This is a genomic window from Mycobacterium sp. WUMAC-067 (genome assembly GCF_020217485.1).
Lineage (GTDB): Bacteria > Actinomycetota > Actinomycetes > Mycobacteriales > Mycobacteriaceae > Mycobacterium.
The window spans coordinates 1-55,581 of record NZ_JAEKMI010000014.1; the positions used below are offsets into that span (position 1 = coordinate 1).

General features: G+C 68.2%; 55 protein-coding genes, 3 pseudogenes and 1 riboswitch (1 of these 59 only partly in view). Of the genes and pseudogenes, 25 read left to right on the top strand and 33 right to left on the bottom strand.

Features of this window, described 5'->3' with window-relative positions:
• Nucleotides 1-134: 134 nt before the first annotated feature.
• Nucleotides 135-317: an excalibur calcium-binding domain-containing protein gene (locus JF781_RS12095; protein ID WP_225327438.1), complete on the top strand. Its 183-nt coding sequence runs from the start codon at nt 135-137 to the stop codon at nt 315-317.
• A 498-nt stretch (nt 318-815) separates the two neighbouring features.
• On the opposite strand, the gene JF781_RS12100 is transcribed toward JF781_RS12095, so the two are convergent.
• The gene (locus JF781_RS12100; RefSeq protein WP_225327319.1) at nt 816-2,192 is read right to left on the bottom strand and encodes a PPE family protein; all 1,377 of its coding nucleotides are present in this window, start codon (nt 2,190-2,192) and stop codon (nt 816-818) included.
• Between the two features lie 35 nt (nt 2,193-2,227).
• Nucleotides 2,228-3,460, bottom strand: coding sequence for a PPE family protein (locus JF781_RS12105; RefSeq protein ID WP_225327320.1), 1,233 nt, complete (start codon nt 3,458-3,460; stop codon nt 2,228-2,230).
• A gap of 881 nt (nt 3,461-4,341) precedes the next feature.
• On the opposite strand from JF781_RS12105, the gene JF781_RS28565 reads away from it, so the two are divergent.
• Nucleotides 4,342-4,563, top strand: a complete 222-nt coding sequence (locus JF781_RS28565) for a hypothetical protein (protein WP_308011542.1) — start codon at nt 4,342-4,344, stop codon at nt 4,561-4,563.
• Nucleotides 4,564-4,608: 45 nt separating this feature from the next.
• Here JF781_RS28565 and JF781_RS12110 read toward each other — a convergent pair whose 3' ends face one another.
• The gene (locus JF781_RS12110) at nt 4,609-4,995 is read right to left on the bottom strand and encodes a hypothetical protein (RefSeq protein ID WP_225327321.1); all 387 of its coding nucleotides are present in this window, start codon (nt 4,993-4,995) and stop codon (nt 4,609-4,611) included.
• A gap of 48 nt (nt 4,996-5,043) precedes the next feature.
• Complete coding sequence (locus JF781_RS12115) at nt 5,044-6,579, bottom strand: DUF4185 domain-containing protein (protein ID WP_225327322.1); 1,536 nt, start codon at nt 6,577-6,579, stop codon at nt 5,044-5,046.
• 845 nt (nt 6,580-7,424) lie between these two features.
• Here JF781_RS12115 and JF781_RS12120 point away from each other — a divergent pair.
• From JF781_RS12120 to JF781_RS12130, 3 genes and pseudogenes are all read left to right on the top strand, one after another.
• A pseudogene (locus JF781_RS12120) lies at nt 7,425-7,940 on the top strand (thiolase domain-containing protein); the annotation flags it as partial.
• Between the two features lie 53 nt (nt 7,941-7,993).
• The gene (locus tag JF781_RS12125) at nt 7,994-9,511 is read left to right on the top strand and encodes a carotenoid oxygenase family protein (protein WP_225327439.1); all 1,518 of its coding nucleotides are present in this window, start codon (nt 7,994-7,996) and stop codon (nt 9,509-9,511) included.
• Nucleotides 9,508-9,996, top strand: coding sequence for a VOC family protein (locus JF781_RS12130; RefSeq protein WP_225327323.1), 489 nt, complete (start codon nt 9,508-9,510; stop codon nt 9,994-9,996). The genes JF781_RS12125 and JF781_RS12130 overlap by 4 nt, the downstream gene beginning before the upstream one ends.
• Before the next feature lie 4 nt (nt 9,997-10,000).
• On the opposite strand, the gene JF781_RS12135 is transcribed toward JF781_RS12130, so the two are convergent.
• The 8 genes from JF781_RS12135 to JF781_RS12170 all read right to left on the bottom strand — a co-directional run bounded on the left by JF781_RS12135 (nt 10,001) and on the right by JF781_RS12170 (nt 17,987).
• Nucleotides 10,001-10,435, bottom strand: coding sequence for a hypothetical protein (locus JF781_RS12135; RefSeq protein WP_225327324.1), 435 nt, complete (start codon nt 10,433-10,435; stop codon nt 10,001-10,003).
• A 78-nt stretch (nt 10,436-10,513) separates the two neighbouring features.
• On the bottom strand, nt 10,514-11,284 hold the full coding sequence (locus tag JF781_RS12140; protein WP_225327325.1) for a VOC family protein: 771 nt from the start codon (nt 11,282-11,284) through the stop codon (nt 10,514-10,516).
• Nucleotides 11,285-11,374: 90 nt separating this feature from the next.
• Complete coding sequence (locus tag JF781_RS12145) at nt 11,375-11,836, bottom strand: SRPBCC family protein (RefSeq protein WP_225327326.1); 462 nt, start codon at nt 11,834-11,836, stop codon at nt 11,375-11,377.
• A 3-nt stretch (nt 11,837-11,839) separates the two neighbouring features.
• Nucleotides 11,840-12,028: an antitoxin gene (locus JF781_RS12150; RefSeq protein WP_225327327.1), complete on the bottom strand. Its 189-nt coding sequence runs from the start codon at nt 12,026-12,028 to the stop codon at nt 11,840-11,842.
• 65 nt (nt 12,029-12,093) lie between these two features.
• Complete coding sequence (locus tag JF781_RS12155) at nt 12,094-14,469, bottom strand: cation-translocating P-type ATPase (RefSeq protein ID WP_225327328.1); 2,376 nt, start codon at nt 14,467-14,469, stop codon at nt 12,094-12,096.
• The gene (locus tag JF781_RS12160; protein WP_225327329.1) at nt 14,466-16,043 is read right to left on the bottom strand and encodes a serine hydrolase; all 1,578 of its coding nucleotides are present in this window, start codon (nt 16,041-16,043) and stop codon (nt 14,466-14,468) included. Before JF781_RS12160 ends, JF781_RS12155 begins: the two co-directional genes overlap by 4 nt.
• 96 nt (nt 16,044-16,139) lie before the next feature.
• Nucleotides 16,140-17,249, bottom strand: coding sequence for an MBL fold metallo-hydrolase (locus tag JF781_RS12165; protein WP_225327330.1), 1,110 nt, complete (start codon nt 17,247-17,249; stop codon nt 16,140-16,142).
• Between the two features lie 6 nt (nt 17,250-17,255).
• Nucleotides 17,256-17,987 carry an enoyl-CoA hydratase gene (locus tag JF781_RS12170; RefSeq protein ID WP_225327331.1) on the bottom strand — a complete coding sequence of 244 codons (732 nt, stop codon included), beginning with the start codon at nt 17,985-17,987 and terminating at the stop codon, nt 17,256-17,258.
• A gap of 27 nt (nt 17,988-18,014) precedes the next feature.
• On the opposite strand from JF781_RS12170, the gene JF781_RS12175 reads away from it, so the two are divergent.
• The 5 genes from JF781_RS12175 (at nt 18,015) to JF781_RS12195 (ending at nt 23,588) form a co-directional block, all read left to right on the top strand.
• Nucleotides 18,015-19,496, top strand: coding sequence for a carboxyl transferase domain-containing protein (locus tag JF781_RS12175; protein ID WP_225327332.1), 1,482 nt, complete (start codon nt 18,015-18,017; stop codon nt 19,494-19,496).
• 113 nt (nt 19,497-19,609) lie between these two features.
• Nucleotides 19,610-20,320, top strand: a complete 711-nt coding sequence (gene prrA, locus JF781_RS12180; protein ID WP_007777113.1) for a two-component system response regulator PrrA — start codon at nt 19,610-19,612, stop codon at nt 20,318-20,320.
• A gap of 15 nt (nt 20,321-20,335) precedes the next feature.
• Nucleotides 20,336-21,673 (top strand): sensor histidine kinase KdpD, encoded by a 1,338-nt coding sequence (locus tag JF781_RS12185; protein WP_225327333.1) that lies wholly within the window; start codon nt 20,336-20,338, stop codon nt 21,671-21,673.
• Nucleotides 21,674-21,726: 53 nt separating this feature from the next.
• The gene (locus JF781_RS12190; RefSeq protein WP_225327334.1) at nt 21,727-21,990 is read left to right on the top strand and encodes a DUF2630 family protein; all 264 of its coding nucleotides are present in this window, start codon (nt 21,727-21,729) and stop codon (nt 21,988-21,990) included.
• Nucleotides 21,987-23,588: an NAD(P)/FAD-dependent oxidoreductase gene (locus tag JF781_RS12195; protein ID WP_225327440.1), complete on the top strand. Its 1,602-nt coding sequence runs from the start codon at nt 21,987-21,989 to the stop codon at nt 23,586-23,588. Before JF781_RS12190 ends, JF781_RS12195 begins: the two co-directional genes overlap by 4 nt.
• 44 nt (nt 23,589-23,632) lie before the next feature.
• Here JF781_RS12195 and JF781_RS12200 read toward each other — a convergent pair whose 3' ends face one another.
• From JF781_RS12200 to pdxH, 3 genes are all read right to left on the bottom strand, one after another.
• Entirely contained in the window at nt 23,633-24,928 is a 1,296-nt protein-coding gene (locus JF781_RS12200; protein WP_225327335.1) for a citrate synthase, read from the bottom strand.
• A gap of 271 nt (nt 24,929-25,199) precedes the next feature.
• Nucleotides 25,200-26,099, bottom strand: coding sequence for an amidohydrolase family protein (locus JF781_RS12205; RefSeq protein WP_225327336.1), 900 nt, complete (start codon nt 26,097-26,099; stop codon nt 25,200-25,202).
• 30 nt (nt 26,100-26,129) lie between these two features.
• Nucleotides 26,130-26,759, bottom strand: coding sequence for a pyridoxamine 5'-phosphate oxidase (pdxH, locus tag JF781_RS12210; protein ID WP_225327441.1), 630 nt, complete (start codon nt 26,757-26,759; stop codon nt 26,130-26,132).
• Nucleotides 26,760-26,876: 117 nt separating this feature from the next.
• On the opposite strand from pdxH, the gene JF781_RS12215 reads away from it, so the two are divergent.
• Nucleotides 26,877-27,998, top strand: coding sequence for a citrate synthase 2 (locus JF781_RS12215; protein ID WP_225327337.1), 1,122 nt, complete (start codon nt 26,877-26,879; stop codon nt 27,996-27,998).
• A 135-nt stretch (nt 27,999-28,133) separates the two neighbouring features.
• Nucleotides 28,134-28,592 (top strand): VOC family protein, encoded by a 459-nt coding sequence (locus JF781_RS12220; protein WP_225327338.1) that lies wholly within the window; start codon nt 28,134-28,136, stop codon nt 28,590-28,592.
• Here the strand turns inward: JF781_RS12220 and JF781_RS12225 are convergent.
• Together JF781_RS12225 and JF781_RS12230 are read right to left on the bottom strand one after the other, a co-directional pair.
• Entirely contained in the window at nt 28,589-30,277 is a 1,689-nt protein-coding gene (locus JF781_RS12225) for an FAD-dependent oxidoreductase (RefSeq protein WP_225327339.1), read from the bottom strand. The two genes, JF781_RS12220 and JF781_RS12225, sit on opposite strands and share 4 nt — an antisense overlap.
• A 21-nt stretch (nt 30,278-30,298) precedes the next feature.
• Nucleotides 30,299-31,324 carry a diiron oxygenase gene (locus JF781_RS12230; protein ID WP_225327340.1) on the bottom strand — a complete coding sequence of 342 codons (1,026 nt, stop codon included), beginning with the start codon at nt 31,322-31,324 and terminating at the stop codon, nt 30,299-30,301.
• Between the two features lie 247 nt (nt 31,325-31,571).
• On the opposite strand from JF781_RS12230, the gene serC reads away from it, so the two are divergent.
• Both serC and sepH read left to right on the top strand, forming a co-directional pair.
• Nucleotides 31,572-32,690 (top strand): phosphoserine transaminase, encoded by a 1,119-nt coding sequence (serC, locus tag JF781_RS12235; protein WP_225327341.1) that lies wholly within the window; start codon nt 31,572-31,574, stop codon nt 32,688-32,690.
• Nucleotides 32,691-32,824: 134 nt separating this feature from the next.
• A complete protein-coding gene (gene sepH / locus JF781_RS12240; RefSeq protein WP_225327342.1) occupies nt 32,825-33,595 on the top strand; it encodes a septation protein SepH in 771 nt (256 codons plus the stop codon).
• Nucleotides 33,596-33,655: 60 nt separating this feature from the next.
• On the opposite strand, the gene JF781_RS12245 is transcribed toward sepH, so the two are convergent.
• The 3 genes from JF781_RS12245 to JF781_RS12255 are packed head-to-tail and all read right to left on the bottom strand — an operon-like array spanning nt 33,656 to nt 35,251.
• A complete protein-coding gene (locus tag JF781_RS12245) occupies nt 33,656-33,934 on the bottom strand; it encodes a DUF2537 domain-containing protein (RefSeq protein ID WP_374109696.1) in 279 nt (92 codons plus the stop codon).
• Between the two features lie 10 nt (nt 33,935-33,944).
• Nucleotides 33,945-34,823: an RNA methyltransferase gene (locus tag JF781_RS12250; protein WP_225327344.1), complete on the bottom strand. Its 879-nt coding sequence runs from the start codon at nt 34,821-34,823 to the stop codon at nt 33,945-33,947.
• The gene (locus tag JF781_RS12255) at nt 34,820-35,251 is read right to left on the bottom strand and encodes a MarR family transcriptional regulator (protein WP_225327345.1); all 432 of its coding nucleotides are present in this window, start codon (nt 35,249-35,251) and stop codon (nt 34,820-34,822) included. Before JF781_RS12255 ends, JF781_RS12250 begins: the two co-directional genes overlap by 4 nt.
• A gap of 192 nt (nt 35,252-35,443) precedes the next feature.
• On the opposite strand from JF781_RS12255, the gene JF781_RS12260 reads away from it, so the two are divergent.
• Both JF781_RS12260 and JF781_RS12265 read left to right on the top strand, forming a co-directional pair.
• On the top strand, nt 35,444-35,719 hold the full coding sequence (locus JF781_RS12260; protein ID WP_225327346.1) for a DUF2530 domain-containing protein: 276 nt from the start codon (nt 35,444-35,446) through the stop codon (nt 35,717-35,719).
• 23 nt (nt 35,720-35,742) lie between these two features.
• The gene (locus JF781_RS12265) at nt 35,743-36,207 is read left to right on the top strand and encodes an SRPBCC family protein (protein WP_225327347.1); all 465 of its coding nucleotides are present in this window, start codon (nt 35,743-35,745) and stop codon (nt 36,205-36,207) included.
• Between the two features lie 176 nt (nt 36,208-36,383).
• Here JF781_RS12265 and JF781_RS12270 read toward each other — a convergent pair.
• A pseudogene (locus JF781_RS12270) lies at nt 36,384-37,166 on the bottom strand (DUF3027 domain-containing protein); the annotation flags it as partial.
• 130 nt (nt 37,167-37,296) lie between these two features.
• Here JF781_RS12270 and JF781_RS12275 point away from each other — a divergent pair.
• Nucleotides 37,297-38,946: an MFS transporter gene (locus JF781_RS12275; protein ID WP_225327348.1), complete on the top strand. Its 1,650-nt coding sequence runs from the start codon at nt 37,297-37,299 to the stop codon at nt 38,944-38,946.
• A gap of 8 nt (nt 38,947-38,954) precedes the next feature.
• A complete protein-coding gene (locus JF781_RS12280; RefSeq protein ID WP_225327442.1) occupies nt 38,955-39,443 on the top strand; it encodes a DUF2771 domain-containing protein in 489 nt (162 codons plus the stop codon).
• Nucleotides 39,444-39,541: 98 nt separating this feature from the next.
• Here the strand turns inward: JF781_RS12280 and JF781_RS12285 are convergent, their stop codons facing one another.
• From JF781_RS12285 to JF781_RS12295, 3 genes are all read right to left on the bottom strand, one after another.
• Nucleotides 39,542-40,546, bottom strand: coding sequence for a glutathione S-transferase family protein (locus tag JF781_RS12285; RefSeq protein WP_225327349.1), 1,005 nt, complete (start codon nt 40,544-40,546; stop codon nt 39,542-39,544).
• Between the two features lie 15 nt (nt 40,547-40,561).
• Complete coding sequence (locus JF781_RS12290) at nt 40,562-42,514, bottom strand: acyl-CoA dehydrogenase family protein (protein WP_225327350.1); 1,953 nt, start codon at nt 42,512-42,514, stop codon at nt 40,562-40,564.
• Between the two features lie 97 nt (nt 42,515-42,611).
• Nucleotides 42,612-43,019 carry a cold-shock protein gene (locus JF781_RS12295; RefSeq protein WP_225327351.1) on the bottom strand — a complete coding sequence of 136 codons (408 nt, stop codon included), beginning with the start codon at nt 43,017-43,019 and terminating at the stop codon, nt 42,612-42,614.
• Between the two features lie 165 nt (nt 43,020-43,184).
• Between JF781_RS12295 and JF781_RS12300 the strand changes: the two genes are divergently transcribed.
• The 4 genes from JF781_RS12300 to JF781_RS12315 all read left to right on the top strand — a co-directional run bounded on the left by JF781_RS12300 (nt 43,185) and on the right by JF781_RS12315 (nt 46,202).
• Nucleotides 43,185-43,592 (top strand): YccF domain-containing protein, encoded by a 408-nt coding sequence (locus tag JF781_RS12300; RefSeq protein ID WP_225327352.1) that lies wholly within the window; start codon nt 43,185-43,187, stop codon nt 43,590-43,592.
• Nucleotides 43,589-44,680, top strand: a complete 1,092-nt coding sequence (gene moaA / locus JF781_RS12305) for a GTP 3',8-cyclase MoaA (RefSeq protein WP_225327353.1) — start codon at nt 43,589-43,591, stop codon at nt 44,678-44,680. Before JF781_RS12300 ends, moaA begins: the two co-directional genes overlap by 4 nt.
• 4 nt (nt 44,681-44,684) lie before the next feature.
• Nucleotides 44,685-44,963, top strand: a complete 279-nt coding sequence (locus JF781_RS12310) for a MoaD/ThiS family protein (RefSeq protein WP_225327443.1) — start codon at nt 44,685-44,687, stop codon at nt 44,961-44,963.
• A gap of 207 nt (nt 44,964-45,170) precedes the next feature.
• Nucleotides 45,171-45,382, top strand: a riboswitch (cyclic di-AMP (ydaO/yuaA leader).
• Nucleotides 45,383-45,395: 13 nt separating this feature from the next.
• The gene (locus tag JF781_RS12315) at nt 45,396-46,202 is read left to right on the top strand and encodes a transglycosylase family protein (protein ID WP_225327354.1); all 807 of its coding nucleotides are present in this window, start codon (nt 45,396-45,398) and stop codon (nt 46,200-46,202) included.
• A 100-nt stretch (nt 46,203-46,302) separates the two neighbouring features.
• Here JF781_RS12315 and JF781_RS12320 read toward each other — a convergent pair whose 3' ends face one another.
• Genes JF781_RS12320 through JF781_RS12335 form a run of 4 tightly spaced genes read right to left on the bottom strand, consistent with a single transcriptional unit; the run spans nt 46,303 to nt 47,944 of the window.
• On the bottom strand, nt 46,303-46,728 hold the full coding sequence (locus JF781_RS12320) for a molybdenum cofactor biosynthesis protein MoaE (RefSeq protein WP_225327355.1): 426 nt from the start codon (nt 46,726-46,728) through the stop codon (nt 46,303-46,305).
• Entirely contained in the window at nt 46,725-47,207 is a 483-nt protein-coding gene (locus JF781_RS12325) for a molybdenum cofactor biosynthesis protein B (protein ID WP_225327356.1), read from the bottom strand. The genes JF781_RS12320 and JF781_RS12325 overlap by 4 nt, the downstream gene beginning before the upstream one ends.
• On the bottom strand, nt 47,204-47,734 hold the full coding sequence (moaC, locus tag JF781_RS12330) for a cyclic pyranopterin monophosphate synthase MoaC (protein WP_225327357.1): 531 nt from the start codon (nt 47,732-47,734) through the stop codon (nt 47,204-47,206). Before moaC ends, JF781_RS12325 begins: the two co-directional genes overlap by 4 nt.
• 9 nt (nt 47,735-47,743) lie before the next feature.
• A complete protein-coding gene (locus JF781_RS12335) occupies nt 47,744-47,944 on the bottom strand; it encodes a hypothetical protein (protein WP_225327358.1) in 201 nt (66 codons plus the stop codon).
• A gap of 120 nt (nt 47,945-48,064) precedes the next feature.
• Between JF781_RS12335 and JF781_RS12340 the strand changes: the two genes are divergently transcribed.
• The gene (locus JF781_RS12340; protein WP_225327359.1) at nt 48,065-50,323 is read left to right on the top strand and encodes a helicase-associated domain-containing protein; all 2,259 of its coding nucleotides are present in this window, start codon (nt 48,065-48,067) and stop codon (nt 50,321-50,323) included.
• Between the two features lie 108 nt (nt 50,324-50,431).
• Nucleotides 50,432-52,081 carry a DNA repair helicase XPB gene (locus JF781_RS12345; RefSeq protein WP_225327360.1) on the top strand — a complete coding sequence of 550 codons (1,650 nt, stop codon included), beginning with the start codon at nt 50,432-50,434 and terminating at the stop codon, nt 52,079-52,081.
• A gap of 61 nt (nt 52,082-52,142) precedes the next feature.
• Here the strand turns inward: JF781_RS12345 and JF781_RS12350 are convergent, their stop codons facing one another.
• Nucleotides 52,143-53,288, bottom strand: coding sequence for a thiolase family protein (locus tag JF781_RS12350; protein WP_225327361.1), 1,146 nt, complete (start codon nt 53,286-53,288; stop codon nt 52,143-52,145).
• 89 nt (nt 53,289-53,377) lie between these two features.
• Nucleotides 53,378-53,791 (bottom strand): Zn-ribbon domain-containing OB-fold protein, encoded by a 414-nt coding sequence (locus JF781_RS12355; protein ID WP_225327444.1) that lies wholly within the window; start codon nt 53,789-53,791, stop codon nt 53,378-53,380.
• A 143-nt stretch (nt 53,792-53,934) separates the two neighbouring features.
• Between JF781_RS12355 and JF781_RS12360 the strand changes: the two genes are divergently transcribed.
• Nucleotides 53,935-54,228 carry a putative quinol monooxygenase gene (locus tag JF781_RS12360; protein ID WP_225327362.1) on the top strand — a complete coding sequence of 98 codons (294 nt, stop codon included), beginning with the start codon at nt 53,935-53,937 and terminating at the stop codon, nt 54,226-54,228.
• Nucleotides 54,229-54,294: 66 nt separating this feature from the next.
• On the opposite strand, the pseudogene JF781_RS12365 reads toward JF781_RS12360, so the two are convergent.
• The 3 genes and pseudogenes from JF781_RS12365 to JF781_RS12375 all read right to left on the bottom strand — a co-directional run.
• Nucleotides 54,295-54,405, bottom strand: a pseudogene (locus JF781_RS12365) (SRPBCC domain-containing protein); the annotation flags it as partial.
• Between the two features lie 61 nt (nt 54,406-54,466).
• Entirely contained in the window at nt 54,467-55,456 is a 990-nt protein-coding gene (locus JF781_RS12370) for an LLM class F420-dependent oxidoreductase (RefSeq protein ID WP_225327363.1), read from the bottom strand.
• A 27-nt stretch (nt 55,457-55,483) separates the two neighbouring features.
• Nucleotides 55,484-55,581: the end of a TetR/AcrR family transcriptional regulator gene (locus JF781_RS12375; RefSeq protein WP_225327364.1), read on the bottom strand. Its footprint extends 439 nt past the window's final position; the window shows 98 of its 537 coding nt (coding positions 440-537); the start codon falls outside the window, past its right edge — the gene reads right to left on this strand; the stop codon is at nt 55,484-55,486.

A 55,581-nucleotide genomic window follows, 5' to 3' on the forward strand; every position in this document is an offset into this window, starting at 1 on the left:
CACACGAGATCCGAAAGGGTTAGGCCAAGCAACTTTTTCAATTCAGACCTCGAACCGTGGTGCCCACTGTTACGCTCCGGCACGCACATAGGAGGTTTGACCTAGTAATGACGACCCGTCTCATTGTCGCGGCAATGGCCACAGTTGCCGCTTTCCTTGGCGTGGGTTTATCCATCGCGCCCCCCGCACAGGCAGATCCGCCCTATAGAAACTGCACCGCGGCGCGCCAAGATGGCCGGTACAACATTCCAAGGGGCGATCCGGCCTACCAACAAAAGCTGGACCGGGACAACGACGGTATCGCCTGCGAGTCCTAGCTCCGCATTCAATTGGAGGCGGTGCTGCTGTTACGGCCTATGTCGCCCTGATGGTCGGAACGGATTTGTTGTTCAACTCCAGCAGCTTGAACACCAGCAACGACCTGCCGCTATGGCTCGTCATCGGATTCACGATCATGGCCGTGCTCGTAGTCCTGATTGTGGCCTGGTATCTCGTGCAGAGATCTCGCGGGAAGGTACCTACCAAACGTGAGCGCGTGTACATGGGTTTCCTTATTGCACTTCTCATTCGGGCGTCATCGAGGACGGGCTGAAGGCTCTGACGAAACTGATCTTCCATAGCACGTCGATCTGGATTCTGATCCCTTTCTATATACTCTCGTACGCGATATTGCTCGCCGTGATGGTTGTCGTCATGAATCGAGTTACGACCAAACCCGCTGATACACAAGGCTGAAAGCCGATAAGCCTTGCACCCGGAGGGGGTCGTGGCGCCTCACCCCGGATGGTAGGCAGACTGTTCTGACTTCCTTCTCCCTATCCCCACGTCGCCCGTGGCGAGGTCACCTTGGACTTGTCGGCGGAGGACAAGTGCACGGCGTGGACACCCGGCTTCGTCGACAGCTGATCCAAAAGGCTTTCCAGATGCGCCTTGTCGGTGTGCCAGTGCTGGACGGACTCCGGCGCCTCCTGCAGTTCCGCCAGGACGGTCTTCAGTTTGTCCGGGGTCTTGTCGTCGCTGTCCGACGGGCGGCGGCCCAACCCCCGGGCGGCGCTTGCGGTGACCGCTCGGGGCACCGCACCACCCAGCGCTCCTCCGGCCAAGCCCGCCACGGCCATCGGCCCGAGCGCCCCCGCGCCGGCCGCGACCGTCGGCGCGGCACCCGAGCTGGTGTACTCCAACACGGTGGCGGCCAGCTTGACCGCGGGGCTGGCCACCGCCCAGCTCGGCGGCACCGACAACGCCCCCGCCAGACCCGCATTGCCGAGGCCCGCGGTCACCGCGGACACGCCGGCGGCTCCCACGGCCGGGGCGCTCGAACCCAGCGCCGCGAACAGCGGCCCTTCGAGTTCGACCGCGGTGTCGCTCCAGGTCCGTGCCGTTGCCACCAGGCCCAAGCTGAGGCTCAGCAACGTGTCGTTGACCGGGCGGATGCCTTTGGTGACGAACTCGATGTTCGCGGCGATCTTCGCCAACGGCGTGGAATTCAGGTTGTTCAACCACGTCGCCAATGACGACGGATCGGCCGCCGACAATGCGGAGGGCGACGCGAAGCTTTGCAGGGTTCGCGGCGTCGACGACATCAGCTGCGACAACGCCGACTGCGCGTTGGCGGGCGCCGCGCCGACGGCTTGGGCGACCGCGGCTGATTGGCCAGGGGCCCCGCCCGGGTTGGTGGTTTGCGGGGGCGTGGTGAAGGGCTCCATCTGAGCGGCGATCGCCGACGATCCGGCGTAGCCGTACATCGCGGCGGCGTCTTGCGCCCACATCTGCCCGTATGCCGCTTCGGTGGCCGCGATCGCGGCGGTGTTCTGCCCAAGAACGTTGGTCGCCACCAGTGAGGCCAGGCGGCCGCGGTTTTCCGCGATCGCCACCGGGGGCACCGTCGCCGTGAACGCGCCCTCGTACGCCGCGGCCGCCGCCCTGGCTCGCGAGGCGGCCTGTTCGGCTTGAGCGGCGGTCGCGCTCATCCACGCCGCATACGGCGCGGCCGCACCCGCCATGGTCAGCGAGGACGGCCCCTGCCAACCGCTGATCAAGTTCGAGATCACCGACTCATACGACGTCGCCGCGGACTGCAGCTGGGCGGCCAGCCCATCCCATGCCGACGCCGCGGCCAGCAGTGAGCCTGCACCGTCACCGGCGTACATCCGACCTGAGTTGATCTCCGGCGGCAATGCTCCGAAATCCATTGTTACTCCCCATTGTTCGCGATGAGTGGTCTGTGCTATTCCCGCGGGTCGTCCGCGTTGATGACGATGATCGTGGCCGTGGTCGCGGCGCGCCCGAAAGCGCCGCCACCGACGCCCATTGCCCGAGCCGAGCCACCGCCGGTGGCGGCCATCGCGCGCCCGGCCAGACCCGACGCGGCCATGCTGAAGAACAGTGATCCCTCTCCATCGGCCGCGAGAGCCGCCGGAGCGCCGGCAAGAGCGGTTTGGGGAAACACCGTGGCGACCGGTCGGATCTCCGGGGCGGCGGCCGCCCATCCCGGCGGCACCGACAAACGCCCGACGACGCCGGCGCGGCCGATGCCCGTCGGCATTCCGGCCCGGCCGGGCGTCGGTGCGCTCACCACTCGCGTCCCCGAATCAGCCCCGCCGCCCAGCAGCCGCAGCGTCGAGCGGTCCCGGTCCAGCCGTTGGCGGGCACTGTTCACATTCGCCACGTTCTGAGGCACCAGGTAGTTTTCGACGCCCAGCAGATACGGGCTGCCACCGATGCCGAAGAGCGACACCGGACCCAACGGGCCCGTGAGCGCCGAGTCGAACGCCGACAGCAGCGACGGCGGATCGGCGGCGGCGGCGGGCGCGGTCAGGGCCTGCAGCGATTGCGGCACGGCGGACATCAGTTGCGGCAGCGCCGATTCCGTGTTCGTCGCGACCGAGCCGCCGGTGGCCTGCGCGACGGCGGCGGCCTGTCCCGCGGTCCCGCCCGGGTTGGTACTTCGCGGCGGCGGGGCAAACGGCGTCACCTGTGCGGCTGACGCCGAGGAACCGGCGTAGCCGTACATCGCCGCGGCATCCTGGGCCCACATCTCGGCGTACTGGGCCTCGGTGGCCATGATCGCCGGGGTGTTCTGGCCGAGAAAATTGGTGGCGATCAGCCCCATCAACTGCGCACGATTGGCCGCGACGACCGGTGGCGGCACCGTCGCGAGGAAGGCCGCCTCATAAGCGACCACCGCCGCCCTCGCCTGATTGGCGGTTTGCTCGGCTTGGGCAGCGGTCGCACTCATCCATGCCGCATACGGCGCCGCGGCGGCCGCCATCATGCTCGACGACGGACCCCGCCACCCGGCGGTCAGGTTCGAGATCACCGACTCGTAAGACGCTGCCGCGGAGTGTAACTGGGCTGCCAGCCCATCCCACGCCGTCGCGGCAGCCAGCATCGGCCCCGACCCGGGGCCAGAGTACATTCGCCCGGAGTTGACCTCCGGCGGAAGCACTGCGAAATCCATTGCTATACCTCATAACTCAGTGCGCGACGCTCGACGGCGGCGTGAGTCGGCCGCCGGATCGCCTGATTGATAAACGGAATTTTGAAATCGCGCCCTGGCGCTATGCCACCGGCCGGACCGTGAGTGCCGTCAACCGCTGCAGCCGCGGCGAAGTGCCGTTACCGTTGTAGCGCAGGGCCATTCAACGACGGGCACATCCATTCCACAGCAGTGCCGACATGGCGCTGCTAGGAGGCGAGGGGCGAACTTCCTCGTGAGCTAGGCAGTTCTTCGACCGTTGTGGTGTGCCCACCTCATCGGCGCGGTGAAACAGCGCCGATCGTCGTCGACATGAAGGTCAACGTCGAGGGCTAGGAACCCCGGTTGCGCCACGGGCGGTGCCGTCGACGCTGCAGATAGGACTCGACGCGGCGGTTGTGCCGGTCGGCGATGACTTCAATTGCGCGCCAGCTATCTTGGCGTGTTTGCTCAACGGTGACCGATGCGAGACATAGCCGCGCTCGGGTGCGGGCGGGCATGGGGATCAGGCCACGCGGGACAATCGGTCGAGCGCTCACCGCAGTCGATGACGGCGAACCCCCATCGACAGATCTCATCGCGGTGCTCCTGCTTGCATACAAAAAATGACAGACCACGATCGTACTTATCCCGGTCAGACCGTGTCCAGTTCGCGTTCACGGTATACCAGCAGGTCGGCACGGCCCGCGGCTGCGCAAACCCGCTCACGATCCCACACCAGAGCGGCACCCCGAAATACCCAGAGCGAATGCGATCAAGTCCCACAATGCGCGGGAATGCGGACTACCATCGATACCGTGCGTGTAAGGGAAGAAACGTAGCGACCGTCGCTTCGTTGGGGCATAGCACTTGCCGGGCCTGCGATGCGGAAGCTAGTCGCGACACTGATGGCCGTTGGGGCCTTGATGCTCAGCGGCGAGGCTACCGCTCGCGCCACGGACCAGCCGCCACCGCCGCCTTCTCCGGCGCCCGATTTTTACGCACCGAAGTGTTTGTCTTTCGACCCCAATCCACCGGCGCACTGGAACTACCTGCCGTGCGGATGGACAACGGATGGCAAACGGTGGATCCCGCCGCCTCCGTAGCCGATACCGCGTGAGCTCGCCCCGCGAAATCCCCTCAGCCGCCAATCAACTGGCTTTGAGGTGTCCGCCTCCCCGGCAGCTAACGCCGCAGACGCCCGCATCCCCCCGGGCGTCTGCGAGCGAAAGCGCCTGGTCAATGGGGAGCCCGCTGCAATCCAAACCGTTGACCACCAGGCCCAGACTGATGGCGCCGTCCGCGCGGGCACTCTCGATGCACACCTCGATGTCTCGGAGCCCCGGTCTGCCGACGGTCCAGTAGTCCGGGCGATGCCCGTCAAAGACCGTGTGGGCGTCCACGCCATCGACGTTCTCCCCCTGGGGGAGTTCGCCTGCCGAAGAGGCGGGCACATCATCGGGTAGCGCGGCCGCGGCGAGAGGAGTGAGCGGATCAGCAAGACCGCAACAGTTGTCGTGATACTCCAAGGCGATCATCGTCGCCCTCCTCTCACTAGAACCATCGTATCTTCGACGGCGACGTTTTTACGGCAACACGGTGTGCATCAACATCACGTCGTATGCCGACCACAGCGACAGGTTGAAGTACAGGTCCCGTCCCGACGACCAGGGATGGATCATCGGCGCATAAATGCCGCCCGGCATTTGGAACGACGACACCAGTGGTTGCGGGGGACTCCATGGCCCCTGCGGCGCCGGCGCGGTCCTTGCGATGACGTCGTTGCTGCCGCCGTCGGTGTAGAGCACCAGGTACTGCTTGAGGTAATTGTTGTACTGGGCTGACATTTCGCCCACCGGCGCCGGGAAGATCGGCGTCGCCGCACCCGGGTTGTTGGCGACCCAGTGACCGCCGTTGTCGCCGTTCCAGTACTGGTACTTGGTCAGGTCGGGCAATTGGTTCGGTGGAACGCGCGACAGGAAGGCCGCACCGCCGCGCCCCGATGGTGTCCCGAACTGGTAGAGGTAACCGTCGTTGCCCTTGAGGAACGCGCCCATCTGGAAGTTCTCATTTCCGGGCGTAAACCCGGCTCCCGGAATGGCATCCGCGGACGCCGTGCGGATCGTGGTGGGGAAAATCCCCCAGTTCTGGCCGTTGTCGTTGGACCGCGCGATCGCCGAATAGTTGGTTGTCCATTCGCCGTCACGGCCCCACTGGCGGATGGACATGTAGCTCATGTATTGGGTTCTGCCCATCGACATCGCCCCGGTCGGAATGATTCCCGTCTCGTGCGCGGCCTTGTGGATGGTGTTGACGACCTGCTTGGAAAGTCCGGGCGCCCACACCGGTGAGCCGGAGTACTTGTCGTTGGGCACGCCGTCGGCGATGTGGATTCCCCTGGACAGGTCGCGATCGTTGCTGCGGAACAGGGTGTTGTAGCGCCACTGCTGGCCGTGCACCTTGCAGTAGCCGAAGGTGTCACCGAAGGCCATCAACACCTGGCGGTTGACGGGATCGCCGTTGTCCCAGGCAATCCCGAGGTCGGTACCGGAGATGCCGAAACGTTGCAGAGTCTTGTTGGGGCCGTCCGGTCCGGTCACCCAATCGACGAGGGATGTCGGGGCGCCCGAGATCGACGGAGGCGGCGGTCCCGGCTCGGGTTGCGGTTGCGGCACCGGCGCGGCGTTGGGCCGCAGCGGGTTGGCATTCGGCGGTTGCGGGACCGCGGGCGCGGGCGGGTTGGGTCCAGGCGGCAACACCTCGGCCTGCTGTTGCAACGGCGCCGACGGGCCAGGTCCGAGCGTCGGCCCCTCGGCACGCGGATGCACGGGTGCGGAGTAGCGCTGCCCCGGTGTCGCGGGCTTGAGCAACGAGGAGATCAGCGGACCCAGCCTCGGCAGCGGCGCCTGGTCATTCGTGTGAGTGGGCCTGCGCCCGGTCGGCGGCTGTACCACCGGCTGAGGCGCGGGCATGGCCGGCTGCGCGGCGGGAGGATCGACGTTCGCCTCGGGAGCGCCGCACGGTGTCGCGTGGGCGGTAGGCGCGGGCCCGACCACGAGGACGAATCCGACAGCGGCCGCCGACGCCATCGATAGCGACACACTTCGAAGAATCGCCGACATGTAACACCTTTCGAGGGGTAGGACACCGCGCTGACGTCCGTAGTTGGCTTCTGTGACGATAGTTATCTGCGGGGCATATGTGACCAACGATGAGCCGATAGGTATGCATCCGTGACCGTGTCGCAACGCGCCGATCCGCGGCCGACCTCCCCCCTTGCGCCATTAGCTGACGGCTGATGCAAGCAGCTGAACGGAGTTTTTAGCTTTGCCGACGCCGCGCTTGCCCGGGTCGGAATCCGACCGAGGGGATGTCACGATGGACCGCAGACAACGCCACCCCGGGGACGGGCGCCCGTCCCGCGGGGTTCCGCCCGGTGCGGGAGATCCGGCCGCGCCCTCACACGCGCCTGTCGGCCTTGGTGAGGTTGTCGCCGCCCGCGGGTGAAGGCCTGGCTACTTTGCTGGACGGCCGCTAAACGAACCAACCACGAGTGCGTATATCGGCCTGTTCCCAGACTGGCGCGACGCCACGATGCGGCTCGACCCGTTGGTGGTGCGACCCACTGAATCCCGGCACAACCCCGCCGCATCGCCGCAGCTCAGACTTCCACCCGACCGCGTCCCAGTACGCCCCGCGCGCACTCAAAAAAGATGAATCGTCGTTAACCGGGCCCGGCGCCGTGGGCGCCCGGGCGTCAAACAGATTGAGGCCGCATGTTTGTCGGCGCCCCTGGGGGGCAATGATCCAACAGTAGGCGAGTGCGTCGGCCGGCCTTCGCGCCCGCCTAGGTCCCGTCGGTTCAGCCCGAGAGCCGACGGGGCCGCCCTTTTTTGGCCGTCCCCGCGACGGGCACGTCACGCCGATTGGCCTCAACAACCCATCCGCGCGGGGGTACCGTCGGCGTATGGATGGCTCGCCCGGTGGGTGGATTCTCGGCGGCTACCAAAGCGATTTTGCTCGCCACCTCATCAAGGAAGGCTGCGACGTCGCCGCGCTGAAGCTGGCCTCGGCCAAGGTGGACGCGGCCGGCATCGGGGTGGTGCACGTTGGCAACGCCTTCGCCGAGATGTCCGCCCGGCAGGGCCACCTCGGAGCCATGCCGGCCACGGTCTGCGACGGCCTTCGGGACACCCCGGCCTCGCGCCACGAAGCCGCCCGCGCGTCCGGCAGTGTGGCGGTGCTGGCGGCGATGGCCGATCCGCGCTCGGGCGCCTACGACAGCGCGCTGGAGGTGGGGATCGGGTTGGAGAAAACGGTCCCGGGCGACACCGCCGCGCAGCATCTGGGGGCCGCGGCCTGGACCGGTCACGAGGGGGCCGACGCGCGCTATCTGTGGCCGTCCATGTTCGCCCGGGTGGCCGACGCGTACGACCGCCGTCACGGATTGGGCGACGCGCACACCTTCGGCACCCTGAATTTCGGCGGCAACACCGCCGCCACCGTGAGTTTCGCTGTCGGCAAAGGCATCTGATGATGGACGTTGAGATCGTCGGCAAGTTCCTGTCCACCCTTCCCGAGGACGACGACCACCCCTACCGGACGGGCCCCTGGCGTCCCCAGACCACCGAGTGGGACGCCGACGATCTGGTCGCCGTCGAGGGTGAAATCCCGCGCGACCTGGACGGCGTCTACCTACGCAACACAGAGAACCCGCTGCACCCCGCCTTCAAGACCTATCACCCGTTCGACGGCGACGGCATGCTGCACGTGGTCGGCTTTCGCGACGGAAAGGCGTTCTACCGCAACCGCTTTATCCGCACCGACGGGTTCCTGGCCGAGAACGAAGCGGGCGGGCCGCTGTGGCCGGGTCTGGCCGAGCCGGTGCAACTAGCCCGGCGCCGGAACGGGTGGGGCGCGCGAACGAGGATGAAGGACGCCTCGAGCACCGACGTCATCGTGCACCGCGGCATCGCGCTGACCAGTTTCTACCAGTGCGGCGACCTGTACCGCATCGACCCGTATTCGGCCGACACGCTCGGCAAGGAGTCCTGGAACGGGCGCTTCCCGACCGAGTGGGGCGTGTCCGCACATCCCAAGGTAGACAACACGACCGGCGAACTGCTGTTCTTCAACTACAGCAAACAAGACCCGTATATGCATTACGGTGTCGTCGACGAGCACAACGAACTGACCCACTACGTCGACATCCCGCTGCCCGGGCCGCGTCTCCCCCACGACATGGCGTTCACCGAAAACTACGCCATTCTCAACGATTTCCCGTTGTTCTGGGATCCGCAGCTGCTCGAGCACGACGTGCACCTGCCGCGCTTCTACCCCGAGATCCCGTCGCGGTTCGCGGTGATCCCGCGCCGCGGTGCGACCGAGGACATTCGCTGGTTCGAGGCCGACCCCACGTTCGTGCTGCATTTCACCAACGCCTACGAGGATGGCGACGAGATCGTGCTCGACGGCTTGTTCGAAGGAGACCCGTCCCCGCTCGACACCGGTGGGACCAAGTGGGACAAGCTGTTTCGTTTCCTGGCCCTGGATCGGTTGCAGTCCCGCCTGCACCGGTGGCGCTTCAACCTGGTCACCGGTGCGGTGCGCGAAGAGCAGCTCTCCGAATGCATCACCGAGTTCGGCACCATCAACCCCGACCACGCCGCCGCCCACTACCGCTACACCTACGCCGCCACCGGGAGACCGGGCTGGTTCCTGTTCGACGGCCTGGTCAAACACGACCTGCTCACCGGCACCGAGGAGGGGTTCTCGTTCGGGGACGGCGTCTACGGCAGCGAGACCGCGATGGCGCCGCGATTGGGCGCCACCGGCGAAGACGACGGCTACCTGGTCACCCTCACCACCGACATGAACACCGACGCCTCATATTGCCTGGTGTTCGACGCCGCCCGCCTCGGCGACGGGCCGGTGTGCAAACTCCCACTGCCGGAACGGGTTTTCAGCGGCACACACTCGACATGGGCGCCCGGCTCCGAATTGCGGTGCTGGGGTAGCGCCGAGTCCGCCGCGGACGCGATCGGATTGCGATGAGCGCCGACCAGCACAAGCAGCACCGCGCAACGCACTGGCCACCGCAGTTGGCGCCGATCGGTGCCATCCGCTTCGCGCGCCGTTCGTCGCACTTCGCGGAAACGGTGCGGTTCTACCGCGACCTGGTGGGGCTGCCCCTCTACGAAACGTTCGAAGCAAGCTACGGCAGCAACGGCGCGATTTTTGGGCTACCCAGCTGGAACCTCACCATGGAGATCGTGGAGGCCGTCGACGCCGTCGCGGTCGACCACCATGAACAGCTCTGCCTGTATTTCCCCGACCCCCAGGCACAGCAAGCCGCCCTCGCGCGCCTGCACGACGCGGGCGTCGAGCCCGTCGAGCAGCACCCTTACTGGGCGGCCACCGGCGCGATCACCTATCGGGACCCGGACGGGCGCGAAATCGTCTTCGCGCCCTTCGTATTCGGCGTCAATGAACCGGACACCAGCGCCGCCTCGGGAAAGCACGAGTTCCCCTCGGCCTGAGGGCTCAGCGCCGCGACCGACCGGAAGCCAGCGCCGCGATCACAGCCACGACCGAGCACGCCACGGCGCACACCGCGCCGCCCGCACCGACGTAGAGGCCGTATTCGGCCGACACCGGCGGGTTGACGTTGAGCTTGTAATACCAGACCGTCAGCGCCACGATGAGCAGCGAAATCAACAGCGCGGCAACCGAAGCGAGCTTCACCGACAGGCCGCGGCCCATCATCGCGCCGGCCACCAGCAGTGTCGAGGCCAGCAGCACGATGAGCTGGCCGGCGCCGAACCCCGGCGGCAGCTCCAAGTTGCCGTGGGCGCCTCCGATGGCGTTGGCCCAGCCCCCGCCGTTGACCGCCGTCCTCAGCCACGGCAGCCACGCGCTGGCCGAAACCACCACGGCGAAAAACGCCACCAGCCAACCGGGGCGCAGTCGGCGGGTCATGGTAGCGAGGTTAACCGACTCCGACGCCGTGCCGCGGCACCGAGCGCCGCGCTAGCGTGGCGCCGGCGATCCGAGGCGTCAGCTCGGCAACGAGGACAGATTGAAGAGGGCGCCGGTCGGATCGCTCGCGGCGGCCAGCCGTCCATACGGGGTGTCCTCGGCGCCGCGCAGCACCGCGCCGCCGTGGTCGACGATCAGTCGCAGGGTGTTGTCGACGTCTTCGGCGCCGAAGAAGATCACCCAGTTCGACGGGGTCCCCTCCGGCAACAATGAGGCGCCGTCCATCACGCCGAGCAATTGCTCGTCGCCGAACCACGCTGTGGTGTAGCGGAATTCGTCGGTGTCGGACGCGGACTCGGTACGCCAGCCCAGGACGTCGCGGTAGAAGTCGAGGGCCGCGCCATAGTCGCGCGTGGTCAGCTGGTGCCAGACCGGGGCCCCTGCCGCGCCGGTGATCTCGAAGCCGAGATGCTCCAGCGGCTGCCACAAGCCGAACATCGCGCCGGTTGGGTCGGTCACCAGGCCCATCCGGCCCTTGGCGGGCACCTCGATCGCCATGCACACCGAACCACCCGCCCCGCTCGCCGCGGTCAGTGTCGTGTCGATGTCGGCGGTGTGGAAGTAGGTGACCCAGCGGTCCGGGGTCTCGGCTTCGGGCCCGTTCGCCATGATCCCGGCGACCACGTGGCCGTCCGTGGCGGCGTTGACGTATCCGTGGTATTCGGGACCGGCGGACTCGAACGCCCAGCCGAAAACCGTGCCGTAGAACTCTTGGGCGCGGGCGACGTCGGACGTGGTCAGATCGATCCAGCATGGGGCGCCCAGCGGCGCGCTGTCACGAATGGGCACAGTGACCTCCTGGTGGTGTTTCCCCTGGACAACGGGGTTCACAACTATCGACCGCTGCGGTGCCCAAAACTCATCGGCAGGCCCCGGCGATCAGCGATGCCCGTTGGTGCTCGGGTCGGGTCGGGTGAACACCGCGACGAAGTTCTCCAGCGACTGGTTGATATCGCCGCGCAGTGCGGCGGCGACGATCATGCCGATGGGGCCGAACAGCGCCGGGCCGCCGAGGTGCACGTCGAAGCTGACGACGGAGCCGTCCCCTTTGGGCTGGATCTTGGCCATCAGTTTGACCTTGACGCCGCCGACACCGTCGCCGTTGAGCGTCATGCCCTCGGGCGGCTTGTAGCGCACCACCGTCCATTTGATCCGGTTGGGCATGCCCTTGACCTCGACGATCGACTCGACGACCGAGCCCTTTTCGATCTCGTCGGGCAAGGCGCTGCGCCACACCCGGTGGATGGTCAGCCAGTCCTTGTACCGGGACAGGTCAGAAGCGTGCTGCCAGGCCACCTCGGGTGGCAGCGGGACATCGATGGATCCGGAAAGCTTGGCCATGGCTCAGTTCTGCTGGTCGCCCGTGTCCGCAGGGCCGGTCGCCTTCTTGGCCTGTTCCTGCACCTGGTGGATGGTGTCGGTGTACTTGCCCTGCGTCTTCTCGTCGACGAACTCGCCGGCCTTGTCGATGGCCATCTCGACCTTGTCGGCGTTCTGCGACAACAGATCCTTGGCCTTGTCCAGGAATCCCATGCGCCCTCCCTTTTCCCGGCATCGTACTTGCCCGGCGAAACCGGCCGGAGTCGAGTTCGGTGTGCTCAGCGCCACAACCGCGGCTGCACGCCCAGCATTCTGGCGCGGATCCACCACATGGCCTCGACCGCGGCGGCACCCAACAGACCGATCCCCACAGCGGTCGCGGTCACCGTCACATTGGACGGATCCAGCAGGAACTGTTTGCGGGCCAGTGGCAGGCTGAAGATCACCACATAGGCCAGGCCCGAGGCGATTACGAGCGCCACCCGCCACCACTGGTAGGGACGTGCGACCACCGCCAGCACCCACAGCGCCGTCATGAGCAAGGTGATCAGGGCCGCGGTCGACGCCTGATCCTGTTGCTGAAAGCTGGCGTGACGACCGTGGTAGGCGATGAGGTACGACGCGAAGGTCGCGGTGCCGACGATCAGCCCCGACGGCAGGGCCGAGCTCAGGACCCGGCGCACGAAGCCCGGCTCGGCGCGCTCGTTGTTGGGCGCCAGCGACAGGATGAACGACGGTATTCCGATGGTGAACCACGCCGCGATGGTGACGTGGATCGGCTGGAACGGATACAGCAACGGGTCGGCTTTCAGCGCTTTGGATAGCAGGCATTCGATGCCCACCAACAACGCCAGCAGCACCGAATAGACGGTCTTGGTCAGGAACAGGTTGGCGACTCGCTCGATGTTGCCGATCACCCGCCGTCCCTCACCGACGACGTACGGCAACGTCGCAAACCTGTTGTCCAGCAAGACGATCTGCGCCACGGCGCGAGAGGCCGGGCTGCCGGCCCCCATCGCGACGCCGATATCGGCGTGTTTGAGGGCCAACACGTCGTTGACGCCGTCGCCGGTCATCGCGACGGTGTGCCCGTGCGATTGCAGGGCGTGCACCACGGCGCGTTTCTGATCCGGCCGCACCCGCCCGAAGGTGGTGTGGGTGTCCAGCGCGTCAGCCAATTGCGTGGGTTCCGAGGGGAGTTGGCGGGCGTCCATCGTCTGGCCGTGCAGCCCGAGCTTGTCGGCGACGGCGCCGACCGAGACGGCGTTGTCCCCGGACAACACTTTGACCGCAACGCCTTGACCGGCAAAATAATCCAGCGTTTCGCGGGCGTCGGGACGCACCTTCTGTTCGAGCACTACCAGCGCAACAGGGGTGACATGCTGCGGCGCGTCCGGGTGGTCGACGGCCACGTCAGCGGCGCCCACCAGCAGGACCCGCAAACCTTGCGCCCCGATTCGCTCGGCCTGTTCGGCCGCCGCCGACGCCGGCTCGAGCAACACGTCGGGCGCCCCCATCACCCAGTTGCCGTGTCCTTCGAAGGACACGCCGCTCCACTTGGTGGCCGACTTGAAAGGTGCTGTCGCCGTGGCGGTCCAGCCGGGCGGATCGGGATAGGACTCGGCGATGGCGCGCATGCTCGCGTTGGGCCGCGGGTCGGCGGCGGCCAAGGAGGCCAGCACGTCGCCGATCCGGCCACGCCGCCCGGCGTCGTCGAGCTCGTCGACCCGCGCGACCCGCATGCCGCTTTCGGTCAGGGTGCCCGTCTTGTCGGCGCAGACCACGTCGACCCGCGCGAGTCCCTCGATGGCGGGCAGCTCCTGCACCAGGCAGCGGCGCTGGCCGAGCCGGACCACCCCGACCGCGAACGCGACCGACGTCAGCAGCACCAGCCCTTCGGGGACCATCGGTACCAAGGCGCCCACCGTCCGCAGCACGGACTCGCGCCAGCCCGCGTGGGTGGTGAACAGCTGGGTGTAGATCGTCAGCAGGCCGGCCGGCACCAACAGGTAGGTGATGAACTGCAGGATGCGGTTAATGCCGCTGCGCAGTTCGGATTTCACCAACGTGAACTTGCTGGCTTCCTCGGCGAGTTTGGCCGCGTAGGCGTCCGGACCGACCTTGGTGGCCCGGTAGGCGCCGGTGCCCGCGACGACGAAACTGCCCGACATCACCGGGTCGCCGACGGCTTTGGCGATCGGGTCGGCCTCGCCGGTCAGCAGCGACTCGTCGACTTCCAGGTTCGCCTCCTCGACGATCTCTCCGTCGACGACGACCTGATCGCCGGGTCCGAGCTCGATGATGTCGTCGAGCACCACCTCCTCGGGCGGCACCGCACGCGTTCCGGATTGCCTGCGCACCAAGGGTTTCGCCTGTCCCACGATCGCGAGCTTGTCCAGCGTCTGCTTGGCCCGGATTTCCTGGACCATGCCGACGACGCTGTTGGCGACGATCAACAGGCCGAACATCCCGTTGATCAGCGAACCCGTCGCGAGCACGATCAGCAGCAAGACCCCAAGGATCGCGTTGATCCGGGTGAACACATTGGCCCGCACGATATCGGTGATGCTGCGCGTCGCGCGTTTCCGTATCGCGTTGCTCTGGCCGTCGGCAACCCGCTGCGTCACCTCGGCATCGGTCAGGCCGGCGCTCATCGGGTGAAGGTCCCCAACTTCTCGGTGTCGTAGTACTCCAGGTTCACCGTGTTGTTGGCGAACACCGCTGTGGAAACTGTTCCGGGTGGGGCGTTTTCGTCGGTCAGCGGGAAGGTGAAGGTGTCTCCGTCCCAATGGGTGAGGGTGACCGTCCGGTTTTTCGGGCCCATCGCCAACTGCAGGGCGCCGTCGCGTTCGGTCACGACGGCCGGACCCCAGTAGTCGCTGGCGTAGACGCCGGCGTACTCGCCGAGCGGTTTGGCCGGGGCGGGATTGGGCGGGGGCTGCTTCCCGACCAGCGAGCCCACCGGATTGTTCAGCCAGCCGATCGCCTTTTTGTATAAGGCGCGCCAGTCCTCGCGGATCTGGCCGTACTGGACGAGGTCCATGAATTCGGCGGTCAGCGTCTCCGGGATGCCGTAGGGCGCGCCGTTGGTCAGCGCGATGATGCCCAAGTCCTCCGAGGGCATCACCACGAAGTTCGTCGCCGCCCCCAAATCGAAAGCGCCGGAGTGGCTGTATTCGGTGCGGCCCGAGGAGTCGACCGACGCGTTGAAGCCGTATCCGTAGAAACCGGTGCGGGCCTTGGGCGTCGTCGCGGGCGCCGACACCATCTGCGGACTGGTCGCGGGCAGCAAGGCTTCCGGCGAGGCGATCCGCTGGCCGTTGTGAGTTCCGTTGCCCAGCAACATCATCAGCCAGTGGGCCATGTCGTTGGCCGATGAACTGACGCCGCCCGCGGGTGACTGGGGATCGGGGTCCCGCTGGAAACGGGCCTCCCACTTGTCGGCGACCTTGATGTGGTTGACCGCATGGTTGGGCCGGGCGATGAAGTCGGCAAAGCGTGAACTGGTCGACGTCATCCCCAGGGGGCGGTAGAGCACCTCGTCGGACAGATCCTCCCATGATTTGCCCGCCGCGGCCGCCACCGCCTCCGCACCGGCGGTGATCCCATAGTTGGTGTAGGCGTAGCTGATCCGGAAGGGCGCCAGCGGCAGGTACTTGAGCCGCTCGAGGGTCTGACGGCGGTCGTAGCCCAGGTCTTCCAGTTTGTCGCCGGCGTGGTCGGGCAGCCCGGAGCGATGCGAATACATGTCAGCGACGGTCACATGGCCGGCGACATAGGGGTCGCTGAGAGTGAACCACGGCAGCTTGGCGGCCACCGGGGTGTCCCAGCCGACGACGTTGCCGCTGACCTCGTGCGCGATCACCGTCGCACCGACCGATTTGGACACCGAGGCCAACTGGAAGACGGTGTCGGCGTCCACCTTGTTGTCCTGCCCCTGCCCCTTGCTCGCGTCCTTGATGCCGAAGCCTTTGGCGTACAACACCTTCCCGCCGTGGACAACGGCGACCGCCATTCCGGGGACACCGGTGCTTTTCATCAGGTCGCCGACCAGGCCGTCGATTTTGGCGACGGCATCGTCGATGCGGCCGGCCGGAATCGCCACGCCGGACACCTGGTTGGGCGGGACGTCAGACCGTGTGGGCGGGGGCCCGGCGGTCGGCTGCGCGGAGCCGCATCCCGTCAACCCGAGCAGTATCGCGATGGCAGCGGCCGCGCGTTTGGTCATGGCGCGACCTTAGCCCGGTGACGATGCGCGCCGCATGGGGCGCGAGGAGGAGGCGGGCACTCGAGCCCAGCCCGGTGACGATGCGCGCCGCATGAATCAGAGCTGCCACCACGGGTTCGATTTCACCGGGGTCGCGAGATCAATGCGCTGACCGGGCACCGGCACCGCCACGTTCACCCGCTCGGGCTCCGCGGCGGCGAGCAGCCGCTCGACCGGTTCGGCCCACGGGTGCGGCGCCAACCGGAAGGTGCCCCAGTGGATCGGCACCAGCAGTCCCCCGTCGGTGACGTCGAGGTGCGCCCGCAGTGCCTCCTCGGGGTTCATGTGCACGTCGGGCCACGCCGTGTTGTAGGCCCCGATGGGCAGCAGGGTCAGGTCGAACGGTCCGTGGTCGGCGCCGATCTGGGCGAAGCTCTTGGTGTAACCGGTGTCGCCGCCGAAGTACGCGCGATGGGTCGGCCCACGGAACACCCACGACGCCCACAACGTCGTGTTGCGGTCCAGGAAGCGGCCCGAAAAGTGCCGCGCCGGCACGCAAACCACGGTGAGCTCGTCGACCTTCGCGCTCTGGTGCCAATCGAGCTCGACGATGCGGTGCTCGGGTATCCCCCACCTGCGCAGGTGGGCGCCGACACCGAGCGGAACGAAGAACGGGGACCGCTGCGTGCGGGCCAACGCCCTGATCGTGTCGATGTCGAGGTGGTCGTAGTGGTCGTGGCTGATCACCACCGCGTCGACGGCGGGCAGCCCCTCGAGTTGAATCGGCGGTGGATGCAGCCGCTGCGGCCCGACGATGTCCGACGGCGAACACCGGTCGCTCCACACCGGGTCGGTGAGCACCCGGTAGCCGTCGATTTCCAGCAGCGCCGTGGAGTGGCCGAACCAGCTGACGGCCAGCCCGCTCGGATCCGCGCCGAAGACCCCCGGGGCCGTCAGCGGGATCGGCCCCCGCGGCCGGCTTCCACCCCGGTTTCCCACCAGCTCCCACGCGATGAGCCGCAGTTGCTCGCGGTCCATCTTGGTGTCCGAGGCCGGCTCGAGGTTGACGAAAACGCCGTCGCGACAGTGCGGGGACCCGGCCGTCACCGCGGCGATCGATGCGGGATGGGCGCCGAGCGCGTCCGGCGCACCGTGCAGCGCGCGCACCAGCCAACCCCCGCCCGCCAGCGACGCCGTGCCGGCGACCAGCCGTAGCGCCCCGCGCATGGTTCGTCAGGCTCCTTGGAACTTCGGTGGCCGCTTCTCGATGCGGGCGACCTGGGCTTCGACGACGTCTTGACTGCTCCAGGCCTTGTCGAAGAGCTCCTTGTGCACCGGCCCGGCCTCTTCGATGGCGCCGTCGTCGTTGAGCACCCGCTTGGCGTGCTGGATCGCCAGCGGGGCCAGGCCGGCGATCTCGGCGGCCCAGGCCTGGGCGTCGGCCAGCGTCCCGATGCGGTTGGCCATCCCGGTCTGCAGCGCCGCGTCGGCCGTCAGCTTTTCCGCGGCCAGCAGCATCGCGCGGGCCCGGCCGTGACCGACCAGCGTCGAGAGGCGCCGGATACTCCAGTTGTCAAGGGCCAGGCCGTATTTCGATGTCGGAAACTGGAAGAAGGCGTCCGGCGCGACCACCCGGAGGTCGCATTGCATGGCCAGCTGCAGGCCCGCGCCGATGGCCGGGCCGTTGATGGCGCCGATCACCGGGATGAGGGTCGCGTCCAACACCCTGTGCAGCTCGATGAGCCGGTCGGGATAGTCGGCGGCGAACGCGTCGCCGCTCAGGTCCGCGCCGGCGCAGAACACCGTGCCCTGGCCGGTCAGCACGATCGCCCGGGTGGAGCCGTCGCCCGCCTTCAGCACGGCCTCCCGCAGCTCCTCGACGAGCTGCGAGTTCAAGGCGTTGCGGCGCTCGGGGCGCTGCAACTCGATGGTCAAAACGGCTTCGGCCTGGCTGACACCGATCATGGGAGCCACCCTATATAGCCTCGTCACGTGAGTCGTATCTCGGCTGGTCAACTACGCGACGCGGTCCTGGACGAGAATTCCTTCATCCGCTGGGACGCTGAGCCGCTCGCCGTGCCGCTCAGCACCGCCTATGCGCGAGAGCTGGCCGATGCCCGCGCCGCCACGGGCCTGGACGAGTCGGTGCTGACCGGCGAAGGGCGCATCTTCGGGCGCCGGGTCGCGGTGGTGGTCTGCGAATTCGGCTTTCTCGGCGGCTCGATCGGGGTGGCCGCCGCCGAACGGATCACCGCCGCCGTGCAGCGGGCGACCGCCGAGGGCTTGCCGCTGCTGGCCTCGCCGAGCTCCGGGGGCACCCGCATGCAAGAGGGCACGGTCGCGTTCTTGCAGATGGTGAAGATCGCCGCCGCCGTCCGGCTGCACACCCAGGCGCAACTGCCCTATCTGGTCTATCTGCGCAATCCGACCACCGGCGGCGTGTTCGCGTCGTGGGGTTCGCTAGGCCATGTCACGCTCGCCGAACCGGGCGCGTTGATCGGCTTCCTCGGGCCTCGCGTATACCAGCTGCTCTATGGCGAACCGTTCCCCGAGGGCGTCCAGACCGCGGAGAACCTGCAGCGGCACGGCGTGATCGACGGCGTCGTCCCGCTCGACGAGCTGCGCCCCACGCTGGACCGCGCGATGACCGTCATCGCCGACCCTCCCGAGCCGCTGCCCGCGCCGCCACCACCCGAACCGACACCCGACGTCGCGGCGTGGGACTCGGTGGTCGCATCGCGGCGGCCCGACCGGCCGGGCGTCGGACTTCTGTTGCGGCACGGCGCAACTGATCAGGTGCTGTTGTCGGGGACCGGTCGAGGAGAGGCGGCGACCACGCTGTTGGCGCTGGCCCGGTTGGCCGGCCAGCCCGTGGTGGTGCTCGGCCAGCAGCGGATAGCGGGCGGCCGGGCAAGCACCGTGGGCCCGGCGTCGTTGCGCGAGGCCCGGCGCGGCATGGCGCTGGCCGCCGAATTGCGTCTGCCGCTGGTGCTGGTGATCGACACGGCGGGGCCGGCGCTGTCCGCCGAGGCCGAGCAGGGTGGGCTCGCCGGGCAGATCGCCCAGTGCCTGGCCGAGCTGGTGACCCTGGATACCCCGACGGTCTCCGTGCTGCTGGGCCAGGGCAGCGGCGGGCCGGCGCTGGCGATGGTGCCCGCCGACCGGGTGTTGGCCGCGCTGCACGGCTGGCTGGCGCCGCTACCGCCGGAAGGCGCCAGCGCGATCGTCTTCCGCGACACCGATCATGCCGCCGAACTCGCTGCGGCCCAAGGCATTCGGTCGGCTGATCTGTTGGAGTCCGGAATTGTCGACGTCGTCGTCGCGGAACATCCCGACGCCGCCGACGAGCCCGTCGAGTTCTCGCGGCGATTGTCGCGGGCCATCGCCGCCGAGGTGCAGGCGCTGCGCGGGATGCCCGCCGCCGAGCGGCTGGCCGCCCGGTTGCGGCGCTACCGCAACATCGGTGTGCGCTGAAACACTTCCGGCGAGCAGACGCGGAATCGCACAGAATCAGCGAGTTTGATGCGATTCCGCGTCTGCTCGCCCCAGGTCGCGCCTCCCACCGCCGAAAGCAGCAATCAGGCAAAATGGGCGGCATGGACACAGGAGCTAGCTCACCGCGGGTCTTGGTCGTCGACGACGACTCCGATGTGCTCGCGTCGCTGGAACGTGGCCTGCGGCTGTCCGGATTCGAGGTGTCGACCGCGGTCGATGGCGCCGAGGCATTGCGCAGCGCCACCGAGACGCGGCCGGACGCGATCGTGCTCGACATCAACATGCCGGTGCTGGACGGCGTCAGCGTCGTCACCGCGCTGCGCGCCATGGACAACGACGTCCCGGTCTGCGTGCTGTCGGCCCGCAGCTCGGTCGACGACCGGGTGGCGGGCCTGGAGGCCGGGGCCGACGACTACCTGGTCAAACCGTTCGTGCTGGCCGAGCTGGTAGCGCGGGTCAAGGCGCTGCTGCGGCGCCGCGGCGCCACCGCCACCTCCTCCTCGGAAACCATCACGGTGGGGCCGCTGGAAGTCGACATCCCGGGCCGTCGTGCCCGCGTCAACGGCGTCGACGTCGACCTGACCAAGCGGGAATTCGACCTGCTGGCGGTGCTGGCCGAACACAAGACCGCGGTCTTGTCCCGCGCGCAGCTGCTCGAGCTGGTGTGGGGTTATGACTTCGCCGCCGACACCAACGTCGTCGACGTCTTCATCGGATACCTGCGCCGCAAGCTGGAGGCCAACGGTGGGCCCCGGCTACTGCACACCGTGCGCGGAGTGGGATTCGTGCTGCGCATGCAGTAACCCGGGCGAGCGGCCATGAACATCCTGTCCCGGATCCTGACCCGTACGCCGTCGTTACGGGCCCGGGTCGCGGTCGCGACCGCGATCGGCACCGCCATCGTGGTGGTGATCGCGGGGGCGGTCGTGTGGTTCGGCATCACCAGCGCCTGGAAAGAGCGCCTGGACCGGCGCCTGGACGAGGCGGCGGGCTTCGCCATCCCCTTCCTGCCGCGCGGGCTCGACGACATCCCGCGTGCTCCCCACGATCAGGACACCGTGATCACCGTCCGGCGCGACGGCCAGGTCAAGTCCAACTCGGACGTCACGCTGCCGCCGCTGGACGTGGGCTATGCCGACACCTACATCAACGGCGTGCGCTATCGCGTCCGAACCTTGGAGGTCGCGACGCCGCAGCCGGCGACGGTGGCAGTGGGTGCGACGTATTACGACACGATCGCCCAGACCAACAACCTGCATCGCCGGGTGATCCTGATCTGCGCGCTGTCGATCGGCGCGGCGGCGGTATTCGCTTGGCTCCTGGCGGCTTTCGCGGTCCGGCCGTTCAAGCGCCTGGCCCAGCAAGCCCGCTCGATCGACGCCGACGAGCGGCCACAGGTGGCGGTGCGCGGCGCCACCGAGGCGGTCGAGGTCGCCGAGGCCATGCGGGGCATGCTGCAGCGCATCTGGAAGGAGCAGGACCGGACCAAGGAGGCGCTCGCCTCCGCGCGCGACTTCGCCGCCGTGTCCTCGCACGAGTTGCGCACTCCGCTGACCGCGATGCGCACCAACCTCGAGGTGCTGTCCACCCTGGACATGCCGGACGAACAACGCAAAGAGGTGCTGGGCGACGTCATCCGCACCCAGTCGCGCATCGAGGCCACGCTGAGCGCCCTCGAGCGGCTGGCCCAGGGCGAACTGTCGACGTCCGACGATCACGTGCCGGTCGACATCACCGAGCTGCTCGACCGGGCCGCCCACGACGCCATGCGGATCTATCCCGGTGTCGACGTCTCGCTGGTGCCGTCGCCCACCTGCATCATCGTGGGGTTGCCGGCCGGGTTGCGCCTCACCGTCGACAACGCGATCGCCAATGCCGTCAAGCACGGCGGCGCCACGCGCGTTGAGCTGTCGGCGGTCAGCTCGCGCGCCGGCGTGGAGATCACCGTCGACGACAACGGGCGCGGCGTGCCGGAGGACGAGCGTCAGGTGGTGTTCGCCCGGTTCTCCCGCGGATCGACGGCGTCGCATTCCGGGTCGGGCCTGGGATTGGCCTTGGTGGCCCAGCAGGCCCAGCTGCACGGCGGGACCGCCGCGCTGGAAAGCAGCCCGCTGGGTGGTGCGCGGTTGGTGCTGCGGCTCCCCGGCCCCAGTTAGCCGCTGGCCGTCGGCGGCTATCAGCCCGCTTGCGCGTCGGGCAGACTGGAGCGATGGCCAACGGCAGCAAACCCACCGACAACGACACCCTGGCACACATCCGCGACCTCGTCGCCGAGGAGAAGGCGCTGCGGGCCCAACTGCAGCGCGGTGACATCGACACGTCGGAGGAACACGACCGCCTTCGGCGCATGGAGATCGAACTCGACCAATGCTGGGATCTGCTGCGGCAGCGCCGGGCGCTCCGCGAGAGCGGCGGTGACCCACGCGAGGCGGAGGTGCGACCGCCCGACGAGGTCGAGGGCTACCTGAGCTGAGCGGCCAGGCGGCGGGCGTCGACGCGGTAGACGTCGTCGTCGTCGGAGGCGGGCACAACGGCCTCGTCGCGGCGGCCTATCTGGCCCGGGCGGGCCTGCGGGTGCGCCTGCTGGAACGGCTGGAACAGACCGGCGGCGCGGCCATCTCGGCGCAACCCTTCGACGGCGTCGGCGTCCGGGTCTCGCGCTACTCCTACCTGGTCAGCTTGCTGCCGAGCCGCATCGTGGAGGACCTGGGCGCGGGGGTTCGGCTGGCGCGACGGCCCTTTTCGTCGTACACGCCCGACCCGGCCACCGGCGGCCGCGGCGGACTGCTGATCGGGGCGACCGGTAACACCTTCGCCGCCATCGGCGCGGCCGACGACGCCCCCGGCTTCGCCGCCTTCTACCAGCGCTGCCGGCTGGTGACCGAACGGCTGTGGCCGACACTGCTCGAACCGCTGCGCAGCCGCGGGCAGGCCCGCCGCCGCGTCGTGGAAAGCAACGACCCCCGCGCGGCGGCGGCCTGGGAAGCCATGATCGAGGAACCGATCGGCGGGGCCATCGCCGGCGCGGTGGGCAACGATCTGGTCCGCGGGGTGATGGCCACCGACGCCCTCATCGGCACCTTCGCCCGCCTCGACGATCCGTCGTTGACGCAGAACGTCTGCTTCTTGTACCACGTGCTCGGCGGTGGCACCGGGGACTGGGACGTGCCGATCGGCGGGATGGGCGCGCTGACCACCGCCCTGGCCACGGCGGCCGTCGGCCACGGCACCGAAATCATCAGCGGCGCAGACGTTTACGCCGTCGACCCGAGCGGTGAAGTGCGCTATCGCATCGGCGAGCGAGAGCGGCGGGTCCGGGCCCGGTTCGTCCTCGCCGGCATCACGCCCACCGTGCTGGCCGGGCTACTCGGCGAAGAACCGCCACCGGCGGCCGGCGGCGCGCAGGTCAAGGTCAACATGGTGCTGCGGCGACTGCCCCGCCTACGCGACCGCGGCGTCACACCCGAGCAGGCCTTCGCCGGAACCTTTCACGTCAACGAGACCTGGACGCAACTGGATACCGCCTACGCGCAGGCGGCCGCGGGGCGAGCGCCGAATCCCCTGCCGTGCGAAGCGTATTGCCACTCGCTGACCGACCCCAGCATCCTGTCCGACGACCTACGCGGCTCGGGCGCCCAGACGATGACGGTGTTCGGCCTGCACACCCCGCACGCGCTGTTCGACGACGCCGACCCCGACGCGCTGCGCGACCAGCTGACCGACAGGGTGCTGGCGTCGCTGAATTCCGTTCTGGCCGAACCGATTCAAGAGCTGCTGTTGCACGATGCGCACGGGCGCCCGTGCATCGAGACGACGACCACATCGGACCTCGAGCGCGCCCTGCGCATGAGCGGCGGCCACATTTTCCACGGCGGGCTGTGCTGGCCGTTCGCCGACGATGACGAGCCGCTGGACACCCCGGCGCGGCGATGGGGCGTGGCCACCACTCACCAACGAATCATGTTGTGCGGCTCGGGCGCTCGCCGCGGCGGGGCGGTGTCGGGCATCGGCGGGCACAACGCTGCGATGGCAGTGCTCGCCTCCCTCGCGAGCAGACATAGAATCGCATAAATCCCGCCGCCCGCAGGCGATTCTGCGTCTGCTCGGCAGGGAAACTAGCGCGCGTCGATCGTCGCGTAGTCGCGCTCGGTGTAGCCGGTGTAGATCTGGCGCGGGCGGCCGATCTTGCTGTCGCCCTCGTCGTGCATCTCACGCCAGTGCGCGATCCAGCCGGGCATCCGGCCCAGCGCGAACAGCACGGTGAACATCCGCGTCGGGAACCCGAGGGCGCGGTAGATCAGGCCGGTGTAGAAGTCGACGTTGGGGTACAGCTTGCGCTCGACGAAGTAGTCGTCGGTCAGCGCCGCCTCTTCGAGCTCCTTGGCGATGCTGAGCAGGTCGTCGTCGCCGCCGAGCTTGGCCAGGATCTTGTCGGCCTGCTCCTTGACGATGCGGGCCCGCGGGTCGTAGTTCTTGTAGACGCGGTGGCCGAAGCCCATCAGCTTGACGCCGGCCTCGCGGTTCTTCACCTTCCGGACGAATTCACTGACGTTGTCGTCGCTTTCGCGGATCTGCTCGAGCATCTCGAGGACCGCCTGGTTGGCGCCGCCGTGCAGCGGGCCCCACAGCGCGTTGATTCCGCCGGAAACGGAGGTGAACAGGTTGGCTTGTGACGACCCAACCAACCGCACCGTCGACGTCGAGCAGTTCTGCTCGTGGTCGGCGTGCAGGATGAGCAGCATGTCCAGCGCCCGAATGATCTCGGGGTCCGCCTGGTAGGGCTCGGCGGGCAGGCCGAAGGTCATGCGCAGGAAGTTCTCCACCAGCGTCAGCGAGTTGTCCGGGTAGAGGAACGGCTGACCGACCGACTTCTTATATGCGTAGGCGGCGATGGTCGGCAGCTTGGCCAACAGCCGGATGGTGGACAGCTCGACCTGCTCGGTGTCGGTCGGGTCGAGCGAGTCCGGGTAGTACGCGGAGAGCGCGTTGACCGCGCTGGACAACACCGGCATCGGGTGGGCGTTGCGCGGAAAACCGTCGAAGAACCGCTTCAGGTCCTCGTGCAGCATGGTGTGCAGCTGGATCCGCTTGGTGAACTCGGCCAGCTGCTCCTTGCTGGGCAGCTCGCCGTAGATCAAGAGGTAGCTCACCTCGATGAAGGTCGACTTCTCGGCCAGTTGCTCGATCGGGTAGCCGCGGTAACGCAGGATTCCGGCGTCGCCGTCGATGTAGGTGATCGAGCTCTTGCACGACGCGGTGTTGACGAAACCGTTGTCGAATGTGGTGTAGCCGGTCTTGGACAACAGCGAGCCCAGCGCGATGCCGTCGGCGCCTTCGGTGGCGCTGACGATCTCCAGGTCGGTCTCACCGCCCGGGTACTTCAGAGTGGCGGTGTCGTCGGTGTCGGCCACGAGAACCCCTTCGTGCTTCCGGCTGATACGGCTGCCCCCTGACTTGGGTGCTTACAGCTGAAGGTAGTCGTTATGGCGACGAGGCGCCCGTCCGGGGTCGGGTCTACGAACCTTCCTTAAGCTTTCATCAGGTAGCGCGGTGACCGTCCCGGCGGCTCGTGACTTTCGCCACTGCGCGCCCGGCGCTCGCCCGCGGGTGCGACGCGATCCGCCGAAGCGCAGACCGCAACGGGTTCACCCGCACCGCCCTTGCCCGGGCAAGCGGCGGCCATCACCCCGTCGTGGACATCGGTTCAGCCAGCCCGAAGACGTGAGCGGCGTTGTCATGTAACACCTTTCGCAGCCACACGTCGTCGACGCCAGGCAGCCGGGTGAGGACTTGGATCGCGTCGAGGTAGCCATACGGGATGTTGGGAAAGTCGCTCCCGAAGAGTATGCGGTCGGCGAGGTCGCGAAGCCGTCCGTACTCGGCGGGCGGGAACGGCATGGCCTCCTCGATGAACGGGGTGAACGCCATGGTGGTGTCGAGGCGCACGTCGTCGTACCGATCGGCCAGGTCGAGGAAGCCCGTGTACTCGGGCATGCCCAGGTGGGCAACGATCAACCGCAGGTGGGGATGGCGCGCGAGCAGGGCGGCGACGGGCGCGACGCCGGTGTGGTCGCCGGGGACGGGACCCGAGCCGCAGTGGATGACGACGGGGATTGCGGCGTCTTCGATGAGGCCCCAGGCGCCGTCGAGCAGCGGGTCGGTGGGGCTGTATCGGCCGACCTGAATGTGGGCCTTGAACACTCGGGCGCCCGAGGCGATGGCCTGACCCACGTAGTCCTTTACACCCGGTTCGGGGTACAGCGTCGCGGTGTGCAGGCAGTCGGGCGTCGTCGCCGCGAACGATCTCGCCCACTGGTTCAACCAGGCCGCCATGTGCGGCTTGTGCGGATAGATCAGCGACGTGAACGCCCGGGCCCCAAAGCCCCGGAGGGTCCGCAGGCGCTGTTGTTCGTCGCTGCGGTAGGCGATCGGCCAATGCCGTCCCACCAGCGGACCGGCATCATCGAAGTATCGCCACACCTTGTCCATCACCGACTTGGGCATGAAATGCGTGTGCACGTCGACGATGCCTGGCAGCCCGAGCGACTTCGTGAGCCGGCGCACCGATTCCGTTTCGTCCATCGCCAGCCAAGTTAGCCGCCGGTCGGCGCGCTACGGCTGGAGGCGCTCGACGCGATCGCCGCTGACCCGGATGCGGTTATGCAAGCGGTTTTCCCGTCCCTGCCAGAACTCGACCACCTCCGGCGCGATGAGATAGCCGCCCCAGCCCGGCGGCACCGGAACCTGGTCGCGGTCGGCGAAGCGCGCGGTCACCTCCGCCAGCTGGCCCAGCAGGGCCGCCCGCGAGGCGATCGGGTGCGACTGATGCGAGGCCCAGGCGCCCAGCTGTGACCCGCGCGGCCGTTTCGACCAGTAGTCCTCGGTGGCCTCCGCGGTGACCTTGCGCACCGGGCCGCGGACGTGGACCTGGCGGCCGAGCTGGTACCAGGGAAACGTCACCGCGGCGTACGGCGTCGCGGCCAGATCGTCGCCCTTGGCCGAGCCATAGTTGGTGAAAAAGGTGATTCCGGTCTCGTCGATGCTCTTGCACAGCACCGACCGGCTGGCCGGCCGGCCGTCGGCGGTGACGGTGGCCAGCACCATCGCGTTGGGCTCGGCGACACCCGCTGCCTCGGCGTCGTCGATCCATCTGCGCAACAACGAAACCCAACCGTCGGCGAGCCAGTCCGCGTCGAGGTCTGGACTGCCGTCCTTCTCCACCGATCCGTATTCCACACGCATTCTTTGCAGGTGCTCTTTTCCTGGCTCGGGGTCTCGTCCTGCCATCGCGTCCACGCTACCGGCGCTTGCTACCGGCCGGTAGCGTCGGCCCGAGCGGGGGGTGCGAGAATTTTCGGCATGACTGTGGTCCCAGAAGACTTTGTCCCCGGACTGGAAGGCGTCGTGGCCTTCACCACCGAAATCGCCGAACCGGATAAAGACGGCGGCGCGCTGCGCTACCGCGGTGTCGACATCGAAGACCTGGTGGGTCAGCACGTCACCTTCGGCGACGTATGGGCGTTGCTGGTCGACGGCAAGTTCGGCCACGGGCTGCCGCCCGCCGAGCCGTTCCCGCTGCCCATCCACACCGGTGACGTGCGCGTCGACGTGCAGGCGGGCCTGGCGATGCTCGCCCCGATCTGGGGGTACAAGCCGCTGCTGGACACCGATGAGGCCACCGCCCGCAACCAGCTGGCCCGGGCGTCCGTCATGGCGCTGTCGTATGTGGCGCAGTCAGCGCGCGGTATTTATCAGCCCGCGGTGCCGCAGCGGGTGATCGACGAGTGCGAAACGGTCACTGCCCGTTTCATGACGCGCTGGCAGGGCGAGCCGGACCCGCGTCACGTCGAAGCGATTGACGCCTACTGGGTTTCGGCCGCCGAGCACGGCATGAACGCCTCGACGTTCACCGCACGGGTCATCGCCTCCACCGGCGCCGACGTGGCCGCGGCGCTGTCCGGGGCGATCGGCGCGATGAGCGGCCCACTGCACGGCGGCGCGCCGGCGCGGGTGCTGCCGATGATCGAAGAGGTCGAGCGCACCGGCGACGCGCGCGGCCTGGTGAAGAAGATCCTGGACAGCGGCGACAAGCTGATGGGATTCGGGCACCGGGTGTACCGCGCGGAGGACCCGCGGGCGCGGGTGCTGCGCGCCACCGCCGAGCGGTTGGCCGCGCCGCGCCACGAGGTTGCCGTCGCGCTGGAGCAGGCCGCCCTCGCCGAGCTGCGTGAGCGGCGCCCCGACCGGGCCATCGAGACCAACGTCGAGTTCTGGGCCGCGGTCATCCTGGACTTCGCCCGGGTGCCGGCCAACATGATGCCCGCGATGTTCACCTGCGGGCGCACCGCCGGGTGGTGCGCCCACATTCTCGAGCAGAAGCGGCTCGGCAAGCTGGTCCGGCCGTCGGCGATCTACGTGGGCCCCGCCCCGCGCAGCCCGGAATCCGTCGAGGGCTGGGACCGCAGCCTCACCAACGCCTGAGCCCTTCCAGCTTGTCGGTACCCGGCGATTTAATGGTCGCTGTCGCGCGATGAGTTTGCGTCACCGACGCAGTCATACGTCGTGAGCCTGCCCTGCCGTGGGCAGGCGACGGAACCGATAGCAAGGAGAACCAGCATGGCGATCAACATCGAACCCGCATTGTCCCCGCACCTCGTGGTCGACAATGCCGCCGCGGCAATCGACTTCTACGTCAAGGCTTTTGGGGCCGAGGAGATTGGCCGTGTGCCGCGTCCGGACGGCAAACTGGTCCACGCCGCGGTGCGCATCAACGGCTTCACGGTGATGCTCAACGACGACTTCCCGGAGATGTGTGGCGGCAAGTCGATGACCCCGACCTCGTTGGGTGGCACCCCGGTCACGATCCACCTCACCGTCACCGACGTCGACGCCGGCTTCCAGCGGGCGCTGGACGCCGGTGCCACCGTGGTGGCCCCGCTGGAGGACCAGTTCTGGGGCGACCGCTACGGCGTGGTCGCCGACCCGTTCGGCCACCATTGGTCGCTGGGGCAGCCGGTCCGCGAGGTCAGCATGGAAGAGATCACGGCGGCGATGTCCGGGCAGGGAGCCGGTTAGCCGAGCAGCCGGTCCAAGAGCCGGCGTCGCGGCGGCGGCGCCGGCTCGGCGGTCGCTGCGGCCGCGAGCATCGCGGCGACGTCGGTGAACTTGTTGCGGGGCCGGCCCTCACCGCTGCCGCGCGCGATCTCCGCGGCGTCGATGGCACGCCATCCCGCCGCGTCGATGGCGTCGGGCTGGCGGGCGCGCACCAGGGCGGTCAGCGCCTCGGGCTTGGCCGCCGGATCGGTCAGGTTGCCGGCGTTGAAATCGGCGACCAGGGCCTGCACGGTCTCAAACGAGCACGACTTGTTGGTCCCGATGAACCCGCTCGGCCCCCGCTTGATCCAGCCCGCGACGTATGCGCCGGGCACCGGTGTGCCGGAGGCGGGATCGACGACGCGCCCGCCGTCGTTGGGCACCACGGCCGACGATTCGTCATAGGGAAGGCCGCGAATTGGCTTGCCGCGGTAGCCGATCGACGTCAGCACCAGACCCGTGTTCACGCGGCGCACGTCATTGGTGCCGGTGACCGAGAACTCCACACCGGAGACGCGCTGCTCCCCCAGCACACGATTCGGAGTGAGCCGGTAAGCCAGCCTGATCCGCGGGCGTGCCGCCGGCGCCGAGGCGTCGCCGAGCGTGCTCAAGATTTCCAGCTTGTTTTTCGTCAAGGCATCCGACGCCGTCGCGAGGTCGGCCGCGACCAGCTCGTGGTCGGCCGCGCTGAGCACGACCTCGGAACCGCCCGTGAGCCCGATCAGCTCGGGCAACGTGAACGCCGACTGGGCCGGGCCACGCCGGGCGGCGATCACCACCTCACGCACCGCTGAGCCGCGGAACGCCGCCAGCGCGTGGTCGGCGATATCGGTGCGGGCCAGGTCGTCGGCGTCCGCGGTGAGCACCCGGGCCACATCGAGGGCGACGTTTCCGTTGCCGATGATCACCACCCGTTCGTGGCTGAGATCGACTGGCAGATCGGCGAAGTCGGGATGACCGTTGATCCAGGCGACCAATTCGGTCGCGGTGCCGGTACCGGCCAGTCCCATGCCCTCGATGTCCAGACGGCGGTCGTCGGGCGCACCCACGGCGTACAGCACGGCGTGGTGGTGAGCCAACAGGTCGTCGTGGCTGAGGTGGTTGCCGATCTCGACGTTGAGATAGAAGCGGAAGCGCTCGTGGCCGGCGACCCGGTCGAAGAGCCGGGTGACCCTCTTGGTGTTCTGGTGATCGGGCGCCACCCCGGCCCGCACCAGCCCGTACGGGGTGGGCAACTTCTCAAAGACGTTGACGCACACGCCGTGCTGGGTGAGTAGCTCGTCGGCGGCATACATCGCCGCCGGACCCGATCCGACGATGGCCACGGTCAGCGGCCGGCGGCGGGCACGCACTTCGGCGGCCGGGATAACCGGGGCCAGCTTCGACGTCGGCGGAAGCTTCTCGCCCTCGGGCCGTTTCGGGTAGAAGGACGCGTTGATCTCGACGAAGGGCAGCTGCTTGGTATCCAGCCGGGTGTCGGGCGCGATGGCCCCGACCGGGCACGCGCTCACGCAGGCGCCGCAGTCCACGCAGGCCACCGGATCGATGTAGAGCATCTCCGAGGTGGCAAAGCCGGGCTCGTCCGGTGTGGGGTGAATGCAATTCACCGGACACGCGAAAACACAGGACCCGTCGTTGCAGCACGACTGGGTAATAACGTGCGGCATGAAACCTACAAACCGGACCCGTTATGCGGCCGGGACCGCGGCGAGGTGCTGGCGCTGCGGCTCGCTGCGGTAGCGCGACGGCTTTCCGTTGATCTTGCACAACCGCCACATCAACCGCGCCGAGCGCGTCTCCATCAGGCCGGTGTCGTAGGCCAGCATCCGCACGTCACCGAACATGTCGCTGAGCCACTTCCGCGATTCCGGCGACCGGAAGAACAGTTCCTTCTTGACCTCGCGCGGAATGTCGAACTCCCGCCAGAAAGCCTTGGGCGGCACCACAATTGCGCGGCACAGCGCCTTCATGGTCAGCGGCAGGTACAACGCGGTCCAGAAGCGCTGCCGCTTGGTCAGTTCGGGCACCCGCTTGCGCAGGAACTCGTGGGCGAACGAGATGTGGCGCGCTTCCTCGGCGACGTGAATCGCCATCACTCGTTCCATGATCGGGTGTAGCGACTTGCCTTCGCGCAGAATGTTTTTCTGCGTGTGGTCGATGGGTTCCTCGCCGGCGAGCACGCCGATGAAGAACGCCACCGGCAGCGGCCCGGCCACCAGCGGAACCAACGGCGACAGCCACTTGAGCATCCGCGGCATGCCCGGGACGTCGGCGCCGATCCGGTTCACCATCTCCTGGAACATCATGGTGTGGTTGCACTCTTCGACCGACTCGTGCAGGCAGTACCGGTATTCGGGTGATCCGTTGGGCACCCAGAACGTGTAGTTCATCAGGCCGCGGATCAGGATGGATTCGAAGTGCAACCCCACCTTGGCCACGTTGGCCTGCCGCCACATCCCGATCTTGATCTTGCGCTCATCTGACTGCGCCGCGTACCAGGGGTGGCGGCCCAGCGGGTCGGTCGCCGGCAGGATCCACCGGGGGTCGTTGTCGGTGACAGCGAATTCCGGTGAGTCCCAATCGATGTCGGTGTATGGGTTGAAGTTCCGCCGCACCGACCCCTCGGACAGTGTGGCAAGCATGTTGACGTAGTCGACGTCGTCGCGCACTTCCATGTTGCGGCGCCAACGCCGGACCAATCGCGTCCTAGCCATAATTCAGGCCTCCTCAACGAGGTTTACATTTGGACGTGCTATGTCCAGACAGTACCGGAGGTACCGGATATTTCCTAGACCCCTCCGGCGCACTGTGACCTGACCAGTGGTCATCCGATTCATATGCCCTGGATCACAACCAGCGAAACGTTGCGGCGGGTCCGAGCAGGCCTTTTGCCCCGACGGCAGGCGTCGGCGGACGGCCCGCTGAATCGGGCCGCCAGGGCGGCTCACTACCCTGATGAACATGGCTGACCAGCTCGAGATCCCCGCTGACATCAAACCCCGCGACGGCCGCTTCGGGTGCGGCCCGTCCAAGGTCCGGCCCGAACAACTCCAGGCGCTGACCACGACCGCGGCGCCGCTGTTCGGAACCTCGCACCGGCAGGCGCCGGTCAAGAATCTGGTGGGCCGACTGCGGTCGGGGCTCGCCCAGCTGTTCTCGGTGCCGGAGGGCTACGAGGTCATTCTGGGCAACGGGGGGGCGACGGCGTTCTGGGATGCCGCGGCGTTCGGCTTGATCGACAAGCGCTCGCTGCACCTCTCCTACGGCGAATTCAGCTCGAAGTTCGCCTCCGCGGTCGCCAAGAACCCCTTCGTCGGCGATCCCATCGTCATCAAGTCGGATGCGGGCAGCGCACCCGAGCCGCAGAGCGATCCCTCGGTGGACGTGATCGCCTGGGCCCACAACGAGACCTCGACCGGCGTCGCCGTGCCCGTGCGCCGACCCACCGACTCCGGTGAGGCATTGGTCGTCATCGACGCGACGTCCGGGGCCGGCGGCCTGCCCGTCGACATCACCGAGACGGATGCCTACTACTTTTCGCCACAGAAGAATTTCGCCAGCGACGGCGGACTGTGGCTGGCCGTCATGAGCCCCGCAGCGCTGGCCCGCGTCGAATCGGTCGCCGCATCCGGCCGCTGGGTCCCCGACTTCCTGTCGCTGCCCATCGCGGTGGAGAACAGCCTCAAGGACCAGACCTACAACACCCCGGCGGTCGGCACCCTGGCGCTGATGGCCGAGCAGGTCGACTGGATGCTGGGCAACGGCGGGCTGGACTGGGCCGTCAAGCGCACGGCGGACTCCTCGGGACGCCTGTACTCGTGGGCCGAAGAGCGGCCCTACACCACCCCGTTCGTCACCGACCCGAAGCTGCGCTCGCAGGTGGTGGGCACCATCGACTTCGTCGACGACGTCGACGCCGCGGCCGTGGCGAAGATCCTGCGGGCAAACGGAATCGTCGACACCGAGCCGTACCGCAAGCTCGGCCGCAACCAACTGAGGGTCGGGATGTTCCCGGCCGTGGATCCCGACGACGTCAGCGCCCTCACCGAGTGCGTCGACTGGGTCGTCGAGCGGCTTTAGTCGCACGCCCTGGAACAGCCGGCAATCACGCGCAACCGCCCAGCGTGTCAGCACAGATGATGGGCGGTTGCTGGACTAAAGTGCGCCGTGACGGATCCGTCGCTGACCTGCACGGAGCCTGCGAGGAGATAGCCATGCGGGAACTCAAAGTGGTCGGGCTCGACGCCGACAGCAAATACGTCATCTGCGAGAGCGATGATCCCGCGGAGCAGTTCAAGCTGGCGGCCGACGACCGCCTGCGAGCCGCTCTGCGCGACGCGGCCCAGCACCCCGAGCAACCGCAGCTCGAGATTGAAGTCACCAACATGCTCAGCCCCAAGGAAATTCAGGCCAAGATCCGCGCCGGCGCGTCCGTCGAGCAGGTCGCCGCGGCGTCGGGCTCGGACGTTTCGCGGATCCGCCGCTTTGCTCACCCGGTGCTGTTGGAACGGTTCCGCGCCGCGGAACTGGCAACCGCCGCACACCCCATGCTGGCCGACGGTCCGGCCGTGCTGACCCTGCTGGAGACCGTCAGCACCGCCTTGGTGACCCGGGGCCTCGACCACGACAAACTCAGCTGGGACGCCTGGCGCAACGAAGACAACCGCTGGACGGTGCAGCTCGCGTGGAAGGTCGGCCGTTCGGACAACCTCGCGCATTTCTGCTTCGCCCCCGGCGCCCACGGCGGAACGGTCACCGCCATCGACGACGCCGCCAGCGCGTTGATCGACCCGACCTTCGAGCGTCCGTTGCGACCGGTGGCGCGGGTGGCCCACGTCGACTTCGAAGAGCCCGCGAAGCCACCCGTCGCGGAAGCGCCGGCCCCCGAGCCCGACGAGAAGCCGGTACACACCCGCCGGGGCAAGCCGGTCATCCCGGCGTGGGAAGACGTGCTGCTCGGCGTGCGCTCGGGCGGGCAGCGCTAGCCCGCTAGAGCAAATGGTGGCGACCCGCTTCGCCCGGCTACGCCGCGCTCGCGATCACCACTAGGCGCGACCCGCGGCCGCCATCGCGAGCAGCGCGATCCACGCTCCCGTCACGCCGACTCCGGCGCCCAGCACGAACCAGCGCAGAACGGGGGTGCGCCGCCACCCCCACAGGGTCGGCGCCAGTCCCCCGGCCGCCACGATGTTCAGCCCGACGGCCAGCAGCGGATGCACGCGAACCAAGCCCAGACTGAGCACCACGATCGCCGCGGCGGTGACCGCCGCGACAAACGCGGTCACCGTCAAACCCGTTGCCCAGGGCACGGACTGGTCCTTCATCAGCCGAAGCCTAGCCTGACCGTCCATCCCCGCCTTTCGCCGCCGAGCGGCCCGCGACGTCACCGAGCCGGGCCCGCTCGTAGAACGCCAGCGCGGCCGCGGTCGCGACGTTGAGCGAGTCGGTGCCCCGCGACATCGGAATGCGCGCTCGCACATCGCTCAATCGCAAGGTGGCCGGCGTCAGCCCGGGACCCTCCGCGCCCACCAACACCGCGACGCGTTCGCCGCGCGCGGCCGTCATCGCCTCGGCCAACGGGCACGCCGAGTCTTGCGGGGTCATCGCCAGAAGCCGAAATCCGTTCTCCTTCAACGTCATCAGCTCGGCGGGCCAACAGGTTGCGCGCGCGTACGGCACCAGCAGGGCGTGGCCCATCGAGACCCGGACGGCGCGACGGTACAACGGATCGGCGCACCCACTGCCGAAGATCACCGCGTCGACGCCCAGCCCGGCCGCGTTGCGAAAGATCGAGCCCAGGTTCTCGTGATCGTTGACCCCTTCGAGCACGGCGACGGTGCGGGCGCCGGCGAGCACCTCGGCCACGCTCGGCTCCGGCACCCGCCGGGCGGCCGCCAGCACGCCGCGATTGAGGTGAAAGCCGACCACCTGGGCCATGACGTCGGCCGACGTCCGGTAGAACGGCACGGCGCTGCCGGCCAGGTCGTCCTTGAGCTCGGCGAGCCGGCGGTCGGTGCCGAGCAGGGCATGCGGGCGGAACCGGGACGCGAGCATGCGCTGCACCACCAGCACGCCTTCGGCGATCACCAGCCCTTTTCCCGACGGCAGGTCGGGACGGCGATCGACACTGTTCAGGTCGCGGAAATCGTCGAGCCTCGGGTCGTCGGGGTCGTCGACGTCGTGAACGTTGCCAACATCGGCGCCGGCGCTCACGGGCTTTCGTCGACCAACGCCAACATCAGATCGGCCGCGCTGCGCAGGATGTCACGTTGTTCGGAGTCCAGCGTCGACAGCCGCTTGGCCAGCCATTCCTGACGGGCGCGACGGTTGGCCTTGACCAGCTCCGCCCCGGCCTCGGAAACCGAGACCAGGACCTGCCGGCCGTCGACGGGGTGCGGCGCGCGATCCACCAGACCCATCTCGGCCAGCGACGCGATCACCCGCGTCATCGATGGCGGCCTGACCCGTTCGCGAATTGCCAGGGCGCCGGGCGTCATCGGACCTTCGGTGGCCAGCATGGCCAGCGCCGACAGCTGCGACAGCGACACCGGCGACGACGGGTTGCGGAACCGCAGTTGGCGGGCCAGCCGCATGACAGCCAGTGACAGGTCGCTGGCCAGCCGCGCATCGCTGTCAGGCATGGCGCGAGGTTACACGGAAGCCTGAGAAACCGGGACACCAACCGGTGAACGACGGGCGTTCACTAAACCGCACGAAACTTCATCGAAACGCTTAGCTGCGCGCCACCCCGTCCTGCTCGGAACCTTCGACGGTCCGTTTCGGCAAATGGGCGCGGCGCCAGCGGGCGCCGGCGGCGGGCTATGTTAATCGCGATGTCCGCCGAACCTGGCCACAACCGCACGGCGCCGCCCCTGCCCGCGGTACTGGTGCACGCCTGGCCGTTCATCGCGCTCGGAGCGCTGGGATGGGTGATCGCGGCGGCCGCGGCGTTCCTGGTGCCCGCTCTGGCGGGCTGGCGCCCGGTGACGCTGGCCGGGCTGGGCGTGGGGGTGCTCGGCACGACCATTTTCTTGCTGCAGCTTGCGGCGGCCCGCCGTGGCGCGCGCGGCGCCCAGGCCGGACTCGAAAATTACCTCGACCAAAGATGATTCGCTGACCTGTTGGAGGAGCGATGGTAGCCCCGCTATTGCAAGCGCACGTCGACATCAACGCACCGGTTGCCAAAGTGTGGGAATTGATTTCCGATCTTCGGCGCATGCCGGAATGGAGTCCGCAGTGCCGCTGGATGAAGCCTTTCGGCCCGGTGCGTCAGGGCACCCGCACCCTCAACCTCAACCGTCGCAATCGAATGTTCTGGCCGACCACCTGCACGGTGGTCGAGATCGTCCCGGACCGCAAACTCGCGTTCCGCGTCGACACCAACAACACCATCTGGAGCTATGAGCTCGAGCCGGCCGGCGAGGGCACCCGGGTGATCGAGAGCCGCCACGCCGAAAACGGCGTCACCGCGTTTTCGAACCTGTCGGTCAAAGCGCTCTTCGGCGGCACCGATAATTTCGAACACGAATTGCTCGACGGCATGAACGCCTCTTTGGCGCGCATCAAGGCCGCCGCAGAAGGCGCCGCACGGGGCTAGTCGGGGGTCTCGCTCTGGTTCTCCGGCGCGGGCTGCTGCTCGGACTCGGCCGACCCGGTTTCGGATTCCGCCTCCGGCGTTTCGGTCACCGCCTCCGGCTGAGCTTCTGACGTGTCCGACGGCTCCGACGGCTCCGACGTTTCGGGCGGCTCCGACGGCTCCGGTGGCGCCGTCGGCTCGACCGGCGCCTGGGTGACGTCCAGCACCCCGTCGTCGTAGGGCTCGTACGCGGGGGACCCGGTGCCCGCCGGCGCCGGGGTGTCCGAGTGCGCACCGCAGCCATACTGCTTGTCGACGATGTGCCCGTCGGCCGACAGCTCGTTGCCGCACACGCCGAACATGGCCCCCAGGGATCCCGACAGCGGCAGGAAGAAGCCACAGTCGCGGCACACCCGCTTGGTGGATCGCGCCATCGGCGAGTCGGGGCCGTAGTCGCCGGTGTGCCAGCGTTCGGCCGCCTCCGCACGTCCCTCGCCGCTCATCACCCAGCGTCGGCCCAGCCCGATCTCGGCGGCGGTCTCGTCGACCTGTGGGTCCCCGCTGGCGGTGTAGCCGGGAACCAGCCGAGGATCGTCGGCGGCGGGGGCCAACAGGTCCCCGGGGCTGAGGTCCCCGGGTCGCACCCGCTGCTCCCACGGCACCCATTCCGGCGCCAGCAACGCCGTCGGGCCCGGGACGAGCACCACTTCGCTCACGGTGGCGTGATCGGCGCCGGGATAGGCGGCCACAACCACGGCCCACTGCCACCCCTGGTAGCCCGGTAGATGCGCCAGGAACCGGTGGGTGGCGGTGTTCGGGTCTTCGTAGCTGACGCCCAGATAGTCGCCGAGCGTCTCCGGCCCGCTGAACTCCACAACGGCGGCCCTGGCCTGGTCCGCCGCGCCCGTGAGCACCGCCGCCAACCGTTCGGGCCACTCGCCCACGGTCGCCACGGGCGATCCCTCGATGGGTCTGGTCACGCTGTCTTCTGTCTGCATTGCGGTTCCAATACTAGGTTGACGAGCCACGCCCCGTTACCTGCAGACGCATGTCGCCGGCATAGGGGAGAATCGGGGAGTGTCTGGGCGGCGGCAAGGCGATCCGGGCCGGGTGGGCTCCAGGCCGGGCCGCCGGGCCCCCAATGGCGTTGCCGCACAACATCCGGGCGCGGCCAACTACCCTGCCGGCGACGGCGCCCAGCGCCGGACGCGCCGCCCACCGCCGATGCCGAGCGCCAACCGCTATCTGCCCCCGCTGAGCCACCAGGCGGAGCCGGACCACAGCACCGGCGCGCCCCCTCGTGCCCCGACTCCCGGCGAGCGGATCACCGTCACCCGCGCCGCGGCGCTGCGCAGCCGCGAAATGGGTTCCCGGATGTATTGGATGGTGCAGCGCGCGGCCACGGCCGACGGCGCCGACAAGTCCGGTCTGACGGCGCTCACCTGGCCCACGGTGGCCAACTTCGCGGTGGACGCCGCGATGGCCGTCGCCTTGGCCAACACGTTGTTCTTCGCGGCGGCGACCGGGGAGAGCAAGGGCCGCGTCGCGCTGTACCTGTTGATCACCATCGCGCCGTTCGCGGTGATCGCCCCCCTCATCGGTCCGGCGCTGGACCGGCTGCAGCACGGGCGCCGCGTCGCGCTCGCCGCGTCGTTCGCCCTACGCACGGCGTTGGCGCTGGTGCTGATCATGAACTACGACGGCGCCAGCGGGAGCTACCCGTCGATGGTGCTGTACCCGTGCGCGCTGGCCATGATGGTGTTCTCGAAGTCGTTCAGCGTGCTGCGCAGCGCGGTGACACCCAGGGTGATGCCGCCGACCATCGACCTGGTGCGGGTCAACTCGCGGCTGACCATGTTCGGTCTGCTGGGCGGCACCATCGCCGGGGGCGCCATCGCCGGGGGCGTCGAATTCGTCTGCACGCACCTGTTCAAGCTGCCCGGCGCATTGTTCGTCGTCGTCGCGGTCACGATCGCCGGCGCGGCGCTGTCCATGCGGATCCCGCGCTGGGTCGAGGTGACCGCCGGTGAGGTCCCCGCCACCTTGAGCTACCGCCAGGACAGCGAACCCCTGCGCCGAAGCTGGCACAAAGAGGTCAGCGGGGCACTTCGGCAACCGTTGGGCCGCAACATCATTACTTCGCTGTGGGGTAACTGCACCATCAAGGTCATGGTGGGGTTTCTGTTCTTGTATCCGGCATTCGTCGCCAAGGCGCATGACGCCAGCGGGTGGGCGCAGGTCGCCATACTCGGGGTGATCGGCGCGGCGGCCGGCATCGGCAACTTCGTCGGCAACTTCACCAGCGCGCGCCTCAAACTGGGCCGGCCCGCCGTGCTGGTGGTGCGCTGCACGCTGGCGGTGAGCGCGGTCGCATTGGCGGCCTCGGTGGCCGGCAACCTGATGCTGGCCGCGATCGCCACGCTGGTGACGTCGGGGGCCAGCGCGATCGCGAAGGCGTCCCTGGACGCCTCGTTGCAGAACGATCTGCCGGAGGAATCCCGGGCATCGGGTTTCGGGCGCTCGGAGTCGACGCTGCAGTTGGCCTGGGTCCTCGGCGGCGCCGTGGGTGTGTTGGTGTACACCGAACTGTGGGTCGGATTCACCGCGGTCACTGCCCTGCTCATCCCGGGCCTGGCGCAGACGCTGGTCAGCTTCCGCGGCAACTCGCTGATTCCCGGCCTGGGAGGTAATAGGCCCATCATGGTCGAGCAAGAGGGCACCCGTCGCGGCGTCGGCAGTCCGGCGGTGGTCGCCGAGTGAAACCCCGAATCAACCGCGGCGTGGCCGTGCTGCTGGCCTGCCTGATGGCTCTGCTCTGTGTGGGTGTCGGAGTCGGCACGTGGCTACTGGTAGGGCGCTCCGGTCCGCAACGCCCCGAGATCAGCGCGTATTCGCATGGTCACCTGGCCCGGGTGGGGCCCTACCTCTACTGCAACGTGCTCAACCTCGAAGACTGTGACACGCCGCAGACCCAGGGTGAGCTCCACGTCAGCGAGCGCTATCCGATTCAGCTCTCGGTGCCCGATGCCATCTACCGGGCGCCCTGGCGCCTGGTGCAGGTATATGAGGATCCAACGAACAGCACCAGCACCATCTTTCGGCCGGGCACCCGGCTCGCCGTGACTATTCCCCCGGTCGACCCGCATCGCGGTCGGCTGGCCGGGATCGTCGTGCAGTTGCTGACGTTGGCGGTGGACCCGGCGGGCGAACTCCGCGATGTCCCGCATGCGGAATGGTCTGTGCGCCTGACGTTCTGAGCCCTAGCGCGCCCAACGTGGAGGTGTTGTCGCACAACCCCAGGCGATTTCGCGCAACAAGTCGACGTTCGGCGAGAAAATTTCAAGCCCCGCGAACGCTACGCCCCGTGGCCGGCGGGCACCCGCTCCCCTTCGACCGGCGGGCCCGGGGGCGTCCCGCCCCCGAAAGGCTTGCCGCCCAAACTCTCTCGTCCGTGCGGGGATAACCACCCGGACAGGTCGGGGCCCTTGGGCACGATGCGGGTGGGGTTGATGTCGGCGTGGACGATGTAGTAGTGCTGCTTGATCTGGACGAAGTCGATGGTGTCCCCGAAGCCCGGCGTCTGGAACAGGTCGCGCGCGTAAGCCCACAGCACCGGCATTTCGCTCAGTTTGCTGCGATTGCACTTGAAGTGCCCGTGATACACCGGGTCGAAGCGGGCCAAGGTGGTGAACAACCGCACGTCGGCCTCGGTGATGGTGTCGCCCACCAGGTAACGCTGGTTGGTCAGCCGATCGCTCACCCAATCCAACGCGGCGAACAGCCGATCGTAGGCGGCTTCGTAAGCCTCCTGCGCGCCGGCGAAGCCGCACCGGTACACGCCGTTGTTGATTTCGGTGTAGACCCTCTTGTTGACCTCATCGATTTCGGCGCGCAGCCGCTCGGGGTAGAGCTCGGGCGCTCCGTCGCGGTGGTACGCCGACCACTCCGTCGACAGATCCAACGTCATCTGCGCGAAGTCGTTGGTGACCACCGCGCCGGTCGGTACGTCGACGATCGCCGGGACCGTGATCCCCTTCGGGTAGTCGGGGAACCGCTTGAAGTAGGCGTCTTGCAACCGCGGGATCTTCAGCACCGGATCCACACCGCCGGGATCGAGATCGAACGTCCAACTGCGCTCGTCGTGGGTGGGGCCGCAAAAGCCAATGGAGAGCACGCTTTCGAGGCCCAGCAACCGGCGGACGATGATGGCGCGGTTGGCCCACGGGCACGCGCGGGCGACGACGAGCCGGTACCGGCCGGGCTCGACCGGGTAGCCGTCGCGCCCGGCGGCGGTGATGCGGGTGGTGATGTAGTCGGTGTCGCGGTTGAACTCGCCTGCTTGCGCGATGTAGGAAGCCATGTCTTCCATCGTGGCTCAACGCGGGCTCGTTGCCGAGCGGTCGCTGGACAAGAATCGCCGGGCCAGGTTGTTCTCAGTCGACGCACCCTCTTCCCAGTGGGCGATCCACGGCCCGGTGCCCTCGGACTGATCGATGATCCCGGCCTCCAGCCAGCTGTACCGGCCCTGCAGCAGGTTGCGAGTCAGCTGCACATCGCTGCCGTCGGTGTTGTCCCACAACGCATGAAACAGCGTCTCCACCCGCAGCGTCGCTTGGGCGCAGAATGTTTCGGCCAGCTCGTAGGCCTGCTGGCCCACCACCGGATCGGCGGCACGTTGCGACTCCGCGTGCACGCAAGCCGCGGACATCGCGAACAACTCGGCGCCGATGTCGACGACGCGGCCGAGGAATCCCTGCCGCTGCTCCAGCTTGGCCTGCCAGCGCGCCATGCCGTAGAACGTGTTCCGGGCGAGCTTGCGGCTGGAGCGTTCGATGAACCGGAGGTGTGCCGCCAGCGGGCCGAACTCGTGGTAGGCCCGCGGTCGCTGACCTTCACCGAAAACCAGCTGCGGCAACCACTTTGCGTAGAATCCGCTCGCACCAACCGCCGCGGCGGCCTTCTGCCGCAGGCCGGTGTCGGGCTTGGCGAGGTCGCCGGCCGCGGCGAGGTGCGCGTCGACCGCCTCGCGCGCGATAAGCAGCCTCATGATCTCGCTGGACCCCTCGAAGATGCGATTGATCCGCAGGTCCCGCACCGCCTGTTCGACGGGCACGGCGCGTTCGCCCCGCGCGGCCAGCGACTCCGCGGTCTCATAGCCCCGTCCACCGCGGATCTGCATGACCTCGTCGGCGATCACACAGGCCATCTCGCTGGACCACAACTTGGCCAACGCCGCCTCGATCCGGATGTCGTTGCGCCCTTCGTCGGCCATCTGCGCGGACAGCTCGAGCACGGCGTCCAGCGCGTAATTGGTGGCGGCGATGAACGAGAGCTTGCGGGCCACCGCTTCGTGCTCGGCCAGCGGCTTGCCCCACTGGACACGCTCACCGGACCATTCGCGCGCGATCTTCAACGCCCACTTCGATGAGCCCGTCGCGCTGGCGGGGATCGACAACCGTCCGGCGTTGAGCGTGGTCAACGCGATCTTCAAACCGTCTCCTTCGGAGCCGATCAGGTTTTCGCGCGGGACCCGAACGCGGTGCAGCCTGGTGACGCCGTTCTCGATGCCGCGCAGGCCCATGAATTTGTTGCGCCGCTCCACGGTGATCCCGGGTGAATCGGCCTCGACGACGAAGGCGCTGATGCCGCCGCGGTGCCCTTCGCTGCGGGGCACCCGGGCCATGATCACCAGCAGCTCGGCGACCACACCGTTGGTAGTCCACAACTTCACGCCGTCGAGTTCGTAGGCCTGGCCGTCCTCGATGGGGGTCGCCGTCGACGCCAATCGGGCGGGATCGGAGCCGACGTCGGGTTCGGTGAGCAAAAACGCCGATATGGCCCCGGCGGCGCAGCGCGGCAAGAACTTCTGTTTCTGCTCGGGGGTCCCGGCGAGTTTGAGCGGCTCGGGCACCCCGATGGACTGATGCGCCGACAGCAGTGCGCCGAGACTGGGATGAACGCTCGTCACCATCATCAGCGCCCGGTTGTAGGCGACTTGCGACATGCCCAGGCCGCCGTATTCGGCCGGAATCTTCATCCCGAAGCAGCCCAGGTCGGCCAGTCCCTTCACGTATTCGTCGGGAATTTGCGCATCGCGTTCGATGACGCTGCCGTCGACGGTCTCCAGAAACTCGCGCACGCTGTCGAGAAACGCCCGGGTGCGGGTCTCGTCGGCTTCCGTGGGCGTGGGGAACGGGTGTATCAGCTCCAGCGGAAAACGGCCGAGAAACAATTCCTTTGCGAAGGACGGTTTATCCCAACCGGTTTCGCGAGACTCCTCGGCGAGCGCTCTCGCCTGTTCCTCGGTGACCTGCGCTTGCTGTGCCATCGCAGCCTCCTTGCTAGACGACCGTCATGGGGTGTGGAGTACCCCATCTGCGGCTCGTCACCGAGCCGTCGCCGGCAAATTGGCCGAGTCGGGCGCGTTAGGAGTCGAGCTCCCGTGCCACGGCCTTGACCACCTCGGAGACTCGGCGCGCCGTCTTGCGGTCGGGGTAGCGGCCCTTGCGCAGCTCGGGCTGCACGGTGCTTTCCAGCAGCGTGATCATGTCCTCGACCATGCCGTGCAGTTCGTCGGGGTTGTGCTTGTGTTCGGCAGGCGCCTCGCGCCGCGCCTTAGTCAGGCTGGGCGGCGGCTCAATCAGCTTGAGGCTCAACGCTTGCGGCCCGCGGCGTCCGGAGGCGATACCGAATTCCACCCGCTGGCCGGCCTTGAGCCCCTCGACCCCGGCGGGCAGCGCCGACGAGCGGACGTAGACGTCTTCGCCGTCCTCTTGTGACAGGAAGCCGAAGCCCTTGTCAGCGTCGTACCACTTAACCTTGCCGGTCGGCACTGGTCTCACCTGCTTGTCTAACGGATCAATAGAAATAGGCAACACAATAAGCGTCCCGCCTGCGCAGGACGCCGTATTAAGAGTCTGATCCTACTCGGATGCGTGCCTAACGAGCACCCCCGTTATTCGTCACTCGGTACGCTTGGTATTACCCGCGGAGGAGATATGCGCCTGATCCTGAACATCATCTGGCTTCTGTTCGGTGGCCTGTGGTTGGCCGCCGGATATCTCGTTGCGGCGCTCATCAGCTTTCTGCTGATCATCACCATCCCGTTCGGCTTCGCGTCGCTGCGCATCGCCTCTTACGCGCTGTGGCCGTTCGGCCGCACGATCGTCGCCAAGCCGACCTCCGGGTCCGGCGCGCTGATCGGAAACATCATCTGGGTGGTGCTGTTCGGGCTGTGGCTGGCGGTCGGTCATCTTGTCAGCGCGGTGACGATGGCGCTGACGATCGTCGGCATTCCGCTGGCGCTGGCCAATCTCAAACTGATTCCGGTGTCGCTGATGCCGCTGGGCAAGGAGATCGTTCCCCTCGACTCGCCGGTTCACCACGCGGCGCCGGTGGCCGCATGACCCTGACGGCGTTGGGTTTCCCGACGGTGCGGAGCCGCCCTGACGGCCCGGCCGGCGACCGTGTCGTCGCCGAAGCACCGTCCGCGGGCCCGTTGGTGGACACCTACGGGCGGGTCGCCACGGATCTGCGGATCTCGCTGACCGATCGCTGCAATCTGCGGTGCACCTACTGCATGCCCGCCGAGGGCCTGGCCTGGTTGCCGGGCGAGCAACTGCTGACGGCCGGCGAGTTGGCCCGGCTGATGGACATCGCGGTCACCCGGTTGGGGGTCACCAATGTCCGGTTCACCGGCGGTGAGCCGTTGCTGGCGCGCCACCTCGAAGAGGTGATCGCCGCGGCGGCCGCGTTGCGGCCGCGCCCCGAGATCTCCCTGACCACCAACGGCGTCGGGCTGGCGCGGCGGGCCGCCGGGCTCGCCCGGGCGGGGCTGGACCGCGTCAACGTGTCGCTGGACACCGTGGATCGGCAGCATTTCGCGGCCATCACCCGCCGCGATCGCCTCGACGACGTGCTGGCAGGGCTGGCTGCTGCCCACGAGGCCGGCCTGGCGCCGGTGAAGGTGAACGCCGTGCTCGACCCCGCGACCGGTCGCGAGGACGTGGTGGAGCTGTTGCGGTTCTGCCTCGAGCACGGCTACCAGTTGCGCGTCATCGAGCAGATGCCCCTGGACGCCGGGCACCAATGGCGCCGCGAGGCGGCGTTGAGCGCCGACGACGTGCTGGCCGCGCTGCGCCCGCATTTCCGGCTGCGGCCCGACCCGGCGCCGCGCGGGTCCGCTCCCGCCGAGCTCTGGCTGGTCGACGGGGGCCCCGGCACGCCGGGCGGCAAGGTGGGTGTCATCGCATCGGTCTCGCACGCGTTTTGCTCGACGTGTGACCGCACCCGGTTGACGGCCGACGGGCAGATCCGCAGCTGCCTGTTCGCGAAGGAAGAGACGGACCTTCGGGGGCTGTTGCGCAACGGCGCGCCGGACGAGGCGATCGAGGCGGCGTGGCGCACCGCGATGTGGGGCAAGCCCGCGGGCCACGGCATCAACGACCCGAACTTCATCCAGCCCGACCGCCCGATGAGCGCGATCGGTGGCTAGTCCCATGGGGCAGCCCCCCGTCCAGGAAACCGGCATCGGAGTGACGGTGCGCTACTTCGCGGCCGCCCACGCGGCCGCGGGCGTCGAGGCGGAGACGCTGGTGGTGCGCCCCGGCACCACGGTCGGCGAGCTGGTCGAGCGGCTGGCCACGCGGGGATCGAGCCTCGCCACCGTGTTGAGCCGGTGCTCCTACCTGTGCGACGGGGTCGCCGTGCGCGACGAGACCACAACGTTGCGATCCGGTGACACGATCGATGTCTTGCCGCCCTTTTCCGGCGGCTGAAACTGTGAAACATCTCACATAACGGAACGATAACGGCGCGATCACGGTCCAATCTCGCGTGTAATGACCTGCGCAAATACCGTGTGTTGCTGCGGTTTTCGCAGATGGCCGAGAGCGAAACGCCAGGTGTCGCGACACGTGACGCGACCAACAGAAACCGTTACGGTCTCCGAAGGCTCGCCAGCTATCCCGATTGGCGGACCTCCCCTCCCTATCGCGCCGAGCTCCATCCAATAGGCGGGGGCAACCAACTCATGGATGGAGACGGGGGACCCACCGGTCCACCGTGATCGGACTGGGGCCGCTCGCGGCTCCTAGGGGTGAAGCCGGCGTCGTCGTTTCGATTGACCACGTCGGCCGGGTGGCCTCTCCAACCCGAACCCGACAGCTGACCTCGCAGGCGCGTGACGAGAGAGGAATACATCGGCGCGCATGAGCGGACGTCACCGTAAGCCCACCGCATCCAGTGTCAACGTCGCCAAGATCGCCTTTACCGGCGCAGTCCTTGGTGGCGGCAGCATCGCCCTAGCCGGCCAGGCGGCCGCGGCCACCGACGGCGAATGGGACCAGGTAGCCCGTTGCGAGTCCGGCGGCAACTGGGCCATCAACACCGGCAACGGCTACCACGGCGGGGTGCAATTCAGCGCCAGCACGTGGTCGGCACACGGCGGCGGCCAATACGCCCCGTCGGCCGAGCTTGCCACCAAGGAACAGCAGATCGCCGTCGCCGAGCGGGTGCTGGCGACCCAGGGTCGCGGCGCATGGCCCGTCTGCGGCGGCCCGCTGTCGGCTCCCAGCCCGCGCGAGGCACCCGCCCCAGCCGGCCTGGACGCCCCGCTGGACGCCCCCGGCATCAACGGTGCACCGGCGCCCGACGCTCCCCCGCAGGACGCCCCGCCGCCCGCTCCGGTGCAGCTGGCCTCCTTCGACCGTCCGGCACCGGACGCTCCCCCGGCAGACCTGCCGGCGCCTCCGGCCGAGCTGCCCCCCGCTGCGCCCGCGGACGCCGCACCGCCGGCCGATCTGCCCCCCGCGCCCCCGGCCGAAGCGACGCCGCCCGCACCTCCGGCGGACGCGCCCGTCGCGGACGCGGACTTCCGCGGATTCGTCCCGGCCGGCATGCCGGAGCTCGCGTCCGACGCCAGCTACACCCAGCAGCTGTGGGAAGCGATTCGGGCACAGGACGTTCAGGGGAACGACGCGCTGGACGCCCTGGCGCAGCCGTCGCCCAACGCCTGAGGCGCTACCGCCAGATTCCCCGCACGCCCCGAAAACCCTCCTGTTCGGGGCGTGTCGGGCATGGCGCGGCTGCTACCTGGGGGCTGAGATCGCCACGGCGTCAGGCCGAACCCACCCACTCCTCGGTGCCGTCGGCGAAGAATTGGTGCTTCCACACCGGTAGCCGCGCCTTGATGGTGTCGACCAGCTGCGCGCAGGTGGTAAATGCCGCCTGCCGGTGATCGGCGGCGACCGCCGCGACCAATGCCGCCTCTCCGATGTGCAGCACACCGATTCGGTGGCTGGCGGCGACGGCGCGCACGCCGCCGGACTGCGCCGCCACATCGGCCACCACGTCGGCCATGACCTGGGCGGCCGACGGGTGGGCCGAGTACTCCAGCCGCACCACCCGGCGCCCGACGTCGTGGTCGCGGATCATGCCGACGAACCCGACGATGGCCCCGGCCGACTGGTGGCCGACCAGTTCCTCATGCTCAGCCAGAAAAATCGGGTGCTCGGTCATGGCTGCGCGCACGACCAACGTCATCGCTGGTGGTCTTTACCGGCGAGTTGATCGAGCGCGTGGTCGAGCACGTCGGCCAGCACCCCGAGCCCGTCGCGCACCCCACCCGGGGAACCCGGCAGGTTGACGATCAGGGTCCGCCCGGCCACCCCGCACACGCTGCGGGACAATACCGACGTCGGCACCTTCGGAAGGCCCGACTGGCGGATTGCCTCCGCCAGTCCGGGAATGAGGTAGTCGATGACGGCCACAGTCTGGTCCGGCGTGCTGTCGCTGGGTGAGATGCCGGTGCCGCCGGAGGTGAGGATGACGTCGACGTCGTCATCGATCGCCTTGCGCAGCGCATCACCGACCGGTGGGCCATCGGCGACCACCTCCGGCTCCCCGGGCGAAAAGCCCCGCTGCGTCAGCCATTCGGTGATGATCGGCCCGCATCGGTCTTCGTACTGTCCGGCCGACGCCCGGGTCGAGGCGATGATGACGCGGGCCGATCGGGTGCTCATGACCGCGTCCACATTCCGGTTTTGCCGCCTTCCTTGCGCAGGACTCGAATGTCATCGATCCGCGCGGCCGGGTCGACCGCTTTGATCATGTCGTAGAGCGTCAGGGCCGCGACGCCGACGGCGGTCAGCGCTTCCATCTCCACCCCCGTGCGATCGGTGCTGCGCACCGTCGCGGTGATCTCGATGTCCGACTCCGCGACGTCGAAGTCGATGTCGACCCCGGTCAGCGCGAGCTGATGGCAGAGCGGGATGAGATCGCTGGTGCGCTTTGCCGCCTGGATACCCGCCACCCGGGCGGTGGCCAGCGCGTCGCCCTTGGGCAGGCCCCCGGTCGAGATCAGGGCGACTACGTGGGCCGACGTGCGCAGGGCGCCCGCGGCGACGGCGGTCCGCTTGGTGGCTACCTTCTCGCTGACGTCGACCATGTGCGCCGCCCCCTGGTCGTCCACGTGTGACAGCGCACCCGGGTGGGATTCTCCCGACGCCCAGGTCGTCGAGGCTTTCGAGGCCTCAGAGGCCCTAGCCATGTGGGAGACCTACCGATTGACGACGGTGACCGGGTGCAGGTAGGGCAGCTCGGTGGAGGGCAGCGGGAACGTCAGCTCGCCGAAGGGCGACAGCGCACCGGTCCGGTCGGTCACGAGTTCACTGACCGCGTGGTCGTCGGGGTCCGTCGTCGGCCAGCCGTTGTCGACATACTTGGATTTGCGAGCTTTGCCCTCAGCAGTGTCAGCCACGAGGTCCATTCTGACAGGTGGCCCCGACGCGCGTGGCGCAAGACCGTAGGTTCGAGTCGCCGGGCGCCCGCCGCTTTGCTGTCTGCTGGGTACCGGCCACCTGCTTTACGCTGGTCAGCGATGACCGACAACACCCCGGATATCCCGCTGGGGTCGTGGCTGGCCGAGTTGCCCGACGAGCGCCTGATCCGACTGCTGGAATTACGGCCGGACCTCGCCCAGCCCCCGCCCGGCAGCATCGCCGCGCTGGCGGCCCGAGCTCAGGCCCGCCAGTCGATCAAGGCTGCCACCGACGACCTCGACTTCCTGCGGCTGGCGGTGCTCGACGCGCTGCTGGTGCTGCAGGCCGACGCGGAACCGGTGCCGACCGCGAAGCTGCTGGCGCTCATCGGGGACCGCGCCCCCGAAGGCGACGTCCTCGACGCGGTCGACGACCTCCGGCAACGCGTCCTGGTCTGGGGCGAGACCGCGCTGCGGGTCGCCCCGGACGCCGGGACCGGAATGCCGTGGCATCCGGGGCAGGTCATTCTCGAGGACACCTCGCGCGGCGCCGAGCAGATCGCCGGCCTGATCGACGACCTCAACCAGGCGCAGCTCGAGGTGCTGGAGAAACTCCTCGAAGGTTCGCCGATGGGCCGCACCCGTGACGCCGCGCCCGGCGCACCGGCGGACCGCCCGGTGCCCCAGCTGCTGACGATGGGTCTGTTGCGGCGCATCGACGCCGAGACCGTGATCCTGCCCCGCTACGTGGGACAGGTGCTGCGCGGCGAGCAGCCCGGTCCCATGCAGCTGACCGCGCCCGACCCGGTTGTGTCGACCGCCACGGCCGACGATGCCGACGCGACCGCCGCCGGAGCGGCCATCGACCTGCTGCGCGAACTCGACGTCCTACTCGAAACACTTTCCGCCGCACCGGTTTCCGAGCTGCGCAGCGGGGGCCTGGGAATCCGGGACGTCAAGCGGCTGAGCAAGGTGACCGGCATCGACGAGCCGCGGCTGGGGTTGATCCTGGAAGTCGCCGCGGCCGCCGGATTGATCGCCAGCGGCATGCCTGACCCCGAACCCACCGTCGGTGAGGCACCGTACTGGGCGCCGACGGTCGCCACCGACCGGTTCGCCGCGCTGTCCACCGCCGAGCGCTGGCAGCTGCTGGCCGGCAGTTGGCTCGACCTTCCCAGCCGCCCGACGCTGATCGGTACGCGCAGCCCCGACGCCAAACCCTATGGGGCTCTTACCGATGCCCTGTATTCCACGGCCGCACCGCTGGATCGCCGACTGTTGCTCGGTATGTTGTCTGAGCTCCCGCCCGGCGCCGGTGTCAACGCGGCGGAAGCATCGGCCGCGCTGATCTGGCGGCGGCCGCGCTGGGCCAAGCGGTTACAGCCGGGGCCCGTCGGGGATCTGCTCACCGAATGCCATGCCATGGGCCTGGTGGGGCGCGGGGCGATCAGCACGCCCGGCCGGGCGCTGCTGGACGTGGACGCCGATCCGCAGGCCGCGATCGACGCGATGGCCCGGGCGCTACCCAAACCGGTCGATCACTTCCTGGTGCAGGCGGACCTGACCGTTGTCGTGCCCGGCCCGCTGCAGCGCGACCTGGCCGAGCAACTCGCCACGGTGGCCACCGTCGAATCGGCCGGGACGGCAATGGTGTACCGCGTCAGCGAACAGTCGATCCGGCATGCGCTCGACGTCGGCAAGACCCGCGACTGGATGCACGCCCTGTTCGCCAAACACTCCAAAACACCAGTGCCCCAAGGGCTTACCTACCTCATCGACGACGTCGCGCGCAGGCACGGGCAGCTGCGGATCGGCATGGCCGCGTCGTTCGTGCGTTGCGAGGATCCGGCGCTGCTTGCCCAGGCCGTGGCCGCTCCCGCGACCGAAGACGTGCAGCTGCGCGCCCTGGCCCCCACGGTGGCGGTGTCGCCGGCGCCGATCGGCGAGGTGCTCGCCGCGCTGCGGGCGGCCGGCTTCGCCCCGGCGGCCGAAGACTCCACGGGCGCCATCGTCGACGTTCGGCCCCGTGGCGCCCGGGTGGCCACGCCGCAGCAACGCCGCCCGTATCGCCCCGTGCGGCGTCCCAACAGCGAAAGCCTGCAGGCGGTCGTCGCGGTGCTGCGCAAGGTCACCGCCGCACCGTTCGGCAACATCCGCGTCGACCCGGCGGCCACCATGACCCTGTTGCAGCGCGCCGCCAGGGAACAAGGCACCCTGGTGATCGGTTATCTAGACGCGGCCGGCGTGGCGACCCAGCGCGTCGTGTCGCCGATCACCGTCCGGGGCGGTCAGCTGGTGGCCTTTGATTCGGCTTCGGGGAGGCTGCGCGACTTCGCCATCCACCGCATCACGTCGGTGGTGTCGGCCCCCGGCCGATAATGAATGGCATGCCGGGCACGATGCAGAGCGAAGCGATGAGGAGAAGTGGCGCCTAGATGCGCGCCGACGACGATGCAGAGCGAAGCGATGAGGAGAAGTGGCGCCTAAATGACTGACGGACCGTTGATCGTGCAGTCCGACAAGACGGTGCTGCTCGAAGTGGACCACGAGCAGGCCGGCGCGGCGCGGGCCGCCATCGCGCCGTTCGCCGAGCTGGAACGCGCACCCGAGCACGTGCACACCTACCGCATCACGCCGCTGGCGCTGTGGAACGCCCGCGCCGCCGGCCACGACGCCGAACAGGTCGTCGACGCGCTGGTCTCCTTCTCCCGCTACGCGGTGCCGCAGCCGCTGCTCGTCGACATCGTCGACACCATGGCCCGTTACGGCCGCTTGCAGCTGGTGAAAAGCCCGGCGCACGGTCTCACCCTGGTGAGCCTGGACCGCGCGGTGCTCGAGGAGGTGCTGCGCAACAGGAAGATCGCGCCGATGCTCGGCGCCCGGATCGACGACGACACCGTCATCGTCCACCCCAGCGAACGCGGCCGGGTCAAGCAGATGCTGCTCAAGATCGGTTGGCCCGCAGAGGATCTCGCGGGCTACGTCGACGGAGAGGCGCATCCGATCAGCCTGGCCCAGGACGGCTGGCACCTGCGCGACTACCAGCAGATGGCCACCGACTCGTTCTGGTCCGGTGGCTCCGGTGTCGTGGTGCTTCCCTGCGGCGCCGGTAAGACGCTGGTGGGGGCCGCCACGATGGCGAAAGCCGGTGCGACAACGCTGATTTTGGTCACCAACATCGTCGCGGCGCGACAGTGGAAGCGCGAGCTGATCGCCCGCACCTCGCTCACCGAGGAGGAGATCGGCGAATATTCCGGTGAGCGCAAGGAGATTCGGCCCGTCACCATCTCGACGTACCAGATGATCACTCGCCGCACCAAGGGCGAGTACCGGCACCTCGAACTCTTCGACAGCCGCGACTGGGGACTGATCATCTACGACGAGGTCCACTTGTTGCCGGCGCCGGTGTTTCGGATGACCGCCGACTTGCAGTCCAAGCGGCGCCTCGGCCTGACCGCCACGCTGGTGCGCGAGGACGGCCGCGAGGGCGACGTGTTCTCCCTGATCGGCCCCAAACGTTATGACGCGCCATGGAAGGACATCGAGGCGCAGGGGTGGATCGCGCCGGCGGAGTGCGTCGAGGTGCGGGTCACCATGACCGACAACGAGCGGATGATGTACGCCACCGCCGAACCCGAAGAGCGTTACAAGCTCTGCTCGACGGTGCACACCAAAATCGCTGTGGTCAAAACGATTCTGGCGAAGCATCCGGGCGAGCAGACCTTGGTGATCGGCGCGTATCTCGATCAGCTCGACGAGCTGGGCGCCGAGCTGGGCGCCCCGGTGATCCAGGGCTCGACGCGGACCAAGGAACGCGAAGAGCTGTTCGACGGCTTCCGCCGCGGCGAGGTGAACACGCTGGTGGTGTCCAAGGTCGCCAACTTCTCCATCGATTTGCCGGAAGCCGCGGTGGCCGTGCAGGTTTCGGGAACGTTCGGCTCGCGCCAGGAAGAGGCGCAGCGGCTGGGCCGGTTACTGCGGCCCAAGGCCGACGGCGGCGGCGCCATCTTCTATTCCGTGGTGGCGCGCGACAGCCTGGACGCCGAGTATGCCGCGCACCGGCAGCGCTTCCTGGCCGAGCAGGGTTACGGCTACATCATCCGCGACGCCGACGACCTCCTGGGCCCGGCCATCTAGACTAGGGAACGCAAAAGCCCCCGAAACTCCATTGTTTCGGGGGCTTTTGTGTCTGCTGGCGCTACCGAGACAGGATGGTCGCCGACGCGGTGCCGGGCGCCCCGTACACCTGCGCCAGGCCGACGCGGGGATCGCCGGGCACCTGACGTTCCCCGGCCTCGCCGCGCAGTTGGCGCACCAGTTCGTGCATCTGCCGCAGCCCCGACGCGCCGATCGGCTCGCCGTTGGCGATCAGCCCGCCGTCGGTGTTGACGGGTATTGAGCCGTGGATCTCGGTGGCGCCGTCGGCCAGTAGCTTCTCCTGTTCGCCGTCCGCGCACAGGCCGGTCTCGGCCATGTGGATCACCTCGGCGCCGGCGTCGGTGTCCTGCAGCTGCGCGACGTCGACGTCCTCGGGTCCGATGCCGGCCGCCTCGTAGGCGGCCTTGGCCGCGTACACCGTCGGCGATGCGTCCTCGTCCAGGGGCGCCGACGTGGCGTGCACCTCGTAGGCGCCGAACCGTCGCGTCCGAATTTCGCAGGCGCGCACATAGACCGGCTTGTCGGTGAACTTCTCGGCCATGTCGGCGCGACACATGATGACCGCCGCGGCCCCCTCGTCGGGCGCGCAGAACATGTACTGGGTCAGCGGGTAGTTCAGCGCGGGCGAGGCGAGGATCTCCTCGACGGAAATCTCCTTGCGCCGGAAGGCATTCGGGTTCAGCGCACCATTGCGGAAGTTCTTGTTGGCCACCCGCGCCAACGTCTCCTGGGAGATGTGGTGGTCGTGGATGTACTTGTTGGCCTTCATGCCGAAGAACTTGGTGGTGACGAACTGCCCGTTGTTGGCGTACCACTGCGGCAGCGCCAGCTTGGCGGGGTCGTCGGTGAACGCCCCGCGCGGGTGTTTGTCGAGGCCGATGGCAATTCCGATGTCGTACTTGCCCAGCCGGATGGTGTCGGCGGTCTGCTGGATGGCGCTGGCCGCGGTGGCGCAGGCGTTGAACACGTTGGTGAAGGTGATGCCGGTCAGCCCGACCAGGCGGGTCACGGCGTCGGGGTTGGAGACCTCATAGCTGCCACCGAATCCGAACTGGATGTCTTTCCAGTCCACTCCGGCGTCTTTGAGCGCCAGCTGGACGGCTTCGGCGCCCATCTGCATCGCGGTCTTCTCGAACCGGCCGAACGGGTGGAGGCCCACGCCGATGATGGCGACGTCGTTGGTCATCTCAATCCTCCTGGATAACTTGTCGCGACCCGCTTCGCCCGGCGCCGCCGCGCTCGCGATCGCCACGGATAACTGGCAGCGGCCCGCCGCTAGACCGGCTGGAACGCGAAGGTCATGATTTCGGCGCCCTCGTCGTCGGTGGCCAGGGGCACCATGGTGAGTTCGACTTCCTGGCCGAACTGCAGCTTGGCCGGGTCGTTCTCGGTCAACCGCCCTTCGACGCGGATGACGTCACCGAGCTGGACCAAACCCACTCCGAACGGGACGAAGTCCTTTCCGGCCGGGCCGATGTAGGGGGCTCCCGGGGGGAAGCCCTGCGTCGTCCACGCCACCAGCGTCCCGCGGCGCGGTAACAACACGTCGGACATCTCGCCGCCGCTGCAACGCGGGCACCACTGCTGCACGGGGAAGGTGGTGGCCTCGCAGCTGCCGCATCGGCTGCCGATCAGCTGCGGGCTCTCATCGGGCCAGGTAGAGATCTCGGGGGCTAGCGCCTTCTGCATCGGGGGATCCTCCAGGATCGTCGACATTCCGCCAACAGAACTCACTGAACCGTATAACAGCTTTCCGAAAAGTGGAAACCACATTCTCGTCGCCGCACAACGGCTGAACATCGGCGGCAGCGCGGGGGAGATATGTTGGCGCCATGACGGTCACCGTGATACTCGAGCTCAGGTTCAAGCCCGACGAGGTCGCCGCGGGGCGCGAGCTGATGGGCCGGGCGCTGCAAGACACCCGGGCATTCGACGGCAACGTTCGCACCGACGTGCTCGTCGACGAGGACGACGAAGCGCACTGGCTCATCTACGAGATCTGGGAGACGGTCGAGCACGACGAGGCGTACCGCGCGTTTCGCGCCGGCGAAGGAAAGCTGACCCAGCTGCCTCCGTTGCTGGCCGCGCCTCCGGTCAAGACGAGATACGTCACAACCGACGTCTGACCTCGCGGCGCCGCACTGATGCTGACAGGGCTGCGCTACCGCTAGCGTTCGGGCATCGGCGCGAATTCAGGAGGCAACCAGGTCGTCGATCTGGCTGATTGCCGATGAGGTGCCCTCGACCACGCCCATGTCCAACACCTGCTGAAGCGCCTCGGCGGAGGCGAAAGTGCTGACGTAGATCGCGCGAGTGGCAACCCCGCGCCCGGGCGAGCTCACCCGGCCCAGGCCGGCGCCGCGACTAGCTCAGCGCGGGAATGATCTCTCGTTCGAACAGCTCGATGCCCGAGCGGTCGTAGGCAGCCTCGGGGAAATAGCAGATCGCGTACTCGCAACCGAGGTCGCGGAGCTTCGTCAGGCGCTCGATGACCTGTTCCGGTGTGCCCGTTGCCGAATCCGGCCCGCTGGTGCCGGCGATCATCGCATCCGCGGCGGCCTCGCCGACGTAACCGACCATGCGGTCGCGGACCCGTTGCAGCCGGTCTTTGACGTCGGCCTCCGATGTGCCGACGACGGCGTTGACATTGGCCGAACGCACGATGGCGTCGAAGTCGGTGCCCATGTCGCGGCAGTGCTCGGCCAGCACCTGCGACTTGTGGGCGAACGTCTCCGGCTCGGGCGTGAAGTTGGTGTACTGCGCGTACCGTGCGGCGATACGCAAGGTCACCTTCTCGCCACCGCCGGCGATCCAAAGCGGAATTCCGTTGTCTTGCAAGGGCTTAGGCGAGACGACCGCGCCGTCCACCTGGTAGTGCTTGCCGTCGAAGCTGACCTTGCCGTCACGCCAGGCGTCGCGCATGATCTGGACGCCCTCGTCCAACCGGCCCAACCGCACGCCCGCCGACGGGAATCCGTAACCGTAAGCGCGCCATTCGTGTTCGTACCAGCCGCCACCGATGCCCATCTGAATCCGGCCACCGGAGATGATGTCGGCCGTCGCCGCCACCTTGGCGAGGTACACCGGGTTGCGGTAGCTCATCGCCGTGCACATCTGGCCGAGCTTGATCCGAGACGTGGTGGCCGCGTACGCGGCCATCAGCGACCACGCTTCGTGGGTGGCTTCCCCGGTGGGCACCGGCACGGTGTGGAAATGGTCGTAGACCCACAGCGAGTCCCAACTCCCCCGATCCGCGTAATCGGCCAGGTCGCGCATCACCGCCCAGTGTTTCTCGGGTTCGATGCCGACCAGATCCATTCGCCAGCCTTGCGGAATGAAGAGACCGAAGCGCATACCAACGGACCTTAGCCCGGCCAGATCTCAGCCACGCAGCGCGTCAAGTGCGGCCGCCACGGACTTCTCCCGCAACTCCCCGTGGGGCGCGTCGGGAAACTGCACGCAGCAGTCCTGCAACCCGC

Bases quoted from the DNA above. Each gene is read 5' to 3' on its own strand.
- JF781_RS12185 (WP_225327333.1), top strand. From the start codon at position 20,336: ATGAACATCCTGTCCCGGATCCTGACCCGTACGCCGTCGTTACGGGCC.
- JF781_RS12150 (WP_225327327.1), bottom strand. From the start codon at position 12,028: ATGGGATTCCTGGACAAGGCCAAGGATCTGTTGTCGCAGAACGCCGAC.
- moaA (WP_225327353.1), top strand. From the start codon at position 43,589: ATGACCCTGACGGCGTTGGGTTTCCCGACGGTGCGGAGCCGCCCTGAC.
- JF781_RS12115 (WP_225327322.1), bottom strand. From the start codon at position 6,579: ATGTCGGCGATTCTTCGAAGTGTGTCGCTATCGATGGCGTCGGCGGCC.
- JF781_RS12155 (WP_225327328.1), bottom strand. From the start codon at position 14,469: ATGAGCGCCGGCCTGACCGATGCCGAGGTGACGCAGCGGGTTGCCGAC.
- JF781_RS12225 (WP_225327339.1), bottom strand. From the start codon at position 30,277: ATGCCGCACGTTATTACCCAGTCGTGCTGCAACGACGGGTCCTGTGTT.
- JF781_RS12110 (WP_225327321.1), bottom strand. From the start codon at position 4,995: ATGATCGCCTTGGAGTATCACGACAACTGTTGCGGTCTTGCTGATCCG.
- JF781_RS12310 (WP_225327443.1), top strand. From the start codon at position 44,685: ATGGGGCAGCCCCCCGTCCAGGAAACCGGCATCGGAGTGACGGTGCGC.
- JF781_RS12315 (WP_225327354.1), top strand. From the start codon at position 45,396: ATGAGCGGACGTCACCGTAAGCCCACCGCATCCAGTGTCAACGTCGCC.
- JF781_RS12245 (WP_374109696.1), bottom strand. From the start codon at position 33,934: ATGAAGGACCAGTCCGTGCCCTGGGCAACGGGTTTGACGGTGACCGCG.
- JF781_RS12290 (WP_225327350.1), bottom strand. From the start codon at position 42,514: ATGGCACAGCAAGCGCAGGTCACCGAGGAACAGGCGAGAGCGCTCGCC.
- serC (WP_225327341.1), top strand. From the start codon at position 31,572: ATGGCTGACCAGCTCGAGATCCCCGCTGACATCAAACCCCGCGACGGC.
- JF781_RS12285 (WP_225327349.1), bottom strand. From the start codon at position 40,546: ATGGCTTCCTACATCGCGCAAGCAGGCGAGTTCAACCGCGACACCGAC.
- JF781_RS12355 (WP_225327444.1), bottom strand. From the start codon at position 53,791: ATGCAGAAGGCGCTAGCCCCCGAGATCTCTACCTGGCCCGATGAGAGC.
- JF781_RS12260 (WP_225327346.1), top strand. From the start codon at position 35,444: ATGTCCGCCGAACCTGGCCACAACCGCACGGCGCCGCCCCTGCCCGCG.
- JF781_RS12265 (WP_225327347.1), top strand. From the start codon at position 35,743: ATGGTAGCCCCGCTATTGCAAGCGCACGTCGACATCAACGCACCGGTT.
- JF781_RS12100 (WP_225327319.1), bottom strand. From the start codon at position 2,192: ATGGATTTCGGAGCATTGCCGCCGGAGATCAACTCAGGTCGGATGTAC.
- JF781_RS12360 (WP_225327362.1), top strand. From the start codon at position 53,935: ATGACGGTCACCGTGATACTCGAGCTCAGGTTCAAGCCCGACGAGGTC.
- JF781_RS12095 (WP_225327438.1), top strand. From the start codon at position 135: ATGGCCACAGTTGCCGCTTTCCTTGGCGTGGGTTTATCCATCGCGCCC.
- sepH (WP_225327342.1), top strand. From the start codon at position 32,825: ATGCGGGAACTCAAAGTGGTCGGGCTCGACGCCGACAGCAAATACGTC.
- JF781_RS12160 (WP_225327329.1), bottom strand. From the start codon at position 16,043: ATGACCAAACGCGCGGCCGCTGCCATCGCGATACTGCTCGGGTTGACG.
- JF781_RS12320 (WP_225327355.1), bottom strand. From the start codon at position 46,728: ATGACGTTGGTCGTGCGCGCAGCCATGACCGAGCACCCGATTTTTCTG.
- JF781_RS12105 (WP_225327320.1), bottom strand. From the start codon at position 3,460: ATGGATTTCGCAGTGCTTCCGCCGGAGGTCAACTCCGGGCGAATGTAC.
- JF781_RS12325 (WP_225327356.1), bottom strand. From the start codon at position 47,207: ATGAGCACCCGATCGGCCCGCGTCATCATCGCCTCGACCCGGGCGTCG.
- JF781_RS12145 (WP_225327326.1), bottom strand. From the start codon at position 11,836: ATGGCCAAGCTTTCCGGATCCATCGATGTCCCGCTGCCACCCGAGGTG.
- JF781_RS12165 (WP_225327330.1), bottom strand. From the start codon at position 17,249: ATGCGCGGGGCGCTACGGCTGGTCGCCGGCACGGCGTCGCTGGCGGGC.
- JF781_RS12135 (WP_225327324.1), bottom strand. From the start codon at position 10,435: ATGACCCGCCGACTGCGCCCCGGTTGGCTGGTGGCGTTTTTCGCCGTG.
- JF781_RS12345 (WP_225327360.1), top strand. From the start codon at position 50,432: ATGACTGACGGACCGTTGATCGTGCAGTCCGACAAGACGGTGCTGCTC.
- prrA (WP_007777113.1), top strand. From the start codon at position 19,610: ATGGGCGGCATGGACACAGGAGCTAGCTCACCGCGGGTCTTGGTCGTC.
- JF781_RS12190 (WP_225327334.1), top strand. From the start codon at position 21,727: ATGGCCAACGGCAGCAAACCCACCGACAACGACACCCTGGCACACATC.
- JF781_RS12215 (WP_225327337.1), top strand. From the start codon at position 26,877: ATGACTGTGGTCCCAGAAGACTTTGTCCCCGGACTGGAAGGCGTCGTG.
- moaC (WP_225327357.1), bottom strand. From the start codon at position 47,734: ATGGCTAGGGCCTCTGAGGCCTCGAAAGCCTCGACGACCTGGGCGTCG.
- JF781_RS12340 (WP_225327359.1), top strand. From the start codon at position 48,065: ATGACCGACAACACCCCGGATATCCCGCTGGGGTCGTGGCTGGCCGAG.
- JF781_RS12170 (WP_225327331.1), bottom strand. From the start codon at position 17,987: ATGATCGGTGTCAGCCAGGCCGAAGCCGTTTTGACCATCGAGTTGCAG.
- JF781_RS12230 (WP_225327340.1), bottom strand. From the start codon at position 31,324: ATGGCTAGGACGCGATTGGTCCGGCGTTGGCGCCGCAACATGGAAGTG.
- JF781_RS12130 (WP_225327323.1), top strand. From the start codon at position 9,508: ATGAGCGCCGACCAGCACAAGCAGCACCGCGCAACGCACTGGCCACCG.
- JF781_RS12370 (WP_225327363.1), bottom strand. From the start codon at position 55,456: ATGCGCTTCGGTCTCTTCATTCCGCAAGGCTGGCGAATGGATCTGGTC.
- JF781_RS12255 (WP_225327345.1), bottom strand. From the start codon at position 35,251: ATGCCTGACAGCGATGCGCGGCTGGCCAGCGACCTGTCACTGGCTGTC.
- JF781_RS12125 (WP_225327439.1), top strand. From the start codon at position 7,994: ATGGACGTTGAGATCGTCGGCAAGTTCCTGTCCACCCTTCCCGAGGAC.
- pdxH (WP_225327441.1), bottom strand. From the start codon at position 26,759: ATGCGTGTGGAATACGGATCGGTGGAGAAGGACGGCAGTCCAGACCTC.
- JF781_RS12205 (WP_225327336.1), bottom strand. From the start codon at position 26,099: ATGGACGAAACGGAATCGGTGCGCCGGCTCACGAAGTCGCTCGGGCTG.
- JF781_RS12350 (WP_225327361.1), bottom strand. From the start codon at position 53,288: ATGACCAACGACGTCGCCATCATCGGCGTGGGCCTCCACCCGTTCGGC.
- JF781_RS28565 (WP_308011542.1), top strand. From the start codon at position 4,342: ATGCGGAAGCTAGTCGCGACACTGATGGCCGTTGGGGCCTTGATGCTC.
- JF781_RS12300 (WP_225327352.1), top strand. From the start codon at position 43,185: ATGCGCCTGATCCTGAACATCATCTGGCTTCTGTTCGGTGGCCTGTGG.
- JF781_RS12220 (WP_225327338.1), top strand. From the start codon at position 28,134: ATGGCGATCAACATCGAACCCGCATTGTCCCCGCACCTCGTGGTCGAC.